This window comes from Pseudomonas sp. MD330_10 (assembly GCF_042610415.1).
Lineage (GTDB): Bacteria > Pseudomonadota > Gammaproteobacteria > Pseudomonadales > Pseudomonadaceae > Aquipseudomonas > Aquipseudomonas rhodesiae.
In genome coordinates, this window is sequence record NZ_JBHGZU010000002.1 from 57672 (window position 1) to 111652 (window position 53981).

Consider the following 53981-nt stretch of genomic DNA (forward strand, 5'->3'; position numbering starts at 1 on the left):
GCTGATCAGCTCCAGGACTTTCTCGTCCAGGCTGTCAATGCGAACGCGCAGGGCCTTGAGTTCTTGTTCAGACATTAGCCGTGTTCCTTTTCGAACTCTGCCATGTAGGCCACCAGCGCGTTGATCGCGTTGATGTCGACAGCGTTGTAGATGGAGGCGCGCATGCCACCTACCGAACGGTGGCCTTTGAGGTTGAGCAGACCGCGTTCGTCGGCACCGGCCAGGAACGGCTTGTCCAGACGATCATCGGCCAGGCGGAACGGTACGTTCATCCACGAGCGATCCGTTTTGTTGATCGGGTTGCTGTAGAGGCCGCTGGCGTCGATGAAGTCGTACAGGGTGCGCTTCTTCACTTCGTTAAGCTTGCCCATGGCAGCCACACCGCCCTGCTCCTTGAGCCACTCAAACACCAGGCCCGACAGGTACCAGGCGAACGCCGGCGGCGTGTTGTACATCGAGCCGTTATCGGCCGCGACCTTGTAGTTGAGCATGGTCGGGCACAGCGAACGGGCGCGGCCCAGCAGGTCTTCGCGGATGATGTTGACCAGGATGCCGCTCGGGCCGATGTTCTTCTGTGCGCCGGCGTAGATCATGCCGTATTTGGACACATCGATCGGGCGCGAGAGGATGTCCGAGGACATGTCGCACACCAACGGGACGTCACCGACTTCCGGCACCCAGTCGAACTCCAGGCCACCGATGGTTTCGTTCTGTACGTAGTGCACGTAGGCCGCGTCCTTCGACAGCTTCCACTCGTTCTGACCGGGAATCGCGAAATAGTCGTAAGGCTTGGCGGTGCCCGCCACATTGACGTGGCCGTAGCGCGAGGCCTCCTCAATGGCTTTCTGCCCCCAGATACCGGTGTCGATGTAATCCGCAGTGCCGTCTTCCGGCAGCAGATTCAGCGGGATCTGGGCGAACTGCTGACTGGCGCCGCCTTGCAGGAACAACACTTTGTAATTGGATGGGATGTCCAGCAAGTCGCGCAGGTCCTGCTCGGCCTTGGTGGCAATGGACACGAACTCATCGCTGCGATGGCTCATTTCCATCACGGAGAGGCCTTTTCCATGCCAGTCGAGGAGTTCACCCTGCGCGCGCTGCAGGACTGCTTCAGGAAGCGCCGCGGGACCGGCACAGAAGTTATAGGCTCTCTTGCTCACATCCAATCTCACTCTGATCTGGTGGGGCTGCAATCATGTTCGGTAACAACCTTTATCTGGAGCGAACCCTTGTGGGAGCTGGCTTGCCGGCGATAAGGGCACCTCGGTAGCGCAGTGATACCGCGGCGCTGCCATCGCAGGCAAGCCAGCTCCCACATTGACCGCGTCCAGCCAAAGGACGTGTTATTTCATAAGGGACAAACAACAAGGGGGCGAATCTTCATCCGCCCCCTGTGTGTCCGCTTATTCCTGCGGTTCTTCTTCGTCTGCGGCTGCGTCGAGGGTTGGCTCGTCGACGGTGTCATCGCCTGTTGCGATCACCTCGCCTTCAAACGCCTCACCTTCCAGCTCTTCGCCTTCGACTTCCGAGGGTTCCTGGACGCGTTCCAGGCCCACCAGTTTTTCGTCCTTGGCCAGCTTGATCAAGGTGACGCCCTGAGTGTTACGACCCAGGCTCGACACTTCGGCCACGCGAGTACGTACCAAGGTACCCTGGTCGGAAATCAGCATGATTTCCTCGCCGTCGAGCACTTGCACCGCGCCGACCAGACGGCCGTTGCGCTCGTTGCTGACCATGGCGATCACGCCCTGGCCGCCACGCTTGTACTCCGGGAACTCGCTGATGGCGGTGCGCTTGCCGTAACCACGCTCGGAAGCGGTGAGGATCTGGCTGCCTTCTTCCGGGATCAGCATCGAGATCAGCTTCTGCCCTTCCGGCAGACGCATGCCGCGCACACCGCGGGCGGTACGACCCATGGCGCGTACGTCGGACTCCTTGAAGCGCGTAACCTTGCCACCGTCGGAGAACAGCATGACTTCACGTTCGCCGTCGGTGATGGCGGCCGAGATCAACACGTCGCCTTCGTCCAGCTCCAGGGCGATCAGGCCCACGCTGCGCTGACGGCTGAAGGATTCCAGTGGGGTCTTCTTCACGGTGCCTTTGGCGGTAGCCATGAAGATGAAGTGACCTTCGGTGTATTCCTCGACCGGCAGCATGGTGGTGATGTATTCATCACTGTCCAACGGCAGCAGGTTGACCAACGGACGACCACGGGCGGCACGGGAGGCTTCCGGGATCTCGTAGGTCTTGAGCCAGTACACCTTGCCCTTGCTGGAGAACAGCAGCAGCGTGGTGTGGCTGTTGGCGACCAGCAGGTGAGCGATGTAGTCCTCATCCTTCACGCCGGTAGCCGATTTACCTTTACCGCCACGACGCTGGGCCTGGTAGGCCGCCAACGGTTGGGTCTTGGCGTAGCCGCCGTGGGAGATGGTCACCACGCGCTCTTCTTCCGGGATCATGTCGCCCAGGGTCAGGTCGAGGCGCGCATCGAGGATCTCGGTGCGACGCACATCGCCGTATTCGGCGCGGATCACCTCCAGTTCTTCGCGGATCACTTCCATCAGGCGCACGGCGCTGCTGAGGATGCGGATCAACTCGCCGATCTGGTTGAGGATCTCCTGGTACTCGGCCAGCAGCTTCTCGTGCTCCAGACCGGTAAGGCGGTGCAGGCGCAGTTCCAGGATGGCCTGGGCCTGTTCCGGGGACAGGAAGTACTTGCCTTCGCGCAGACCGTATTGCGGGTCCAGGTTCTCCGGACGGCAGGAGTCGGCGCCAGCGCGCTCGACCATGGCTACCACGGCGCTGGATTCCCAAGGCGTGCTGATCAGCGCTTCCTTGGCTTCCGACGGGGTTGGCGAGGCTTTGATCAGCGCGATCACCGGATCGATGTTCGACAACGCAACCGCCTGGCCTTCCAGGATGTGACCACGTTCGCGGGCCTTGCGCAGTTCGAACACGGTACGGCGGGTGACGACTTCGCGACGGTGACGGACGAAGGCTTCCAGCAGATCCTTGAGGTTCAGGATGCGCGGGCGACCGTCGATGAGGGCTACGACGTTGATACCAAACACGCTTTGCAGCTGGGTCTGGGCGTAGAGGTTGTTGAGGATCACCTCCGGCACTTCGCCACGACGCAGCTCGATCACGACGCGCATACCGTCCTTGTCGGACTCGTCGCGCAGCTCGGTAATACCTTCGAGCTTCTTCTCCTTGACCAGCTCGGCGATCTTCTCGATCAGACGCGCCTTGTTCAGCTGGTACGGGAGTTCGGTGATCACGATCTGCTGGCGGCCACCGACCTTGTCGATGTCTTCGATGATCGAGCGGGCACGCATGTAAATGCGCCCGCGACCGGTGCGGTAGGCTTCGATGATACCGGCGCGACCATTGATGATCGCGGCGGTCGGGAAGTCCGGACCAGGGATGTATTGCATCAGCTCATCGACGGTCAGCTCAGGATTGTCGATGAGGGCCAGGCAACCGTCGATGACTTCACCGAGGTTGTGCGGCGGGATGTTGGTGGCCATGCCCACGGCGATACCGCTGGAACCGTTGACCAGCAGGTTGGGGATCTTGGTCGGCATGACGGCCGGGATCATTTCGGTGCCGTCGTAGTTCGGCACCCAGTCCACGGTTTCTTTATGCAGGTCGGCCAGCAGTTCGTGCGCCAGCTTGGTCATGCGCACTTCGGTGTATCGCATGGCCGCAGCGTTGTCGCCGTCGACCGAACCGAAGTTGCCTTGGCCATCTACCAGCAGGTAGCGCAGGGAAAACGGCTGGGCCATACGTACGATGGTGTCGTACACCGCAGTGTCGCCGTGAGGGTGATACTTACCGATCACGTCACCGACAACACGGGCAGATTTCTTGTACGGCTTGTTCCAGTCGTTACCCAGCTCGCTCATCGCGAACAGCACACGCCGGTGCACGGGCTTCAAGCCATCGCGCGCATCAGGCAGTGCTCGACCGACAATCACGCTCATCGCGTAGTCGAGGTAGGACTGTTTCAGCTCGTCTTCGATATTGACCGGGAGGATTTCTTTGGCCAGTTCGCCCATGAGAAGCCTGATTCCTTTTTCGGGTGAAACTTCGTCACATCCATATGGGACGAACGAAGCTCGCCGCTGCCGGCAGAGTGCCTGGCAACGACTTACGACAAATCAACGAGTTATGACACGGATCTGCACGTTATAGGCCGCCCCTCGGGGTGACCTTGGAAACCGCCGGATGTTATCACAATCGCCGCCACGCACCTATCCCCTTGATGGGCATGGAGCATAGTAAGTTGACGGATGACAGGCTTGAGGGCGACGAGAGGGGCTCAGAGGTGGGGTGGTGGTATTTTTCGAGGGAGAATCCGAGGGTTTTGTTGACTTTTAAGGCCAATCGGGGGCAAGCCCCCTCCCACATTTGACCATGCTCACACTTCAAGTGTGGGAGGGGGCTTGCCCCCGATGACCATCTCACAACCACCACTGCCCTCAATGCAGCCGCTTACGGCACATCAACTTGGCCAATTTCGCAGTATCCGGCCGTTCGACGACGCCTTTTTCGGTCACGATCACATCGATCAGATCGGCTGGCGTCACATCGAACACCGGGTTGTAGGCGCCGACCTCCAGCTGCTGCCCCATCACCTCCAGCAATTCACCGGCATTGCGCTCCTCAAGGGCGACGTCTTCACCGGTGGCCATCATCAGGTCCAGGGTAGAACTCGGCGCCACAACCATAAAACGCACGCCGTGGTGCATGGCGCAGACCGCCAGTTGGTAGGTGCCGATTTTGCCGACCACATCACCGTTGGCGGCGATGCAATCGGCACCGACGACCACCCAGGTCACACCTTTGGTCTTGAGGATATGGGCACCGGCCGAGTCGGCATTCACCGTGACCGGGATGCCCTCGCCCGCCAACTCCCAGGCGGTCAGCCGTGAACCTTGCAGCCAAGGACGGGTTTCATTGACGTAGACCTGCTCGACCATGCCCTCAAGGAATGCGCCACGGATCACCCCCAGCGCCGTGCCGACCCCGCCGGTGGCCAGCGCGCCCGCGTTGCCGTGGGTCAAAATGGCCTGGGCATTGCCCTGATGCTTGCGGATCAGGTCGACGCCCAATTGCGCCATGGTCAGGTTGGCTTCGCGGTCGCTTTCATGAATCGCAATGGCTTCGGCTTCCAGCGCAGCCAGCGGATCGGCGTGTTTCTTGAGACGGTCGAGGCGGTCTCGCATGCATTTGAGGGCCCAGAACAGGTTCGACGCGGTCGGACGGCTCTCGGCGAGCAGTGCGTAGTCTTCTTCCCACCCGGCCTGCCAGTCACCGCCCTCGGCGATGCGCGCCCGAGCGGCCAGTACCAGGCCATAGGCCGCGCTGATACCGATGGCTGCCGCGCCGCGCACGACCATCCCACGGATGGCCGCGGCCACTTCATCCACCGTGGCGCAGGCGACCCAACGCTCGTGGGACGGCAAGGCGCGTTGGTCGAGCAGGTGCAGCGTGCCGTCGCGCCAATCGATGGCCTTCACTTTCTCCGCAGCCAACAGTCGATCGCGCATCCCTTACTCCGCACTCATGAACAAAAGCCGCCGATTATAGCGATCCGCCAGCCAGGACGCTCGGGTATACTTCGCGCTTCTTTTATAGCTGCCCAGGAAGAAGCCCGCGATGACCCCCACCGCCGCCCCGCTCGACATCTTGCTGTTGCCGACCTGGCTGGTACCTGTGGAGCCCGCCGGCGTGGTGCTCAGGGAGCACGGCCTGGGCATCCGCGACGGGCGCATCGCCTTTATCGGGCCTCGGGCGGCAGCGTTGAAACTGCAGGCCGCCGAGGTGCGCGAGCTGCCGGGCATGCTGCTCAGCCCCGGCTTGATCAACGCCCACGGGCACGCGGCCATGAGCCTGTTTCGCGGCCTGGCCGATGATCTGCCGCTGATGACCTGGCTGGAGAAGCATATCTGGCCCGCCGAGGCCAAGTGGGTCGATGAAGCCTTTGTACGCGACGGCACCGACCTGGCTATCGCCGAACAGCTCAAAGGGGGCATCACCTGTTTCTCCGACATGTACTTCTACCCCAAGGTCGCCAGCGACTGCGTACACAACAGCGGCATGCGCGCGCAGATCGCGATTCCGATCCTCGATTTCCCGATCCCTGGCGCCAGCACCGCCGATGAAGCGATTCGCCAGGGCATCGAGCTGTTCGGCGACCTCAAGCACCACCCGCGCGTCAATATCACCTTCGGCCCCCACGCGCCCTACACTGTATGCGACGCCAACCTGGAGAAAATCCGAGTAATCGCCGAAGAACTCGACGCCGCCATCCATATGCATGTACACGAAACCGCCGGCGAGGTGCAGCAAGCCGTGGAGCAGACCGGCGAGCGGCCGTTGGCGCGCCTGAGCCGCCTCGGGCTATTGGGGCCGCGCTTCCAGGCCGTTCACATGACTCAAATCAGCGAGGACGACCTGGTTTTGCTGGTAGAAAGCAATACCAGCGTGATCCATTGCCCTGAGTCGAACCTGAAACTGGCCAGTGGCTTCTGCCCGGTGGAACGTCTGTGGCAGGCTGGCGTCAATGTGGCCCTCGGCACCGACGGCGCCGCCAGCAACAACGACTTGGATTTACTCGGCGAAACCCGCACCGCTGCGATGCTGGCTAAGGCCGTCGCCGGTTCGGCCACCGCCCTGGACGCGCACCGCGCACTGCGCATGGCTACGCTCAACGGAGCGCGCGCCATGGGGCTGGACACTGAGATCGGTTCGCTGGAGCTAGGCAAGGCGGCGGATATCGTCGCCTTCGATCTGTCGGGTCTGGCGCAACAACCGATCTACGATCCGGTCTCACAGCTTATATATGCCACCGGACGCGATTGCGTGAAACACCTTTGGGTCGCCGGCAAGCAGTTGCTCGACGACCGGCGATTGACCCGCATGGATGAGCAACAGTTGACCGCCACGGCCGTTGCCTGGGGCAGGCGCATCAGCGGGCAGCACGAATAACGACGGTGGTGAACCTGCGCGTTCAACACCGGCCCACCGATTTATCAGATTCAGAGGATGCACCATGAGCAACGTCGACCACGCCGAAATCGCCAAATTCGAAGCCCTGGCCCACCGCTGGTGGGACCGCGAAAGCGAGTTCAAACCGCTGCACGACATCAACCCGCTGCGAGTCAACTGGATTGACGAACGCGTCAATCTGGCCGGCAAGAAGGTGCTGGACGTTGGCTGCGGCGGCGGCATCCTCAGCGAAGCCATGGCCCAGCGCGGTGCCACGGTGATGGGCATCGACATGGGCGAAGCGCCACTGGCCGTGGCCCAGTTGCACCAGTTGGAGTCCGGCGTAAACGTGGAGTACCGCCAGATCACCGCCGAAGCCCTGGCCGAAGAGATGCCCGAGCAGTTCGACGTGGTCACCTGCCTGGAAATGCTCGAACACGTGCCGGACCCGTCATCGGTGATCCGCGCGTGCTTCCGCATGGTCAAGCCGGGCGGCCAGGTATTTTTCTCCACCATCAACCGCAACCCCAAGGCGTACCTGTTCGCGATCATCGGCGCCGAATACATCATGAAGCTGCTGCCGCGCGGCACCCATGATTTCAAGAAATTCATCCGCCCGTCCGAGCTGGGGGCCTGGAGCCGCCAGGCCGGTTTGACCGTCAAGGACATTATCGGCCTGACCTACAACCCGCTGACCAAGCACTACAAGCTGGCCAACGACGTCGACGTCAACTACATGATCCAGACCCTGCGCGAGGAGTAAGCCTGTGAAGTTGCGAGCGGTTCTCTTCGATATGGACGGCACCCTGCTGGACACGGCGCCGGACTTTATCGCCATCTGCCAGGCCATGCGCGCCGACCGAGGCCTGGCGCCGATCAACGACCAACACATCCGCGATGAAATCTCCGGCGGCGCGCGTGCGATGGTCGCGGTGACGTTCTCGATGGACCCCGAGTCCCCAGGCTTCGAGGAACTGCGCCAAGAGTTTCTCGAACGCTACCTCAAGGGCTGCGCGATCCATAGCAAGCTGTTCGACGGCATGGGCGATCTGCTGGCGGACATCGAAAAGGCCAACCTGATCTGGGGCGTGGTCACCAACAAGCCGGTGCGCTTTGCCGAGCCGATCATGCAGCAGTTGGGCTTGGCCGAGCGTTCGGCATTGCTGATCTGCCCGGACCATGTGAAGAACAGCAAACCGGACCCCGAGCCGCTGATTCTGGCGTGCAAGATGCTCGACCTCGACCCGGCCAGCGTGCTGTTCGTGGGTGACGACCTGCGTGACATCGAGTCCGGCCGCGACGCCGGCACGCGCACAGCCGCGGTCACCTATGGCTATATCCACCCGGACGACAACCCGCGCCACTGGGGCGCGGATGTGGTGGTGGATCACCCGCTGGAACTGCGCAAGGTGCTGGATAACGCGCTATGCAGTTGCTGATGGCTCATCGATCCAGCTGGCCGATGAAGATCCCCTGTGGGAGGGGGCTTGCCCCCGATTGCAGTGTGTCAGTCACTGCATTTGTTGACTGATCCACCGTTATCGGGGGCAAGCCCCCTCCCACAAGGGATCTCCACCGGTCTCAAGTTTTGTGCTGAAACATGTTGAATTCTGTCGAGGCTATTTATGTTTGATTACTCCGCACGTCCAGAACTGCTCAAAGGCCGCGTCATCCTGGTGACCGGTGCCGGTCGCGGGATTGGCGCGGCAGCGGCGAAAACCTATGCCGCCCATGGCGCCACCGTGCTCTTGCTGGGCAAGACCGAAGCCAACCTGGCCCAGGTGTATGACGAAATCGAAGCCGCTGGCCACCCGCAACCGGTGGTGATTCCGTTTAACCTGGAGACCGCCCTGCCCCATCAATACGATGAATTGGCGGCGATGATCGAGAAGGAATTCGGCCACCTCGACGGCCTGCTGCACAACGCCTCGATCATCGGCCCACGCACGCCGATCGAACAGTTGTCCGGCGAGAACTTCATGCGGGTGATGCATGTGAACGTCAATGCGATGTTTATGCTGACCAGCACTTTGCTGCCGCTGCTCAAGCTGTCCCAGGATGCATCGGTGGTGTTTACGTCCAGCAGCGTCGGGCGCAAAGGCCGGGCGTACTGGGGCGCGTATGGCGTATCGAAGTTCGCCACCGAAGGCTTGATGCAGACCCTGGCCGACGAACTGGAGGATGTGGCGGCGGTGCGGGCCAACAGCATCAACCCAGGCGGCACCCGCACCAGCATGCGTGCCCAGGCTTATCCGGGGGAAAACCCGATGGAAAGGCCCGCGCCGGAAGAGATTATGCCGGTGTACCTGTACCTGATGGGGCCGGATAGCGCGGGCGTGAATGGGCAGGCATTCGATGCCCAGTAACCACTGACACAACTGGAACAAAATGTGGGAGGGGGCTTGCCCCCTCCCACATTTGCATTGCGCGGTTCCCTGATTATTAGTTTTTCACCACTTCCTCAAGGGTGAAGCGGCCCAGTGGGTTTTGCAGGAAGTTGCTTACGTTCTTACGTGAGATGTTGATGTACGGGCTGTAGTACAAGTCGATCCAGTTCACGTCCTGTTTCGCCAGTTTCTGCAGTTCCACATACATCTGCTCGCGCTTGGCCGGGTCGGCTTCGATGCGGGCTGCGGCTACCAGGTCCTTGACCTTATCGTTCTTGTAACGGGTCATGTAGTTCTGATTGGTGTCGTGCCCCAGCACGAAGGTGGTTTTCTGGTCCGGGTCGAGGATGTCGTTGGTCCAGTACATAACAGAAATATCGTACTCACCGTCCACCAGCATCTGCCAGCTCTGGGTGGGGTCGACCTTCTGCAGGTTGGCGGTCACGCCGACCTTGGCCAACTGGTCCTTGATGATCACCGCGATCTGCTCGTCGGCTTCGTTGCCGGCATTGACCACATAGTTAAGCTTCAAGTCCTTGGCGCCGGCCTGCTCCAGCAGCTTTTTGGCGGCGGTAGGGTCATACGGGCGTTGCAAGTTGTTGGCGTAGTGGTACAGCGAGCCTTTTGGGATGTAGGAATAGGCCACGGTGCCTTGTCCGTACGTGACGGTTTTGACCAGCGATTGCTTATCGATGGCCATGTCCAGCGCCTGGCGCACTTCCGGCTTGGCCAGCAGGCCGTGGGCATGGTTGATCAGCAGGTGATCTTCGCGGGTGGATGGGTCGGCGTGAACCACCACGTTTTTGTCTTTCTTCAGTTCTTCAACCCGGGAGAATGGCACGAAGATCGCGGTATCGAGTTCGTTGTTCTGCACCATGCGCATACGGGTGTTGTCGTCGGTCACCGAGACCCACTCCACGCCGTCCAGGCTGACGTTTTTAGCTTGCCAGAAGTTCGGGTTCTTCTTGAGGATCACCCGATCGCCCTTGCGCCACTCTTCCACAGTGAACGCACCCGACGTCACCGGATTTTCTGAGTAGGCGTCTTCGCCCATGGAGGTCATGGCTTTTTCCGACAGGATCGACACCGTCGGCGAAGCGAGCTGGGACAGGAAGGCCACCGCCGGGGTCTTGAGGGTGACGACCAGGGTTTTCGGGTCGGCGGCTTTCGCAGTGTCGATCAGGCTGAACGGGTCACTCCACAACGAGGCTTTGTTGTCGCGGATGCGCAACAGGCTGAAGGCGGCGTCGGCGGCGGTGATCGGCGAACCATCGGAGAATTTCGCGTCGCGCAGGGTGAAGGTGTAAGTCAGGCCGTCCTTGGAAATGTCCCAGCGTTCAGCCAGGCCCGGTTCCATCTTGGTGCCCAGGTTATCCACGCGCACCAGGGTGTCGTAGACATTGGCGAACACCCAGGTATCGCGGTTCTGCGCACTTTTGATCGGGTCAAAGGTGGTGCTGTCTTCACGGCAACCAATGGTGAGCACACCGGCGGCCTGGGCGAAACCGGCGGTCAGCGACCAGGCGGTCAGCGTGGCGGCGGCGAGTAACTTCAAGTGGCGGGATTGCATGTCATAACTCCTTGTTCATGAATGGCAGAGGGTTAAAGCAAAGGCGTTTCAAGCACGCAACTGTACCGATGCTCGTGCAGGTGATGGGTAGGCGGCAACGCCACGGAACACATTGCCCGCGCATGCCGGCAACGGGGGTGGAAGGCACAGCCGGTCGGCAAATTCAGTGGGCTTGGCGGCTCGCCCGGCAGGGGTTCGGTCGGCAATGGCCGCTGCGGGTCGATCTCGGGAATCGCCTGAATCAACGCCGCCGTATACGGATGACGCGGCGCACTGAACACCGCTTCCACCGGCCCTTCTTCGACGATCTTGCCCAGATACATCACCGCCACGCGGTCGCACAGGCGCCGCACGATGGCCAGGTCATGGGCGATAAACAGGATCGCCAGGTTCATACGCTGTTGCAGTTCCAGCAGCAGGTTGATGATCTGGCCTTGGATCGACACATCCAGCGCCGCCACGCATTCATCGGCGACGATCAAACGCGGCTCCACCGCTAGCGCGCGGGCGATGCCGACCCGTTGGCATTGACCGCCGCTGAGAGCACCGGGTTTGCGCGTAGCCAGTTCAGGTCGCAGGCCCACCAGTTCGAGCAGTTCATTGACCCGCGCCGGAATCTGCGACGCAGCGACCTTGCGCTGCACCCGCAACACTTCGGCCAGAGTCTCGCCAATGCTGTGCCGTGGATTGAGCGCGGCGTACGGGTCTTGGAAGATCATTGCGGTTTCATGGCGCAGGCGCGTGATGTCGACGGCGCTGGCGTGGGCCATGTCGACACCATCGAACACCACCTGCCCGGCGCTGATGGGGTTGAGGTGCAGAATCGCCCGGCCCAGGGTGCTCTTGCCGCTGCCCGACTCGCCCACCAGGCCCAGGGTTTCGCCGGCCGCCAGGTTCAGCGACACACCGTTCACCGCCCTCACCCACTGCTTGTTCAGCCCGAACACGCCGCTGCCGGAGGCCGCGAAGCGGACTTCCAGGTCCTTGATCTGCAACAGGCTCATGGGCGGTCTCCCAAGGGGTAGTGGCACGCCACCCGCGCGCCATGGGGCAACTGCTCGGTGCATAACGCGCCCACTTGCGGGCACCGCGGGCTGAAGCGGCAGCCGGCGGGCAATGCGTCGAGCAACGGCGGCTGGCCGGGGATGGTACGCAGCAAGGCGTGGCCACTGCTATGGGCCGGCTGGCAGTCGATCAGGCCGGCGGTGTACGGATGCTGTGGATACGCCAGCACCTCGTACTTGCTGGCGAGCTCGCACAAACGCCCGGCATACATTACCGCGATGGAGTCGCAGGTCTGCGCCACCACGCCGAGGTCGTGGGTGATCATGATGATCGACAAGCCGCGCCGGTCGCGCAGGTCCAGCAACAGACGCAGAATCTGCGCCTGCACGGTCACGTCCAGGGCAGTGGTCGGTTCGTCGGCGATCAGCACCTTGGGGTTGCAGCCCAGTGCCACGGCGATCATCGCGCGCTGGCGCATGCCGCCGGAGAATTCGTGGGGGTAATTGTCGACGCGGGCCTGCGGATCGGGAATGCCGACCTGCCGCAGCACCTCGACGGCCTGACGACGCGCGTCCTTTTTCGACGCGCCCTGATGCAACCGAATGCCCTCGGCGATCTGCTCACCGATGCGCATCAATGGGTCCAGGTGGCTGCTGGGGTTCTGGAAAATCATGCCCAACTGCCCGCCGCGCACCGCGCGCATGTCGGCCTCGCCCATGGCCAGCAGGTCCTGACCGGCCAGGCGCACCGCGCCGCCCTGCACGCGCAGGTTGGGCGATGGCAACAGGCGGATCAGGCCGCGACAGGCCATGGTCTTGCCCGAACCGCTTTCGCCCACCAGGCCGAGAATCTCGCCTTCGGCCAGGTCGAACGAGACACGGTCCACCAGGGTCACGTCATGCCCGGCGTTGTTGGCGATCACGCTCAGGTCGCGTACCTGCAACAGGCTCATGAGCGGTCCCCCAGGATCTGCGCCACACCGTCGGCCAGCAGGCTGAAGCCCATGGCAAGGGTCACGATGGCCAGGCCGGGAAAAGTGCAGATCCACCACGCCGTGGTGATAAACGCCTGGCCTTCGGCAACCATAGTGCCCCACTCGGCTGTCGGCGGTTGCACCCCCAGGCCCAGGTAGCTCACGGCTGCGCCATTGAGCAGCACCAGCACCGCGTCGGACATGGAAAACACAATCGAGCCGAACATCGCATTGGGCAGCAGGTGCCGAAACAGGATGCGCCCGTGGCCAAAGCCCAGGCTCTTGGCGGCCAAGGCGAAGTCGCTTTCCTTGAGCACCAGGATCTGCGAGCGGATCAACCGCGCGTAAGACACCCAACCCACCAGCGCCATGGCGATATAGAAGCTCTTCAGGCCCGGACCGAGGATCGCCATGATCGCCAGCATCAACACTAGGAACGGGAACGCCAGAATCACATCGATCACGCGCATGCACACGCTGTCGAAACGACCGCCGATATAGCCCGAGACCGCACCGATAAACGTACCGATGAGAAACGGGAAGATCACTCCGACCACCGCCAATTGCAGATCAATACGCGCGCCCCAGACCACACGCGAAAGAATGTCTCGACCGTAGTTATCCGTGCCAAATGGATGGGCCAGACTGGGCGCCAACAGGCTCAGATCGGTATTCTGCGCAATCGGATCGTACGGCGCGATCCACGGCGCAAACAGCGCCAAGCCAAGCCACACGCCTAAAACCAGCAGGCCCCACGCGGCCGTCAACCGGCCATTGCGCAAACCGAATCGTAGCCGCAGGCGCCACGGGGCAATCAGGGGGCGGCTACTCATTGCATTTTTACCCGTGGGTCGAGGGCGACGGTTACCAGGTCGGCGACGAAATTGACCAGCACGGTAGCGCACGCCAGCACCATTGCCACGCCCTGCACTACCATGTAATCGCGGGTAAAGATGCCGCGCACCAGCAACTGGCCGATGCCGGGAATGGCGAACAGGCTTTCGATGACCACCGTGCCGCTGATCAGCCAGCCAATGTTGACCGCCAGCAAGTTGACCGCAGGTACTAGGGAGTTGGGCAACACATGCCGACGAAACACCGCCGCCTCCGACAGCCCACGCGCCCGGGCGGCGGTGACGTGGTCGGCCTGCAGCTCCATCAACATGCTCGCACGCAGGTTGCGCACCAGCACTGCCGACAACGCCAGGGCGATGGTCAAGCACGGCAACACCATGTGGTGCGCCTTGTCCAGCCAGGTACGGCCGTAGCCGGAGACCGGGAACAGCCCCCATTGCACGCTGAGCAGTAGGATCAGCATCAAGCCCAGCCAGAACGCCGGCATGCCCAGGCCGACTGTGGTGAAGACACGAATCAGATTATCCGCCCAGCCGCCCTTATGCCGCGCGGCCACGCTGGCCAGCGGCAGCGCGATCAGCAGCGCCAGCAATACGCTGCCGAGCACCAGCATCAGGGTCGGTTCGATCCGGGTCACGATCAGTTTCAGCGCATCGACCTTGTATAACAGCGACTGGCCGAGATCGCCCTTGAGCAGGTTCTTCAGGAAGTAGAAATATTGCAGCCACAGCGGCTGGTCGAGGCCGTACTGGGCGCGGATTTTCAACAGCGCATCGGGTGTGCTGCGCGAACCCAGCAGCGCCCGCGCCGGATCGCCGGGAATCGAGCGCACCAGCACGAACGTGATCACGCTGATGCCAAACAGCACCGGCAGCAGTTGCAGCGGCCGGTACAGCACGAAACGGTAACGCGCCAGGTTCATCCGTCAGCCTCGATGGCGAGCGAGAAAGTCCAACAGCACCGGGAAGTATGCCTGGGGTTCTTCGTAAAACGGCATATGGCTACTGTTGGGGAAGACATGCAATTCGGCGTGCCGGGCCGCCATTTTCATGCGCATGGCGCAGGCCGGCGTGAGTTCGTCGTGCTGCCCGGTGGTGATCAGCATGGGCATCGTGAAGTCGGCCATTTCAGGGATGCGGTTCCAATCCTTGAGGTTGCCGACGTAGAGAAACTCGTTGGGGCCCTGCATGGTTTCATAAGGCCCCATATTCCAGTCGCCGAGGGAGCGCTTGACCGGCTCGGGCCATTCGTCCAGACGGCACACATGGCGATAGTTGAGCAAGGTGATCGCGGCCTGATACTGCGGGTGGTCGAGGGTGCCCATGGCTTCGTGGCGTTGCATCATGGCCACGGTTTCGCTGCCCAGGGCACCGCGCAGGCGCTCCAGTTCCTGGGACAGGTGCGGGATATCGCCGACGGTGTTTTCCAGGATCAGGCTTTTGAGCGCGTCGGGATAATGAATGGCGTATTCGATGCCCAGCCAGCCGCCCCAGGAATGGCCAAGCAGATGCACGCGGCCCAGGCCCAGGGCCTGGCGCACGGTTTCGACTTCTTCGACATAACGGCGGATTTCCCACAGGGAAACATCGGTCGGTCTGGCTGATGCCCCCGTGCCGAGCTGGTCGAATGCGACCACTCGCAGGTTATGCTCCTTGAGCCAGCCATGGGCGTCGCGCAAGTAGTCACACGGCAGGCCGGGGCCGCCATTGAGGCACAACAGCACCTCATCGCCCTGGCCAAAGCTGTAGACCACGAGGTTATGGCCATCGACTTGCACGTTGTACCGCTGGTCGGGGGCAATTTCACGCCACATGCATACATTCCTTGTGTTGTATCGGCCTGGCAGGTAGCGGCCGTTTATCAGGCCAACACTACCGAGGATGCCGTGCGTCCATAACCTAGTATTTCTTATAGGTTTGGCCTGGCAGTCCTTCGCCGGGGCGTGGCATTCTACTTGGCGCAAGTCGAGATTCAAATGAAAACGGGAGCAGAACGGATGCTGACCAAGCTAACTGCATTCAACGACCGTCTGATGCCGGGCAGGAGCCTGGATGAACAGATGGACAACACTTTCATCCTCGCCCGGCAACTGGGCTTCGACGCCTTGGTGTATGACTACACACCGGTGCCGATGGACCAAAACGGCGCGTTGATCACCCCTTCGGTGCTGGAACTGCGCAACACCCCGCAGGACTGGCACGCCTTATGGTGCAGCGAAGGCTTCTATCAGATCGATCCAGTGCAGCACCTGGCGCTGAGCACAGTGTCGCCGTTTGTGTGGTCCTACGACGTCAAAGCCGATACCCCGCTTAAAAAGGTCATGGACCCCTGCCATGCGCCAGTGTCTTCCTACCTGCACGACCAGCAACTGACCTGCGGGGTCAGTGTGCCGATCCATTTGCCCCGAGGCGGTTTTGCCTCACTGACCGGCCTGCGCGTCGGCAAGACCCGCACGGTGCTGCAGGATGCGCAACACACCCTGGCGGATTTCAGCTTGATCACCCATGCCTTGCAGGAAGCGGCCTACCCGCTGTTCGGCAAAGAACTGCGCAGCTACCCGCATATCCGCCTGACCAAACGCGAACGCGAGTGCCTCAAATGGGCCGCCGAAGGCCTGACCGCGGCGGAAATCGCCACCCAGTTGAGCCGTTCACTGGCCGTGGTGACCCTGCACCTGGCCTCGGCGATGCACAAACTGGGGGCCAAGAATCGCGTACAGGCCGTGGTGCGCGCTACCCATTACCGCCTGCTGGAAGACTGATCCACCGATAAAACCTAGCTGTTTTGCTAGTTACCTAAATGTGCGCGGCGGCTTATCGTGACCCTGATCCTTTTTTTCAAAGAGCAGGGTACGAAATGGAATTCATCGAAAAAATCCGCGAAGGGTATGCGGCGTTCGGCGCCTACCAGACCTGGTACCGCGTCACCGGCGACCTGAACAGCGGCCGCACGCCGCTGGTGATCATCCACGGTGGCCCCGGCTGCACCCATGACTACGTCGACGCCTTCAAGGACGTCGCGGCCAGTGGGCATGCCGTGATCCATTACGATCAACTCGGCAACGGCCGCTCCACCCATTTGCCCGATAAAGATCCGTCCTTCTGGACGGTCGAACTGTTCCTCGCCGAGCTGAACAACCTGCTGGACCACCTGCAGATCAGCGATAACTACGCGATCCTGGGTCAGTCCTGGGGCGGCATGCTTGGCAGCGAACACGCGATCCTGCAGCCGAAGGGCTTGCGCGCGTTTATCCCGGCCAACTCGCCGACCTGCATGCGTACCTGGGTCAGCGAAGCCAATCGCCTGCGCAAACTGCTGCCTGAAGGCGTGCACGAAACCCTGCTTAAACACGAAGCCGCAGGCACCTACCAAGACCCGGAATACCTCGCCGCGTCGCGGATCTTCTATGACCAGCATGTGTGCCGGGTCAACCCATGGCCGGAAGAAGTGGCCCGCACCTTTGCCCAGGTCGATTCGGACCCTACGGTGTACCACGCCATGAGCGGCCCCACCGAGTTCCACGTCATCGGCAGCCTGAAGGATTGGAAATCGATTGGCCGTTTGTCGAAGATCAACGTACCAACCCTGGTGATCTCCGGCCGCCACGACGAGGCCACACCGCTGGTGGTCAAGCCGTTCCTGGATGAGATCGCCGATGTGCGCTGGGCGCTGTTTGAGGACTCCAGCCACATGCCCCATGTGGAAGAACGCCAAGCGTGCATGGGGACTGTGGTGAAGTTTTTGGATGAGGCGTGCGCAGTACCGCACGCAACACTCAAGGCAGGTTGAGTTGAGTGTGGGAGCAAGCGGGCTTGCTCCCCCCCTTCACACCTCGGAAGTCTCAGGCTTTGATGGCTGCCTTGCCGGTTCAGCCATCAGCGGAATCTCTTTGCCCTCGGCATCAAACAGCTTGCCGCCCCTGAAGTAATCCCCATCCCGCAGCGCCGCCACATCGTGGAAGCACAGGCTGCGTTCTGTCCCCGCGACAAACACCGACTGCTGGTCCGAGTTGCCGGCGGTGAAATGGTTGAACGCCAGGTTCAGCAGGATCGCCATGATCGCCGACGAACTGATGCCGGAATGGAAAATGGTCGCGAACCAGCTGGGGAAGTGATCGTAGAAGCTCGGTGCGGCGATGGGGATCATGCCGAAGCCAATGGAAGTGGCGACGATGATCAGGTTCATGTTGTTGCGGTAATCCACCTTGGACAAGGTGCGAATCCCACTGGCTGCCACCGTGCCAAACAGCACGATCCCGGCTCCTCCCAGCACCGACGTCGGCACCGCAGCAATCACCCGCCCCATAAACGGCAGCAATCCGAGGATCACCAGGAATAGCCCACCGGTGGCCACTACGAAACGGCTTTTCACCCCGGTGACCGCCACCAGGCCGACGTTCTGGGCAAAAGCGCTTTGGGTAAACGAACCGAAAATCGGCGCGAACATGCTCGACAGCATATCGGCGCGCAGGCCGTTGCCCAGGCGTTTGGAATCGACCTTGGTGTCGATGATTTCACCCACGGCCAGGATGTCCGCCGAGGTTTCCACCAGGGTCACCATCACCACGATGCACATCGAAATAATCGCGGCGATGTGAAAGGTCGGCATGCCGAAATGGAACGGCGTGGGGAAGCCGAACATCGGCCCTTGGGCGACGCCCGAGAAGTCGGCCATGCCCAGCAGCACCGCGATCAGCGTGCCGATCACCATCGCCAGCAGGATCGATAAACGCGAAATAGTGGCGCTGCCGATTTTGCTCAGCAGCAACACCAGCACCAGGGTCAACGCCGCCAGACCGATATTGGACATGCTGCCGAAATCCGCCGCGCGGCTGTTGCCACCCATGGCCCAGCGCGCCGCGACGGGCATCAGGGTCAGGCCGATGGTGGTGATGACAATACCGGTGACCAATGGCGGAAAGAACTTGGTAATCCGCGAGAACACCGGCGTGATCAGCAGCCCGATCAAGGACGCGGCCATCACCGCCCCCAGGATCGCCGGTATACCGCCCGCTCCGTCACTGCCAACGATCGCCACCATGGTGGCCACACCGGCGAACGACACGCCTTGCACCAGTGGCAACTGACAACCGAAAAATGGCAGGCCAAGGGTTTGCAGCAGAGTCGCCAATCCACCGGCAAACAACGACGCAGCGATCAGCAGGCCGATATCCGCCGGCGATAAGCCGGCCGCCTGGCCGACGATCAACGGGACGGCGACGATGCCGCCGTACATGGTGAGTACATGCTGCAGGCCGTAAGCCATATTGGCCGCGACGCCGAGATTCTCATCTTCTGGCCGCTGCGGTGACGCCTTCGGGGTAGTCATGGTGAGGGGTTCTCTGTTTTTGTTGTGGGGCCACTGTATGCAATCCTATGACTGTATGTCCATAGAGTTGTATACAATCATTCAGACAAGATACCCTCCGCCGGCGTTACAAAAACCATTCGGCCGATGAGCCGCAACGCCAAAGGACACAAAAACAATGAAAAAGGCATTACAGGGCGCTACCGTCGCACTCACTCTGCTGGGCGGCGGGGAGGCTGTCGCGGTGGAGTGGATGAACAACAGCGTAGGGTTTCGCTACGGCCAGCAGTTCACCAACCCGAACAACCCCGATGAATTCAGCAAGCGTATCTACAGCTTCACCCACGCCAGCGGCTACCGGTACGGCAGCAACTTCCTCAACCTGGATGTGTTTCTGTCCGACAGCCGCGACCCACGCAAGGGCACCGATCACGGCGGCAGCGAGGTGTACGCGGTGTACCGGCACCAGCTCTATGCGTCGCGGGTATTCGACAGGCCGCTGGGCACGGGTGCGATCAAGGATTACGCCCTGACCCTGGGCTTCGACGCTAACCGAAATAACAACTTCGCCTCCGCGAAGAAACGCGCGCTGGTGATCGGCCCGACCGTGAAATTCAATACTGTCGGCGTATTGGACTTGAGCCTGCTGTATTACAAGGAGCGCAACCACACTGGCATTCCCGGCGCCCAGGAATCCGACCACACCTTCGACGACACCTACATGCTTAACCTGACGTGGATGCGCCCGTTCGAGATCGCCAACCATGGGGCGAAATTCCAAGGGTTCATCAATTACGTCGGGGCTAAAGGCGAGGACTACCACGGCCGCGACACCGCCGCCGAAGCGCTGATGCGCACCGCGTTGATGGTGGCCGTGCGACCGGGCAAGAGCGTCAAACCGAACCTGTACCTGGGCGTGGGTTACGAGTACTGGCATAACAAATTCGGCGTGGACGGCGGCCGCGGCAGCCGCACCTCCACGCCGACCGTGAATATGGAAATCACCTTTTAATCACGGGTGCTGCTGTGAGTCGGACACACCGCATTCGCAGCCATTAGGGCCGCTGCGCAGCCCAGCGCAGGGCAAGCCTGCTCACCACTGGGAAGCAGCCCCCCGCAAATTGTGGTGAGCGGGCTTGCCCCGCGCTGGGGCGCGAAGCGGCCCTGTCTCCAGACACTGCGGTGTGCCAGGCATAAACAGTTTGCAGACTTTGGGGCAGCCGCTGCGCAGGATCCTCTTTCAGTTCAGCTCTGTCATCAGCTCGGCGCGATTGGCCTTCGGCCGGGCCAGCCAATATCCCAACACTGCCAACGGCGCGGTCGCCAGCATCACGATCACGGTGATCAATAGCGGATGTTCGAGCATCGATGACACCAGCAGGCTGCTCACAAAGCACAACCCCAGTTGCAGGGTGTTTTGCAGCGCTGCGGCCTTGCCGGAATTTTCCGCAAAGGGCATCAGCGCATTCGCCACCACGATGGGGTAACTGGCACCGTTGCACAACGCCATCAGGCAGAACGGAATTAGCAAGGTGGTCAGGGTCGGCACGGTCAACGTGGCAACCAGGTACAGCGCGCCCATGCTCACGCAGTAGGCCAGCAACAACCACGGCAGCAACGTTTTGCCCGGCAGATGCTGCAAGGCGCTGCGACAGCTGTAGCCGCCGATCAGGAACGCCAAGGTCGGCAGTACATAACTCAAACCGATATCGTTAGGGCTGTAGCCCATGCCGCCGAGGATAAAGGGAGAGGCCGTCAGCCAGGCGAAGAAACTGGCCGAGCACGCGGCAAAGATCATCACATTGCCGCTGAACACCCGCGATTTAAGCAACTGCCCATAACCCATACGTGCCGACGCCTGTGTCAGCCGTTTCGGCACGCTGCGCAGGAACAAGGTGGGCACCAGCAGCACCAGCGACACACCCAACAGCACGCCGAAGATTGCCTGCCAGCCCAGATGATTCAACACCACCGCTCCCAACAACGGCGCCAAAGCCGGCGACAGCGACATCAACGGCATGATGCTGGCAAATACCCGGTGGGCCTTATCGGCGGGGTAGCGATCGATCACCAGTGCCTGCCAACTCACGGCGGCGGAACACACCCCAACCGCTTGGATAAAGCGCAGGGCCAGCAGTTGCGCAGCGCTGTCGACCCAGAACATCCCGACGCAGCCCAGCACAAACAGGCTCAGGCCCGCGAGCAGGATTGGCTTGCGTCCTAGCCGGTCGGACAGCGGCCCCCAAATCAACTGCCCCAGCGCAAAACCTGCGAGGAATACGCTCAAGCTCGCGCCAACCGCGCTCGCGCTGATCTGCAAGTGCTCGCCCATGGCGCCGAACGCCGGCAAGTACATGTCCATGGCGAGATAACCGAGCATGCTCAGGCCCGCTAGATACCCGGTGAAACCAAACGAATTTTTCATTGAAGCCTTGCTGACATTGCCATCAAACTATTTGCTGACTAGCGCCCATTATGAAGCTGATAAATTCTGTGTGAAGCGATAATAATTGGGCACTCTTATCAATATTTTTGAAGGCAATAGCCATGTGGTCCGAATATTCTCTGGACGTAGTAGACGCAGTGGCTCGCCATGGCAGTTTCAGCGCCGCCGCTCAGGAATTGCACCGGGTACCGTCAGCCATCAGCTATACGGTGCGTCAGTTGGAAGAATGGCTGGCGGTGCCGTTGTTCGTGCGACGTCACCGTGACGTGGAACTGACCCCCGCCGGCCGCCTGTTTATCGACGAAGCCCGGGGGGTGATGAAGAAAATGCTCGGCACGCGGCGCTTGTGCCAGCAGGTGGCCAATGGCTGGAGCGGCCAGTTGAAGGTGGCAGTGGACTCCATCGTCAAGCCCCAACGCTGCCGGCAACTGGTGCTGGATTTCTATCGACAGTTCCCTGAGGTGGAATTGCTGTTGGAATACGAGGTGTACAACGGCGTATGGGATGCCCTGGCCGACGAGCGCACCGACATTGTGATCGGCGCCACCAGCGCGGTGCCGGTGGCCAGCCACTTTACCTTCCGCGACATGGGCCTGTTGAACTGGCTGTGCGTGGTCAGCGCAGAACACCCGCTGGCGAGGGCCGAAGGCTTGCTCAACGACGATCAGCTGCGCCCCTTCGCTTCGCTGTGCATGACCGATACCTCGCGCAACCTGCCCAAGCGAGATACCTGGACCCTGGATAACCAACGGCGCCTGGTTGTGCCCAACTGGGCGTCCGCCATCGATTGCCTGCGCGACGGCCTGTGTGTCGGCATGGCGCCGGCACATCAAGTGACGCCGTGGATCGAACGCGGCGAGCTGGTAGCGCTGCGACTCACCCGCCCCTTCCCCGCCAGCCCGTCCTGCGTGGCCTGGGCGCAGAACAAGCTGTCCCCGGCCATGGCGTGGTTGCTGGAATACCTGGGTGACACCGAAACCCTCAACCAAGAATGGCTCAATGGCCCTGATCCAATAACCGGCTAATGGCCCGCACGATCATCTCGACTTCCTTGCCGTCCAGGGTCAGCGGCGGCAGCAGGCGGATGATCTTGCCCCGCGTCACATTGATCAGCAGCCCATGTTCCTGGGCGGCGCGCTGGGCCAGGTCGCGATACGGGTTGGCCAGTTCGATGCCGATCATCAAGCCCTGCCCGCGAATCGCCAGCACCTGGGGGTGTTCCGCCAGCTCCACGCGCAGCCGCGCCAGCAAGCGTTCGCCCTGTTGCGCGGCGTTGTGCAGCAAGCCCTGCTCTTCGATGATGTCCATCACCGTGCAGCCCACCCGGCAAGCCAGCGGGTTACCGCCAAACGTGCTGCCATGACTGCCCGGCGTGAACAAGCGCGCCACACCGGCCCGCGCCAGGCAAGCTCCGATCGGCACGCCATTGCCAAGGCCCTTGGCCAAGGTCATCACGTCCGGCACGATACCTTCATGCTGGAACGCGAACCACGCACCGGTGCGACCGATGCCGGTCTGGATCTCATCGAGCATCATCAGCCAACCGTGGGCGGTGCAATGATCGCGCAGGCCACGCAAATAGCCGGGCGGCGCGGGCAGTACGCCACTTTCGCCCTGGATCGGCTCCAGCAACACAGCCGCGATACGTGCGCCGTGGGTGCGGGTGATCGCCTCAATGGCGGCCAAGTCACCGAACCGGACCTTGAGAAAATTCCCCGGCAAGCGCTGAAACCCAAGGCGTACCGACGGCCCGTCACTGGCCGCCATGGTGCCCAGGGTGCGCCCGTGGAAAGCGTTCTCCATCACCACGATCAACGGCTCTTCGATATCCTTTTTCCAGCCGTGCAAGCGCGCCAGTTTGAGCGCGGTTTCGTTGGCTTCGGCACCGGAATTGTTGAAGAACGCGCAATCCAGGCCGGACAGCTGCGCAAGACGCTGGGCCAGCCGTTGTTGCCAGTCGATGCTGTAGAGGTTGGAGGTGTGCAACAACAGACCGGCCTGCTCGCTGATGGCCGCCACCAGACGCGGGTGGGAATGCCCGATATTGGTCACCGCCACACCCGCCACCGCATCGAGGTACTCGCGACCCTGCTGGTCCCACAGACGCGTGCCCAGGCCACGGGCGAAGCTCAGGGCCAAGGGTTGGTAGGTGGTCATAAGGCAGGCGGCGGTCATGGTGCGGGCTCCAAGTCATCAGGTTGATGGTCTCAGTATCGTTAGCCACCTGAGCTGGATAAACTGCGCATTTGTGCAATGACTTTAAATCAGGGCTTGATAATGGATCTGTTCCAGGCAATGTCGGTGTACGTAAAAGTGGTGGAGACCGGCAGCATGACAGCGGCGGCCCACGCCTGCGGCATGTCGACCACGATGGTCGGCAACCACCTGCGAGCCCTGGAACAGCGCCTGGGAGTCAGCCTGCTCAAGCGCACCACGCGCAAGCAGAGCCTTACGGAGTTCGGCGGCCAGTATTACCAACGCTGTCTGGAGGTGCTGGGGCTGGTGGCCGACTCCGAACAACTGGCCGAACAGGCCCACAGCGACGTGCCTAGAGGCACCTTGCGCATCACCGCCCCACCCGCCTTCGGCACCGAGCGCCTGGCGCCGGCGTTGAGCGAATTCTCCCAACGTTATCCGCAGATCAAGCTCTATGTGGTGCTCAGCAACCAGCGCATGGACCTGGTCGACAGTGGCTTCGACGTGGCGATCCGCTTGGGCGAGTTGGAACCGTCGAGCCTGATCGCCCGGCCCATGCAGGACTACACCATCACCCTCTGCGCTTCGCCGAGCTACCTGGCGCGACGCGGCACGCCGACCAAGCCCGAAGACCTGCAACTCCACGACTGCCTGGCATTCGCCTATCCGTCCACCGACGACTGGCGCAACGCCGACAAGCTCTGGCGCATGACGGGAGCGGACGGCGAAGTGGAAATCCCGGTGTCGGGATCGTTGACCATCAATAGCTCACAAGCCCTGCGCCAAGCGGCGGTGCAAGGCATGGGCATCGTGATGCTGCCCGATGCGCTGGTCCAGCCCGATCTGCACAGCGACAACCTTGTGGCGTTGCTGACCGACTATCAATTGCCCAGCCGTCCCATGCATGTGCTGTACGGCCAGGATCGTTATCGCCTGCCCAAGTTGCGAGCGTTTGTCGATTTTGTGATGGAGAAATGGGCGCGCTAAAAGCCCACGCCCAATTCACGCAACCGTGCCGATGTCTGCTCGGCCGATACATGATGAATGCCCTGCCAACCCAAAGCGCTGGCGGCTTCGGCGTTGTCGGCCACGTCATCGATGAACACCACTTCGCTCGGCTGGATATCGGCCAGATGGGCACGCACCTGCGCGAGGCTGGCGTGGTAGATCGCCGGGTCGGGCTTGATCAGTTTCACTTCGCCAGACACGACGATGTCACGCAAGCACTGCAGGAACGGGTAGTGTTTACGAGCATAGGGGAAGGTTTCGGCAGACCAGTTGGTGAGCCCGAACAAGGGCATGTTTGCGGTGTGCAAGGCCTGGAGAATCGCCACGCCTTCAGGCAATGGGCCGCGCAGCATTTCGTGCCAGCGGTCGTAATAGGCCGTGATCAGGTATCTATGCTGGGGGTGTTGATCGATCAGGATTTGCGTGGCTTCGGCCAGCGGCCGCCCCGCATCCTGTTCGGTATTCCAGGCCTGGGTGCAGATGTTATCCAGGAACCACTGCCGTTCTTGATCGTCGGCAATCAGTTTGCGGTAGAGGTGATGCGGGCTCCAATCGAAGAGAACACCGCCGAAATCAAAAACTACTGCACGAATCGTCATCAGATCCTCCGTTGGCTTGGCTTGATAGCGGGAGGAGTCTGGCAGATTTGAAGGGAGGGAACGGCGCGCTGAAGCGTAAGAAACCTCTGAAACGCACACAAATCAAAGTGGGAGGGGGCTTGCCCCCGACGGCGGTAGCTCAGCTACAGCTGAGCTGTCTGACGCGACGCCATCGGGGCAAGCCCCCTCCAACATTTTTAACCGCGCTTTAGGCTTGAATCAGACCGTTGATCTTCACCGTCGGGTTCACGTCAGCCTCGTAGTCCACACCCTCGACTTCAAAGCCGAACAAGCGCAGGAATTCCGCCTTGTAGCCGGCAAAATCGCTGATCTCGTCGACGTTTTCATCGGTCACCTGGTTCCACAGCGCCGCCACGGCGTCCTGGACTTTCGGCTCCAGCTCAGCCAGGTCGGCACGCAGGCGGCCGTCGGTGTCGAGCTTCGGCGCTTTGCCGTACAGGCTGTCCTTGAACAGGCCGTAGACCTGCTCGATGCAACCTTCGTGGGTGCCCTGTTCTTTCATCACTTTAAACAGCAACGACAGGTACAGCGGCATGATCGGAATCGCGGAGCTGGCCTGGGTGACCACCGCCTTGAGTACCGACACGCGGGCGTCGCCTTTCAATGCCGCGAGGTTTTCACGCAGGGTCAGGACTTTCTTGTCCAGGTCTTTCTTGGCTTCGCCGATGGAGCCGTTCCAGTAGATGTCCTGGGTCAGCTTTTCGCCGAGGTAGGTGAACGCGGTGGTCTTGGCGCCTTCGGCCAGTACATCCGCGTCACGCAGGGCGTCGATCCACAGTTGCCAGTCTTCGCCACCCATGACCTTCACGGTGCCGTCGATTTCTTCCTGGGTCGCCGGCTCCAGGGTGGTGTCGACCACTACGCCCTTGTCGGTGTTGATACCACGCAGGGTCACGGCCTTGCCGATCGGCTTGAGCGTGGAGTTGTAGACTTCACCGGTCTTCGGGTCGGTACGGCGTGGCGCGGCCAGGCTGTAGACCACCAGGTCGATCTTGCCCAGGTCTTTCTTGATGGTGTCGATGGTCAGGCGCTTGATCTCGTCGGAGAACGCGTCGCCGTTGATGCTCTTGGCGTACAGGCCTTTTTCGACGGCAAACTTCTCGAACGCGGCGCTGTTGTACCAGCCGGCGGAACTCAGCTTGCCTTCTTCGCCTTCTTTCTCAAAAAACACGCCCAGGGTATCGGCGCCGCAGCCAAACGCGGCACTGATGCGCGCGGCCAGGCCGTAGCCGGTGGAGGCACCGAGAACCAGCACCTTCTTCGGGCCGCCTTCGATGGTTCCGTGTTGAGTCACGTAGTCGATCTGCTCTTTGACGTTCGCCTCACAGCCAACAGGGTGGGCGGTCACACAGATGAAGCCACGAACCCGCGGTTTGATGATCATAAAATTTCTGCCTCTTCCAAGGTGCCGAAGGCCAGTGGTAGCCATTCAACTTCAATCGTACCGGTCTATGACGTCCAAAAAACCGAAGCGTCACGATAGTCGCAAATCTTGCGTTTACAAAATCCAATGCACGGGACCCTGCGGGGTTAAAAACTGTGTAAAGCCTTCACAATTTCGCACTATTTAAAATGCCGACGGGGCGGCAAACGCCTTATGATGACGCAAATGTTTCAACATGTTTCAAAACCACCACTCGCGGCCACGGATACGGACCTGTCGAATGGCGTCCTGCTGGAGCTTGAGTGTCATGAATAAGGCTGCGTTGCGTAAAAAAGCGGTGTCTGTTGCCTGGGTTATCGGCGTGCTGCTGTTTATGGGAGTGTTTCCCATGACCACCGTGGTTTTTCTAAGCCTGGTGCTGGTCTGCGGGATCTACGATTTCCTGCGCAACGGCCTGTATGACGCGCCCACCGTCAAAAAGTATTTTATCGGCAGCGGCCGCAACACTTGGTTGCTGGCGCCGTTCAACACCCTGTTCGACCTGTTGAGTTCGCGCAATCGCCATGTGTATACGATGCGTGACTTGCCGCCTGCCTGGCGCGAGGAGCTGCAACAGGTGATCGACGATGCCATGGCCCACAAGGATGAAATCATCGGCTATCTGGATGAGCGCATGGCCGAGAAGAAACGCGGCATGTTGTTTTTCCAATGGTACGGTCGGCCGATCGAAACCACGCTGAACATCCCGCAACTGCGGCAAAAGCTGCCGTTCGTAAAAACCATCGGCGTGTCGGTATTCAACGAGAACCGCTCCACGTCTTTTCACTTCGGCCCGCTGCGCATGATGTTCCGCGTGCTCTACAACATGGCACCGGCGCCCCATCACGATGGGGTGTATATCCAGGTGGGCGAGCACAAGCACTACTGGCATGACGATCCGCTGTTTATCTTCGATGACACCCTGATGCACGCGTCCTTCAACAAAAACGACGCCAAGCGCTACTGCCTGTTTATCGACATTGTGCGGCCGACCCCGCTGCCGGCGGTGCTTAACGCCGTGATCGCCGGGTTTGCCGCCATGGTCTTTACCCTGCGTCGGGTTTTCTACAAAAACTGGAAGCTGATCGAGTAAGTTCTGCGGCATGATGGTGCTGGACGGTGTTTGCGCTCGGCCGTGTGGCTGAGGTAAAAACCGTCTCGTGCGACCGTGATCGGCGCCCACCTTTCTCAAGCCATCGCCCCCAAGGGGATGCGGTGGCTGCGCTTTCAAGGAATCAGAATGCCCCAACGTCAAGTCATCAATGCCTCCGTCAGCCCCAAGGGCAGCCTCGAAACCCTCTCCCAACGCGAAGTCCAGCAACTGAGCGAAGCCGGTACCGGCAGCATCTACACCCTGTTCCGCCAATGCGCCCTGGCGATCCTCAATACCGGCGCGCATATCGATAACGCCAAGACCATCCTCGACGCCTACAAAGACTTTGAAGTGCGCATCCACCAGCAGGACCGTGGCGTGCGCTTGGAATTGCTCAATGCCCCGGCCGACGCCTTCGTCGATGGCGAAATGATCGCCAGCACCCGCGAGATGCTGTTCAGCGCCCTGCGCGATATCGTCTATACCGAGAACGAGCTGGACAGCCAGCGCATCGACCTGAGCAACTCCCAGGGCATCACCGACTATGTGTTCCATCTGCTGCGCAACGCACGCACGCTGCGTCCGGGCGTGGAACCGAAGATCGTGGTGTGCTGGGGCGGTCACTCGATCAATACCGAAGAATACAAATACACCAAGAAAGTCGGGCACGAACTCGGCCTGCGCAGCCTGGACGTGTGCACCGGTTGTGGCCCAGGCGTGATGAAAGGCCCGATGAAGGGCGCGACCATTTCCCACGCCAAGCAGCGCATCACCGGCGGGCGTTACCTGGGCCTGACCGAGCCGGGCATCATCGCCGCCGAAGCGCCGAACCCGATCGTCAATGAACTGGTGATCCTGCCGGACATCGAAAAACGCCTGGAAGCCTTCGTGCGCGTGGGCCACGGCATCATCATCTTCCCAGGCGGCGCCGGCACCGCTGAAGAATTTCTGTACCTGCTGGGCATCCTGATGCACCCGGATAACCGCGATGTGCCGTTCCCGGTGATCCTCACCGGGCCACAACAGGCCGCGCCGTATCTGCAACAACTGCACGCGTTCGTCGGCGCCACCCTTGGCGAAGCGGCGCAGGCGCACTACCAAATCATCATCGACGACCCGGCCGAAGTGGCCCGCCAGATGAACGCCGGCCTCAAGGAGGTGAAGCAGTTCCGCCGCGAGCGCAACGACGCCTTCCACTTCAACTGGCTGCTGAAGATCGACGAAGGCTTCCAGCGCCCGTTCGATCCGACCCACGAGAACATGGCTAGCCTGCAACTGAGTCACGCCCTGCCGCCTCACGAACTGGCGGCGAACCTGCGTCGCGCGTTCTCCGGGATCGTGGCGGGCAACGTGAAGGACAAGGGCATCCGCCTGATCGAAGAAAATGGGCCGTACGAGATCCATGGCGATCCGGCGATCATGAAACCGCTGGATGAACTGTTGAAGGCATTCGTGGCCCAGCACCGCATGAAACTGCCCGGCGGCGCCGCGTATGTGCCGTGTTATCGCGTGGTGCAGTAAGCGCGTTCATAGTTTGTATTGCTTTGGCGCCGGATCGGGCGTGCGAGCGTTAAAAGTTCGGACTAGGTTTTGACCTACCCCACTTTTAACTTGAGCCGAACACGCTATGGACCAACGGACCTTGTCCTCCATCATTCCTTACCTTAGGGTAAGGAATACCCCGATGGAGCTCTTTGCTATGGCCACCGCCACCCTCACCTCTAAAGGACAAATCACGATCCCCGTGCAAGTCCGTACCGCCCTTGGCCTGGAAACCGGCGACCGCGTGGAATTCGTCGAGATGGAAGACGGCCGGTTTTCAATCGTTGCAGCGAGTAAAACCGTTCGCGATCTGAAGGGACTGATCCCAATGCCAGCCAAAGCGGTCTCGCTCGATGACATGAACCAGGCTATCGCTGCGCAGGGAGCTAAAGCTCGATGATCGGGCTGGATACCAATGTCTTGGTGCGCTACATCACCCAGGACGACCCGGTTCAGTCCGCTCAGGCGTCCGAATTGATCGAATCCCTCACTACAGTGTCTCCAGGGTTTGTCAGCCTGGTGTCGGTTGTGGAATTGGTGTGGGTCCTGCAGAGCTGCTACGCCTGCGCCAAGCGAGACGTGGTCAGCGTGCTGGAAACCCTGCTGCGCACCCGCGAGTTGACCCTGGAACATGCCGAAGTCATCTGGCAGGCGCTACGCAAGTTCGGCGCCGGCAAAGCCGATTTCGCCGACTGCCTGATCGAGCGGTGCGCCCATGGGGCCGGCTGTGAATACACCGCGACCTTTGACGCTAATGCCGCCAAGGCAGCCGGCATGAAGCGCCTGGGCTGAGCCGGGCTCAACGCACCCAGCCACCAATCTGCCAGTGAAAGCCATCACTGCGCTGCACCCAATGCGGATGCACATAGCGATAGCCTTCGCGCACTGGCTCCCAGTGGCCATGGACCGCCACGTAGCGACCGCCCTCCCAACGCCAATAACCGCGAGACCAGATATAGCCATAACGTGCTGGCGGTTCGACTTCGACCACTTGCACCGGCGGCGGCTGCGGCGCCACCACCTCGACATATTCCCGTTGCACCGGTCGGCGCTCATGCACCACACGCTCTTGCACACACCCGGACGCAGCCACGACCACCGCCGCCAATGCCGCATAACGTAGCAACATACAAACCCCTCGGGCGTAAGCGCCCAACACCTGCCACTGTCAAAAATCCCCCCGTTGCCGCAGCCATGCTCCTGCGTGGCCATGGACAATTTGTAACAGGCGATATCTGTCGGCTTGCTGAAGCTGACGGCATCACGATGTGCAGGCGACGGTCGGTCGCTTGAGTCGAACCAGAATCAGACCGGCGACAACCACCGCAATGCCGGCATAGGTGGAGGCGAGAATCGCATCGCCAAACATCAACGCCGCCCACACCAAGGTCACTGGCGGCTCAAGGTAAACCAGCACTGCCACATGGGTCGCGGTCATGAACCGCAGCAGCATCCAAAGACTCAAGTAGGCAATGAAGGTCGAGAACACCGTCAGCCAGACAATCGAGATCAGTACCTCAGGCTCACGGGGAATGCTCAGGGTGTCGGTATACAACACCGCAGCGGTAAACCCGATCAGCGTCAGCAGCGATTGGATAAACAGCGGCAACACCAGGCCCGTGCTGTGTTGTTGCGCCGAACGGCGCTCATACAGGGTTGCCAGAGTCAGCCCCAACGCCGACACCAGCGGCAACAGATACATGACCAGGCCAACACTTCGCCCGCTGCTGCCGTATTGCCCCGAGATGACGATCGACACGCCGACAAACCCGATCAGCAACCCCAACCACTGCCATCCACCACTGCGCTCCCCGGCGTTCCCCGTTGACAGCGCCGCCGTCATCAACGGCTGCAAGGCCGCGATAATGGCCGCGATCCCCGGCGGCAACCCGTTCTGGATCGCCACGTAAACGCAACTCAAGTAGAGAAACTGCGAAAGAAACCCGATCACCGCGTGATGGCGTATCTGCGCCCAGGAAACCTTGAGCAACCGCACATTCAAAAACATGCCCAGGCACAGCGAGACCAACAGAAATCGCCAGAACAGCAGGTTGAATGCACCGGCACTCTGCGCGCCCAATTTGGCGCCGATAAAGCCCGAACTCCAGGACAGGACAAACACCGCCTGCAGGAGCAGCAGCTTCACATAACCCATGCGAGGCGTGCCGTGAGTGGCGCTCACGGCGCCACGCTCAACGGATCGAGATCGGCGAAGGTGATCGGCTCGATGCCCAGCCGCTGGTACTGCTCGTGGGCCGGCCGTACCAGGTCGTGTTGTAAACGGAACCACGGCCGGATCGTCCGCAAGACCCCGTCGTCCGAAGCCAGGTGCCAGAACTTGTTCACATCCTCCTGGCTATAAGGGCAATGAAACGAAAGCACCAACGACATACGACGACCGCGCGTAAGCGGACGCACTCCATGGAACACACGGCTGCCGTATATATACACCGCATCACCACTGGATTTGACCGAGCAACTGCGCACACGCTGATCCAGCTCCTCGACATCGAACTGTTCAGCGGTGCCATCGAAGTAGACGAACTCGCCGCCGTCATACTCGTCGGACTCAGACAACAGAATATTCAACACGAAACTGGTGCCGTCGGTGTGCCACATGCCGATCTGTGCCTTGTCGTGGTGTGCCTGGGGCGGATAGAAATAGTTGACCTGGGAACGCGCCCGCGGGAACGGATGGGGCACCAACGGAACCCCGGCAATGCGCGATACCGCCAGCAGAAAGGCCCGACTGTTCATCATCTCGCGTATCAGTGTGGACGACTCGGTGACGCCGCGGGTGCGGTTCGAAATGATCCAGTCACTGGTGCTGGAACCCGCCTCCAACTGATAACAGGCACGCCGCAGTTGGAGGATGCCCTGCTCGCTGAACAGCCCCGATACCTGGGCCAAGGCCGTCAATTGTTGAGGCGTGGAAACCGCCAAGGGCGACTCCACATAACCCAAGTCCGCAAGGGTGCGGCTCCCCATGAGATTGGGCCCATCCGTTCGCAAATAGCTGTCACGCCAAGGTTGCAACGTATCGAGCAATGCGCCCGGATGTTTACAACGGGATGTGGGGGCCAATGACGCCTGCAAGGCTGATCTGACGCGCGCGAAGCCTTGGGCGAATACCGGTAGCTCACTTTGTCTTTTCATGGTGATGCCTCACTCAATTGACGGCCGCGTGATCCGCGCAATATTCCGACAGCTGAAACAGCACGCTGCCGTCACCGCTGCAGTACTCGCCGATGACGCGGCAACCGCCGTAGTCCTGGCGTACGCGGGTAAATTGTTCGCGGGTGTACTTCAAACAGACATTGGTCAACAGGTAGCCCTGTGCCGAGCCTTTGCTGACGGGCAACAAGGTGGCGGCAACGCGGTAGCGATCCACCCCGTGCTCGATTTCTAAAACAACCACTTCGTGCTCGCCGGTTTTCTGGAAGCCGAGCTTCATGCCGATCAGGTCGGAGAATCGATACATACAGTCGTGCCGGTAAAAGCGCTGGATGTGTTCGTCGCCCTGGGCAGTGGACAGTTGCATCTCCGAAAGCACGTAGGTTCGCGCGCCACCAATACGCCGTAGGATCTGTCCGATGGTGTCGGGCAGTTCATTGCCTTCCTGAAACCCCAGCATGGTGATCAGCGTCACATCCTGCCCGCAGTCGATGTGACGCCTGTACAGCGAGCGAAAATCCGTCGACAAGTAGCGAAACCCTTGCGGCGCTGCGAGCAATGGCTCGACCGATCGGCGCATGACCCCGTGTGATGCCTGGTTGATATCAACGGCGGTGTAATGCAACGGCTCAGCGCCGTTCTCCAGCAGGTGTCGCATCAGCGCGCAGGTTTTGATCGGCTCAGGGCCCAACTCCACATAGTGCAAGCGGTCTTGACCGACCAGCTCCACAAGGTCATCCGCCACCGCGCGCAACAGTTGACCCAATGCGCCTTGGCCACAGGGTGCGGCGCACAGATCCACGCGGTCGACGCCCTCCTGATTCAGCGAGGTCATCAGGTGCAGGATTTCTTCGCTGACCAACCGGTCCCATTCCGATAAATCAGCGCCTGTGGCCGCGTATTTAGCGGCATTTTCAACCGTCCATATCGGGCTTTCAAAGCCGTGGTTGTTCTTCAACGACGACACCACCAGCTCATTGATATCCATAAGCGCTACCTTTCTTATTGTTCTCAGGCACGCCGGCGTACCTGCTTGACCCAAAGCCTAGGGAGCGAGCATGATTTTGTATATTTGAATAATCTGCACAACTGATCCTTAAAAGAAGAATCATGAGCAAACAATTGAATGTCGACCTGTTGCGCACCTTTCATGCGGTGGCCCGCTTTCGGCGCTTCAATGAAGCCGCCCAACATGTGCACCGCAGCGCCTCGACGGTCACCACGCAGATCCAGAAGCTCGAAGCGTTGATCGGTCAGCGTTTGTTTATCCGCAGCAATCAGGGCGTGGAGCTGACGATGTATGGCAAGAAGCTGCTCAGCGAAACCACTGACTTTCTAAAGAGCCATGACCGACTCCTCGCTTCCCTGACCCCACAACGCATGCAGGGGAAAATCCGCCTGGGCTTGCCGGACTCCTACGCACCGGCCTTTATGCGGGACTTCCTGCCGCAACTGATCGCCGACAATCCGCTGCTCGAACTGGAAGTCGAAGCCCGATCCAGTGGTGAATTGTTCACCATGTTCAGCCGTGAGCAGATCGATCTGGCGTTGATTGTCAGCGCCCAGCCGTTGGAACAAGGGGAGCTGTTGGGGTCGATACAACCGGTGTGGGTGGTTTCCGAAGATTTCACAACACCCGAACAGGCGCCGCTGCCGATCGCCGTGCAATTGAACGGTTGCCCCTACCGCGCCTCCGCCATGCGGGTGCTCAAGGACAACGGCACCTACTACCGGGTGCTACTGGAAAGCGCCAGCTCCACGGCAGTGGAGGCGGCCATCAGTTGTGGCCTGGCCGTGGGCATGATCGAAGAAAGTCGCATCACCGCCGAGCTGACTAAAAACATTCCAGGGGTGCAACTGCCCGAACTGCCACGCCACCATCTCTACTTGCTGTCCGATAGCGCGAACTACTTGGCGCTCGATCTGCATGAGCAGTTGAAGCAGGGCTTCACCCTCTGACAGATGCCCACAAAAAAGCCCGCTGACCGTTACCGGTTCAGCGGGCTTTGTTGTGTCTTACAGCATTTTTTACAGAGCCAGGTCAGACGCCGGCTTGCTTGGCTGGGCCGCAGGCTTGGCAGCCTCGGTAGCCGTTGGTGCCGACCGCTGTGGGATTGCAGGCGGTGGTGTCAGTTGCAGGACACCGGCGGTGTAGGCCCATTCCTTGGCAACCGCTTCCGGGCTGTCGTTCAGCTTGGTGCCATAGCTCGGCACGATCTGGTGCAGTTTTTCCTGCCAGGCCGGGGTGGCGACCTTGTCCTTGAACACTTTCTGCAGCACGGTCAGCATGATCGGAGCCGCGGTGGACGCGCCTGGCGATGCACCCAACAGGCCGGCGATGGTGTTGTCGGCGGAGCTGACCACTTCGGTGCCGAGTTTCAGGACGCCGCCCTGCTCTTCGTCACGCTTGATGATCTGCACGCGCTGACCGGCCTGCCACAGACGCCAGTCGGATTGCTTGGCGTTCGGGAAGTACTCTTGCAGCGCCTTGAAACGGTCGTCATCGGACAGCATCAGTTGGCCGGCGAGGTACTCGACCAGTGGGTATTCACGAATACCGACTTTGGTCATTGGCCAGATGTTGTGGGTGGTGGTGCTGGTCAGCAGGTCCAGGTACGAACCTTCCTTCAGGAACTTGGTGGAGAAGGTCGCAAATGGGCCAAACAGGATCACGCGTTTGCCATCCAGCACACGGGTGTCCAGGTGCGGCACCGACATCGGCGGCGCGCCGACCGAAGCTTTACCGTAGGCTTTAGCCAGGTGCTGCTCGGCGATGGTCGGGTTCTCGGTCACCAGGAACGAGCCACCCACCGGGAAACCTGCGTATTCCTTGGCTTCAGGAATGCCGGACTTTTGCAGCAGGTGCAGTGCACCGCCGCCAGCGCCAATGAACACGAACTTGGCGTCGGTTTCAGTCTTGGTGCCGTCTTTCAGGTTTTTGTAGCTGACGCGCCACGAACCGTCATCGTTCTTAGTGATGTCCTGCACTTCGCTGGACAGCTTCAGATCGAACTTCGGAGTGGTTTGCAGGTGCGCGACGAACTGGCGCGTGATTTCGCCGAAGTTCACGTCGGTGCCGATCGGGGTCCAAGTGGCCGCGATTTTCTGGTTCGGGTCACGCCCTTCCATCATCAGCGGCACCCATTTGGCGATCTGCGCCGGGTCTTCGGAGTACTGCATACCGGCGAACAGCGGGCTGGCCTGCAGGGCTTCGTAGCGTTTTTTCAGGAATTTGATGTTGTCATCGCCCCACACGAAGCTCATGTGCGGTGTGGAGTTGATGAACGAACGTGGGTTCTTCAGCACGCCCTGCTGGACCTGCCAGGACCAGAACTGACGGGAGATCTGGAACGCTTCGTTGATCTCGACCGCTTTCGGGATCTCAACGTTGCCGTTCTTGTCTTCTGGGGTGTAGTTCAGCTCAGCCAGAGCCGAGTGACCAGTACCGGCGTTGTTCCAGCCGTTGGAGCTTTCTTCGGCGACGCCGTCGAGACGCTCGACCATCTCCATCGACCAATCCGGCTCCAGCTCGTTGAGCCATACGCCGAGGGTCGCGCTCATGATGCCGCCGCCGATCAGCAGCACATCGACTTTCTGAGGCTCTTGCGCTTGCGCGGTCGTGATCCCCATCGACAACGCCAGCCCCAGCAGGGCAGTGTTAACTTTCTTAAACATCAGTAGCACCTATGATAAAACGCCATCCGCCCCGCAGCCCCTGCGCCTGGGCACGCCGCCATCGCGCTGCGCCAGGCAACGCACCGCGAGGTGTGCACAGTCAATTCAGGGTCGCAGGGTGGGCACACAAAGCCGACGTATCGACTTCACTTTTATGTCCCTTCTGCGCTGACTTCTTATCATTATTGGCTTCAGCTACCCGGCGACAGCCGCCCCACGCGACGTATACAGGAGTACGTTGCGGGAACAGACCAAACCAGGACGGCGCGCAGAATATCACGGCAAAAGGCCGTTATGCGCTGTTTGGCTAATTGACAACGCCAAAACAACCGCTTTAGCGCGCTGGATCGGCCACAGTGTCAAGCCTGGCGGGCGCGACGTGGGGTCACAGCCTGGCAATCGCGCGGGAACTCTGGTGCAAATGGCTGTTCTAGACACCTTCGTCGTTGCTTGCGTAGCATCGGCGGCTGTCTTTCGTGCCCTTCATCAAAACAGAGCGATTCATGTCTATCCAGCAAACACCCGGGCATGTGCTGCCCGCGCGCAGTGCCGCCAAAATGGAAGCGGCCATGGCCGTGGGCGCTTTTGCAATCGGCACCGGCGAATTCGCCATCATGGGCCTGATGCCCGACATCGCCCATAACCTGAACTTGAGTGAACCCCAGGTCGGCCACGCCATCAGCGCTTATGCGTTGGGCGTAATGGTCGGCGCGCCGCTGCTGGCGATCCTCGGCGCCAAATTGCTGCGCAAACACATGTTGCTGTTGCTGATGGGGCTGTATGCGTTGGGCAATCTGGCCACGGCGTTTACCCCGACCTTCGGCTCGCTGGTAGCGTTTCGCTTTATCAGCGGCCTGCCCCATGGCGCCTACTTCGGCATTGCCGCCGTGGTGGCCTCCAGCATGGTGCCCACCGACAAACGCGCCGGCGCCGTGGCCCGCGTGATGATGGGCCTGACCCTGGCCATGCTATTGGGCAACCCCATCGCCACCTTCCTCGGCCAGTACCTGGGTTGGCGCTCGGCGTTTGCACTGGTGAGTGCGATTGCTCTGTGCACCATCGCTCTGGTCTGGCAGTTCGTGCCCCACCGCCATGACGAACAACGCAGCGACCCGCGCAAAGAACTGCGCGCCTTCACCAAACCCCAGGTCTGGATGGCCCTGGCTATCGGCGCCATCGGCTTTGCCGGGATGTTCTGCGTATTCAGCTACCTGGCGCCGACCATGCTGGAAGTGACCAAGGTGTCGCCCCAGTGGATCCCCTTCGGCCTGGCAGCCTTCGGTGTGGGCGGGATCATCGGCAATATCGCCGGCGGTAAGCTTTTCGACCGCCTGCAATTTCGCGCGGTGGGCCTGATATTGGTGTGGTCGATGGCGGTGCTGCTGTTCTTCCCCGTCGCCGCATCCTCGTTATGGGGCGTGCTGCTAAGCATGGGCCTGGTCGGCACCATGGTGTCACTGGCCGCACCGCTGCAAATCCGCCTGATGGACATCGCCCACGAAGCCCCCAGCCTGGCAGCGGCCTCCAATCATGCGGCATTCAACCTCGCGAACGCCCTGGGGCCGTGGTTCGGCGGCATGGCGATCACCGCCGGGTACGGCTGGACCAGCACCGGCTACATCGGCGCCGCCACCGCACTGGTCGGCCTGGGCATCTATTTGATCGCCCGCCGCATGCAAGGCGGCCACTAACGCCACCCGCTCCACTGGAGATCAAACTGTGGGAGGGGGCTTGCCCCCGATAGCTATGGGCCAGTCAATACACCACTGACTGACCCACCACCCCATCAATCGTCATGCAACAACCCCGCCCCATACTCCCCATAACTGCTCCCCAACCCACTGCCGCCAAAATTCATCTTGGCGGCTTTGTTCGGGCTGTGGTCGCCAAAGGCTTGGCACCCGCCTGAAAAACACGGGTCGCTGTTGACAGCAGAAGACGATGAACACGCGCTCAACAGCAACGCACCGGCGATCAACACGACTTTGACAAGGTTTGAAGTCATTTTCGGTTCCCTAGGGGCTGGAGGCTCGGCAGTCCTCGCTTGAGCAGATCGTAGACCTACCGGGCAGAAACGATGATGAAACTTTAACGCGCGACAGGATGGGTTCAGGCTCCTGCCGGACGGAGACGAGGCTCTTGAACGCGCAACGTTTCGGATGCATCCCTGATAAACTGCGCCCCATTCGCCTCGCTGACTCAGATCCCCCCATGCTCTTACAACCCGCTCCACTCTCCCGCCGCTTCTCCGTCGCCCCGATGATGGATTGGAACTACTAACTCTACAGGCCTTTAAATACGTACCCTGTAGCGAACCATAAATATGTCCGTACCACTTCTGTACCACCCCCCTGCAAAGGACGGCAGTTCTTCGCACGTATCGGCTTCGCGAATATCCGCTGCTATGCTTCAAGCTTTAGGATCCAGGGCGATATTGATGGCGAGCGAATACTCACTAGCGGATGTGCTGGAAAGGATGTATGAGAACCAACTGGCGTTAGAGGCGGCAGTAATGGAGCTGGTGTTATGGACAGAAGAGCGTGGCGAATTGACGACTGGTGGAAACGTCCGTGGCGCCCTTCAAACGCTCGGTGAGAATGCAGGCCACATCAAACAAGGCTTAGCCAAGCTGAAGAAGCAGGATCGCCCGTAAAAATTTATCGCCAATGCGGAAAGAGACTCCAACGTACCGTGCGTTCCCAGCAGCCATATCAAGTATGTACTGGGCAAGTCTGCGGAAACTGAACTCACAATGAAAGATTTCACACTGGGTTAGCACGTAACTGGCTAAGCGTTACCAGTAACGCGTATCGAACAGAAAGGAACCCCCGCCGCCTCGGCCGCTTTGCTTAGAATGGGCCACTACTCAAGGAGCATCACCCTATGGAAAAGCAGCATTGTTACTACTTTGTATTTCTCGAAACGGATGCCAATGGTTCAGTGGCCTACACGTCTGGTGCCATGGCGCTACATGAGCCGAAGTTTTCTCATCCGGTGATTGTTGCCGCACGGAAAATCGCTGGTGCGCAGCCTAATGCAATTATGATCAGTCTGTCGTACCTAGGTGAAATGACACCCGAAGAATTTGGGAACCCGCCGGCTGTTTAGCAGTGATGCCGCGTTACCAATAACGCACCCCATGTTCAATGGCTCCCCACATCAAGGCCCGCTCAGGCGGGCTTTTTTGCGCTTGGCGGAAACCAGACCCCGGGAGCTTGGTCTACTATTGCCCTTGATAACGGCTGAGTATGATCGCTAAGGACGAGAGACGTGTCGCTACCCATCACCGCACGGCAGATGAATGCGCTCAGGGCACTGCAACGCAAGGACCCGGACCTGGGCGAGCTGGCCACCGCCATCGCGCTGGCCTTCGATGCGACGAAGGTCGAGAACCCGCAGATGGCGCGATTGATCCTGGAAAAGACCTGCCGTCGCATGATCGCCCGGCAACCCGGCAGTCATGAAGCAATGATTCAGCACCTGGCGACCTTCGGGAAATTGAATTGCCTGACACCGGCGCAGGTCAGTGACTTTATCGTTCGAGTCAAGAGGCACGCTTGATGTTGCGCCGTGGTACTGATTGCCAATGCCTGTCGCGCCGATTCCAACATCCGATGTAAACGCAAATATCTGACGCTGTGTGAGCGAGAGTGTGGGCGCGTGAACGCAAAGGTCGTGAGTACTGCGCAATGCCGCGCAAAGCCTCAGAAGCAGCCCGCCCTAGAGACCTCTCGCGTTTTCATGTTGACCCACGGGAAAGAGGTTAGGAGGGTTAGTTTTTTTCAGAGCGCCTTGAAAGCCTTGTTTGTTATGGCTTTTCGAATGGTTGGCAAGGTTAGCTTTTGGGTTAGGTCTGGTTATTTCCTAACCTTTATTAGCGTTAAATATTCAATAAATTAATCCCTTTAAAAACAATAGCTTACGAATTACTAACCTTAGACCTAACCCAACCTAACCCATCAAAGTTAGGTCTCAAGCCCAACAAACACGGGCCTTCCAAGTCACAACACCCCCCTCAAAAAAAAACTAACCTTTTTCCCGAGGCACCTACTGAATTCAGCTGTGCGTGCGTGCTAATGAGGGTTGCCAAAAACATCCACCTTCGCAGGATTCCGCAGGTTTTCTGCACCCTCTAAAACGCCGAGCAAGCCCCAGCCTACGCCGTCGAGAGTGGTACGCAGGTGCGCAGAAAAAACGACCCATTTAGCCCGCAGGCGAGGTGGGGGGACGACGGCGCGCGCCAGGTGCAGGACCACGTCACTGGCTCGCCATGTAGCACGTCAGTCCCCCACGCTCAACCTGTGGCACGCCAACTCCCCGAACGCGAATCATCGACCCTCACTGCCGCCACTGGCGATAGAGCCTCACCCCCCAAGAAAGCCCAGCATTTACTGGCCCGAACAACCCTTTAACCTTGCCGTGACACCGTGCAAATGCTATGTTGAACTGGGTTTTTTCACGCCGCAGATGGGCGATCTTTCATCGTTCCGTGCCGACTTTTCCATGATGAAAGCCAACCTCCAGACAGCAAAAAGCCGCCTCAAGGGCGGCTCATTGTTTTGACGCTGTAATCAGATCAGAACAACCCTCCCAATGCCGATGGCTCCCAGTTCATGATCACCAACTCTCCACTGACCTCAGCTTTGCCCTGCCGTTGATTCGCTGTGCTGTAGCGGATGTCCACAGTCTCGAAATGGAAGCCCTCAAACACCCGCCTGATGTCGGGGTGGTCGTTGATGCTCACCATTACCCTCCCCTTGCACCGCCGCATGAAGTCGGCCATCCGTTCATAGTTTTCAAAGGGGAAGTCCACGCCATAGCCGGCGGTCTGCCAGTAAGGCGGGTCCATGTAATGAAAGGTGTGCGGCCGGTCGTAACGCTCGGCACATTCAAGCCAGCCCAGGTTTTCAACATAGGTACCAGACAGCCGTTGCCAGGCTGCTGACAAGTTCTCCTCGATCCGCAATAGGTTGATGGCTGGTCCAGTGGTTGCGGTACCGAAGGTCTGCCCACTGACCTTGCCGGCAAAGGCATGGTGCTGCAGGTAGAAAAACCGGGCAGCCCGTTGGATATCGGTGAGGGTTTCCGGCCTGGTCATCTTCTGCCATTCGAACACCTGGCGGGAACTGAGCGCCCACTTGAACTGGCGCACGAACTCTTCCAGGTGGTTCTGCACAACCCGGTACAACGTCACCAGGTCGCCGTTGATATCGTTGAGGACTTCAACGGGTGCCGCCTGGGGCCGCATGAAGTAAAGCGCGGCACCACCGGCAAAAACCTCGACGTAGCATTCGTGGGGTGGGAACAGTGGAATTAGACGATCTGCCAAGCGGCGCTTGCCGCCCATCCACGGGATTATTGGTGTGCTCATAAGTGATCCTTGTTTCGACAATTGGATTCGCTTAGGCTTCGCACCCCCTGCGCAGTGGGGCGAGGCCTTGGTTGGAGCACTCGGCGTGTTCGAGTGATTCAGCGTCGAGCTGGTGTTAGCGCACCGGCTCGTCGCCTCGTTTACTGCGCGGGGGTACTACTCCCCCGATCCTTGATTAAAGGGCTTGAAGCGCACGACCTCCTCGCCTACCCAATCATTGAGTAGAGCCAGCCGTGTCTGAATCGGCTCAAGCTCCAGGGTGGCCCAGACCTCCCCCGCTTCCTTCGGCGAGCCAAAGCCCCCCGCGTTTTTCGGCACGATACCCATCAGCTGTGGATAAACCCGCAACGCCGCCAGCACATCGCCCTGGGTCTGATCCTTGATTGAGTTGAATTCGTCCTTCGCCGAAACCTCGCTCACGGGGATCAACTGAATGCCCTCCTTCTTCCCGTTCGGCGCGTACACAAACAGGTTGCGGAAGTTGCCAGGCCCTTTGGAGTTCTTCAGCGCCGTACGCAAGTCATCGATATCAGATTCGTTTTGCGCCGCGTCCGTCATATACAGGATGAAACCGGCATGGCTGCCGTTCTCGTAATACTTGCGGCGGAACAACGTCGCCGACTGGTTCAACAGCGCGGATTGCAACGCACACAGCCATTCCGGCAACCCGTAAATTTCCTGATGCAGATCCAACTCACGCAAGTGGAAAACACTGCCCTGGTCAAACACATGCTCATTCTTCCAACCCTGCACTTGGAAAAAGTGTCCGTCCTTCCCTACCCGCATGTACTTCGCCAGTGCGGGCTTCAGAGCTACAGTCGTACCCAGCAATGACCGCCGCGCCTCCACATACCCATTGCCCAATGCCAAGTAGTCCTGTGCGTACTGGTCAAACGCCTCCCGGCTCAGCAGCTTGTGAGGAATGAACGTGCGGGTCAGTTGGTTGCGCTTGAATCGCAGCCCCGAGTCAAGATGAACGCTGGCCTTAACCGACCGGGCTAGCCCGTCCAGGGACAACGGTGGCTCATACCAACGCCCGTTAAACCAGCACTCCAGCGAGTCGAATATCTCCCTTGCCGATAACACCGACTCCGGCTCGCCGAACGTGAACGCCACCGACTTGTGGTCACTCACCGCCTGCTCCGTGGCAACCGCCACCTCATTGTCTGTACTCATCAAAAAAGCTCCATCCGCCCGGTATTGGCAGCCGTCTGCCCTTCGAGCGGTTCGTGGTGTAATGCATGAAAAAGGGCCCAGGCCAGGTCGGCGTGGCCGGTCGATTCGCTACGCCCAGCGGTATAGGTGAATTGCCGGCCGCTGGCGGTGACGGTTTTGCGGATGGCCATAAGTGATTGCGCGAAGTCCGTCCAGCCGGCGTCGAACTCCAATCGGCCCTTGTTGATCACGTCATAGGCCTTCATCACCAGGCGTGACTTCACCTCTGGCGAATAGCTGAATGTTGTCAGACCGGGGAAGAATTGCCGCACCAACTGCGCCACGCCCGAGCCCATGCCTGTTACATCAATGCCGATGTAGGTCACCCAATATCGTTGGGTCACCATGCGGATGGATTCGGCCTGCGCCGCGAAATCCATGCCACGGAACTGGTGACGCTCAAGCACCCGGAACTTACCGCCTGGCACCATCGGCGGCGCCACGACCACCAGACCAGAGCTATCGCCCGTTTCGGCCGGGTCATAACCCAACCACACCTGGCGGTCGGCAAACGGGCGCGGCGCCATCGGTTTGTAGTCCTCGGCCCAGTCAACCCAGCTGTCCACCATGCATGACTGCAACATCGACAGAGGGAAGATGCTCGCCCCGTCATCCACAAACTGGCACATCAGCAGGTTCTGGAACGCTTCGGCGTCGTACTCCTGACGCAGTTCCTCAAGGTCAAATCGGTCACAGCCGCGCTGCTCGGCGTCCAAAATCGTGACGATCTGGCGCCACACCTTGTCCTCGCACAACCGCCCCTGTTGCAGGGCATCGTGGGAAACATCCACAGAAATTCGGTTTGCGGCGGGTTTGCCTTTGTTGAATCGCTCCCCCGTCCAGAACGTGTAGGCCTCATGGGCCATGCTCGACGGGGTGCTGAAATAGGTGCGGCGGTATTGTTTCTGCATCGCCATACCCGAGGCGACTTTGTTCAGTTCCTTGAACTTGAACGTCCAGAAGAATTCGTCGAAGTAGAAATTGCCGTGGTAGCCCTGGGCGGTTCGGGCGTTGGTACCCAGGAAGTGCAGCTCGGCGCCGTTCGCCAGCGTAATGGGATCACCGGTCAACTCGACGCCGACCACTTCACTGGCAAAGGACTGAATGTACGACTTGAAAATGTGGGCCTGATTCTTCGACGCCGACAGGAAGATCTGGTTGCGCCCCGTGGTCAGCGCATCAATTAACGCCTCCCGAGCGAAGTAGAACGTCGCCCCGATCTGCCGGCTTTTCAGGATGGCCCTGGTGCGCTGATTGCCAGCCTTGTACCAATCCAACTGATAGCCGAAGCACCCATCGATAAACGCCTGAGTGAGCAGCTCGATATGCTCTTCGCTGAACTCGTTGCGGCTCGGCTTTTTCTTCGGCCCGCTGTTGCGGCCATTCAGTTTCGGGTTTAACTCAGCCTCGGTACCGCCGCCCTGGAACCGCTCAATTCGGGCCTGGCGCTCCAGTTGCCGGTGGAGCAGGTCAATTTCTTTAAAATCGCCGCTGCTCTTGCCGTCTTTCAGGATCAACTGCACCAACCGCGCTTCCAGAGCCCCACCGATGCGTTCTACGTTATCCGCACGGTCCCACTCGTCACGGGCCTTCCAGCTGTGGACGGTCTTCTCTTTTTCGTCCAGGTATTCGGCAATTTCGGTGATGCGCCAGCCTGTCCAGTACAAAAACTTGGCCTGGCGACGGTTATCACGGACGGGAATTTCAGCGAGAGCATTCATGGCGCAGATGCTGCCTCGCACGCGCGTGCTGTACCCGCGCCACTCCTTGTAAGAGCCCGCCCTACAAGGTCGCCTCGTTGCTCGCTGCACGCCAGCTCACGAACATGCCCTCAACGCAACGGCAGTACGCCGCCACCGCATCGAGGACAGCCCGCATGGCCGCCAGCACTCAACCAACCAAGAAATTCCGCTCCAAGTGGACCCGCGTTGCCGTAGAAGGCGCGACCACCGATGGCCGCATCATCGAACGGAGCTGGATTGCCGATATGGCCTCGCAATACAGCCCGAACACTTATGGCGCTCGCATCAACTGCGAACACATCAAGGGTTACTGGCCGGGTGGCGAATTCGGCGCGTACGGCGACGTATTGGCGCTCAAGGCTGAAGAAGTCGAAATTGCCGGCACCAAGAAACTGGCGTTGTTCGCCCAGCTCGAACCCAACGAAGCGCTGCTGGCCTTGAACAAGAAAGGTCAGAAGGTTTACACCTCAGTCGAGATCCAGCCGAAGTTCGCCGACAGCGGCAAGGCCTACCTGGTCGGGCTCGCCATTACTGACTCCCCAGCCAGCCTGGGCACCGAAGCCCTCAGCTTCAGCGCACAACACGGCACCTTGGCCGGCCGCAAACAGGACAAAGACAACCTGTTCAGCGCCGCCGAAGAAGCTGAACTCGAATTCGAAGAAGTCACCGACCAGCCGAGTGCTTTTGCAGCAATCAAGGCCAAACTCGGTGAGTTCATCAAACTGAGCAAGGACAAGGATGGCAAGGACGCTGCCACTTTCTCCGACATCGGTGAAGCCCTGGAAAGCCTGGTGACCCTCGCGACCCAGCAGGCTGAGCAGGCCCAGGCATCAAGCACGGCCCTGACAGACCTGAAACAGCAGTTCACCAGCCTGGATAACGAGCTGAAAGCTCTCAAAACCAAGCTCGGCCAAACCGCTGACCACAGCCAGCCACAGCGTCCGCACAGCACTGGCGGCAACGGCACTGTGCTGACCGCTTACTGACCAACGGCCCAACACCGACAAGCCTTTTCACCGGAGAACACCCCCATGCGTAAAGAAACACGCTTCGCCTTTGCCGCCCTGGCCGTGCAGATCGCCCTGCTCAATGGCGTAGCCAGTGCCCACGAGAAATTCAGTGTTGATCCCAGCATTCAGCAAAAACTGGAAGTTGCGGTGCAGGAATCTGATGGTTTCCTGAAACAGATCAACATCATTGGCGTCGACGAGCAGTCAGGCGAGGCCCTGCTGCTGGGTGTCAATGGCCCGGTTGCAAGCCGCACGGACACCTCCGGTGGCACTCCCCGCAGCCCGCTGGGCAGAAGCTCACTGAGCAAAGACGCCTACGTCTGCAAGCAGACCAACTTCGACAGCGCGTTCCCCTACGCCCTGCTGGATGCCTGGGCCAAGTTCCCTGACTTCCAAGTCAAGCTGAGCAACGCGATCATCCTGCGCCAGGCCCTGGACCGCATCATGATCGGTTTCAACGGTACCAGCGCCGCTGCAACCACCAACCGGGCCGCCAACCCTCTGTTGCAAGACGTCAACATCGGTTGGCTGCAAAAGATCCGCCTTAGCGCCGATGACCGCGTGCTCGACGCCGCCACCATCGGCCCCCGCAAAGTCATCAAGGTTGCGGGGGTAGACACCGTATTCGAGGGTGATTACGCCAACCTCGACGGCCTGGTATTCGACGCCATCCAGATGCTCGACCCATGGCACCGCAACCGCCCGGATCTGCGCGTCATGGTTTCGCGCAACCTGATGCACAGCAAACTGCTGGCAGCCGTGGAAAAGGGTGCTGACTCCAACCAGGAAGAGAACGCCGCTCAAGAGATCGTCAGCCGCGCCCGTTTGGGTGGCCTGCCAGTGGTGGACGCCCCGTTCTTCCCGGATAACACGGTGCTGATCACTACCCTCAGCAACCTTTCTATCTACTACCAGAACGGTGCCCGTCGTCGTCACCTGAAAGACGAACCCGAGCTGGATCGTATCGCCGACTACCAGTCCTCGAACGAAGCCTACGTCATCGAAGACTTTGGCTTGGTCGCCCTTGTGGAAGGCATCACCGCCGTCAACTACCCAGCACCGACTGAGGCTTAAGAGGCGCGCCATGCACCAGACACCTGCCCAACGCAACCAGCTGCGCAAGCGCGCAGCCATTGAGTCCGCCGCAACTGCGCCGGCCACTTCAATGGAAGGCGCCACCGCCTATGAGCACCAACTTGCCCAGTTGGCCCAGCACCGCGCGCGTCTCAAGCAGGTGCAGTCCAACCAAGGTAAAGCCGAACTCAAAGCGCTCCTGATCCCCGAGTACGAGCCCTATGTGCAAGGTGTGTTGGATGCCGGAAACGGCGCCCAAGACGAAGTGCTCACCACCATCATGCTCTGGTGCATTGATGCTGGTGGCTATCCCGGTGCGTTGCAAATCGCCGAATACGTCATCAAGCACGGTCTGAAAATGCCGGACCGCTTCGAACGCACAACCGGCACCTTGATCGCCGAGGAAATCGCCGAGGCCGCGCTCAAAGCGCAGAAAGCTGGCGAAGGCTTCCCGTTGTGGATTCTAGAACAAGCCGCTCGCATCACCGCCGAACAAGACATGCCCGACCAAGCCCGCGCCAAGCTGCACCTGGCAATCGGTAAGGAAAACGCTGCAAAGGTTCCGAATGAAGACCTCACGCAAACTGACATTGGTTTTCTGGTACTGGCAAAGGCTCATCTGAGCAAAGCCATCGACCTGCACAGCAACTGCGGCGGCAAAAAGGATTTGGAGCGCGTCGAACGCCTCCTCAAGAAACACGCTGCACCGAGCAGCTAACCGAGCGTCCCCACGCACCCCGCCGGCTCGGGGCGGATCGGCCAGGCCGCTCCTCCTGAACGTGAAGCCCCGACCACCGGCGACCTATCGGAGCAGTCATGAACACTGCCTTTGCCAACCTCTATCAGAGTGATTTCACTCCTACGGAATCCGAACGGCGCCTGTCAGCTGCGGCAGAACAGTACGTTGCCGAGACAGAGGCTTACGACCGCACCGTTTGCACCGGCCCCATCAAGCACGGCGCCATCATGCCGGCCAACGGGCGCGAACTCAGCCTTGTGAATCGCAACGCGACGCGGGCAATGGGCCTTCTCTGTACACAACACCCCGAATTCACCAGGCAGCAGATCCTGCGCGAAGTTTCCCGCGCAGATCGCAGAGGCCCGTCCCAGTGAGTGCATTCGTAGCCAGTGGCTCCGTAGCAGGCGGCCATATAAACACCGACCCATTCTGGCCGTCGATTGACCTGGACCATCTGCGCGCCACCCTGCGCATCGACTCCAGCGTCACCCCGGCCCGCCTGGAAACCGCCGTTATTTCTGCCGCCATCAACCTGAACCGCGAGCTGGCCGAATGGCGGGCGACCCAACAAGCGGCCGGCCACGCCACGCTGGCCGACGTACCCGGTGATCGCATCAATGACGTGTCGGTAAAGGCCCACCTCTATCGGCGCGCCATCGAAGCCGCTACCGGCGCCGAAGTCTGCGAGCGTTACCGCGATTACAGCGCCACCAATGCTGGCAGCCAGAAGGCCGAAGAAGTCACCCCCACCATCGACGACTACCGCCGCGATCTGCGCTGGGCCGTGCGCGACTTCCTCGGGCGAACCCGCACCACTGTGGAGTTGATCTGATGAGCGATATGAAAGTCATCGACTGGAATGAAATCAGCCGCCTCGGACTGCACGAACGCATCAACCGAGAAATCATGCACCCGCTTGGTCTGGCGATTTTCAGAGTAGTCGAAACAGGTGCATCCCCTGGCGCGTACGTGGCGCCCGACGGTGTTTTTGAGTACGCCAGCCCGATAACACCAGCAGAGCCCGAGGGCGAGCAATGACCGTTGCCGTCCGTACCAATCAAAACGACACGGTTGACGTCCTGTGCTGGCGTTTCTACGGCCGCACCGCAGGCGTCACCGAAGCCGTCCTTGAAGCCAACCCCGGCCTGGCCGATCACGGCCCAATCCTGCCGCAAGGCCTTGTCGTCAACATGCCCGAAGCCCAAGCCAGCGCCCCGCAGCGGCAGATGGTGCAGCTATGGGACTGATCCCCTGTAACCAAGGAAACCCACACCATGGCTGATCCGACTTCCAGCGCCGTGACTGGCCTGCTCATGGGCCTGGGCCTGGCAACCATCACGCCCATCATCGACGGGGAAGCGTTGTTCGGCGCGATCCTCGGCGCTTGGCTGGTGACCAGTACCAAGCACGACCTCAAGGTCTGGCAGCGCCTGGGCTCTCTGTTCCTGTCGGCCGGTGTGGGCTACCTCTTTGCCCCCATGGCGCTGCAAGCCCTGCCATTTATCACCAGCGGCGGCGCCGCGTTCGGCTGCGCCCTGGTGATCATCCCCATCAGCATCAAGCTCATGGTCTGGGTTGAGAAAGCTGACTTTTGGGAAATCGTCCGCCGCATCAGAGGGGGCAGCTGACATGCCAAACATCGAATTGATCGTGCAGTTGATCACGGCCGTGGCCTATCTACTCAGCGCCTTGCGCCTGGCCTGCTACACCCGAGGCGCTGCGCGGTACCGGCGCAGCATCTCGCTACTCGCCAGCCTGTTTGGATCCGCGCTGTGCATCTGCGGTCTGGAAATCCTCCTGTACCGCCAGCCCACCAGCCTCTGGCAAGCCGTCTCCATCGTGCTGCTCTGCACCCTGATATTCCGTTCTCGCGGCAACGTCGCCGCCCTGTTGAGGCCCAGCGCATGACCACCACCCTACGCCACGGCGACCGCTCACAGGCCGTCCGCACACTGCAAAAAAACCTCAACAACCACGGCGCCAAGCTGGACGTGGACGGCAGCTACGGAGACGACACCGAAGCTGCTGTCCGTGCCTATCAGCTCAAGGTCGGCCTGGTAGCTGATGGCGTGGCCGGCAATAAGACCCAAACCAGCCTGGCCGGTGGTGACTGCACCAAGCTGCTGCGCAACAACGACTTGACCGCTGCCGCCGAACGCCTCGGCGTGCCGCTGGCAAGCATCTACGCCATCAACGAGGTGGAATCCAAGGGCAAGGGCTTCCTCGAAAACGGCAAGCCAGTGATCCTGTTCGAACGGCATGTCATGTACCGCCAACTCGCCAAGGTGCGGCACGAAGGCGATGACCCGGCCGAACTCAAACGCCACGCCGACCAGCTCGCCGCCGTCAATCCCGCCCTGGTCAACCCAAAGTCGGGCGGATACTCCGGCGGTACCGCCGAACACCAGCGCCTGGCCATGGCCCGCCTGATCGACGACACCGCCGCCCTTGAATCTGCATCCTGGGGGGCATTCCAGATCATGGGCTTCCATTGGCAGCGCCTGGGCTACACCAGCGTGCAGGACTTCGTGGCGGCCATGAGTGCCGGCGAATCGCAACAGTTCGACGCCTTCACCCGCTTCATTGAAACCGACCCTGTGTTGCACAAGGCGCTAAAAGCCCGCAAATGGGCCGAATTCGCCAAGCTCTACAACGGCCCGGACTATCAGCGAAACCTCTACGACGTGAAGCTACAGCGCGCCTACGAACGGCACGCCGACTGCGGTTGCGGGCAAGGGGTAGCGGCATGATCGACTTCGAAGCTGTGCAAAAACTGCGAGTGCAGGACGGCGATCTGCTGGTGGTGCCGGAATCCACCGAACAGGACGATATGCAGGTGCTGGCCGAGGCCATTCAGTTGATGAACGGTGCCAAGGCCGTGATCGTTCGCGGACCTATTAAACAACTCGATACCGAAGCCATGAATAAGCTCGGCTGGTACCGCGCATGAGCACCCTGCGCCAGGCCCTGTACGGCATTGCCCTGCTCGGCGCCCTGGCGCTGCTGATCTGGGGTCAACAACAGCGCATCAACAGCGCCGAGGGCAACACAGAGCTGGCAAAGGCGGCGGCCATGACCGCCCGCGCAGACGCTGACCGCAACCTCACCACCGCCAACACGCTCACGAACACCCTGAAGCAGGAGCGAGACGCCCAGAGCGCCCTGCGCACTCAGCAGGATCAGTTGCGCCAAGGCCTGGCAAAGCGCGAGCGAACCATAGAGGAACTGAAACGTGAAAATGCCGAACTACGCACCTGGGCTACTCAGCCTTTGCCTGATGCTGCTCGCCGGTTGCGGGAGCGCCCCGCCCTTACCGGCGCCGACGCTTATCGTCAGTGGTTGTCCGGCCGTGGTGCCGTGCCAGTTGCCGGCGACCAGCCCACGCAATAATGGCGACCAGCTCACCGATCAGGACCGCGTCGAAGCCGCCTGGGCGGACTGTGCGGCGCAGGTCGATATGGTTTATCAGCATCAGCAGGCCGCTCCATGAACAAGCCCGAAAGCCTGCGCGCCCACCTCCTGGCCACCGTCGCCGAGTTCAAGCACAACCCCGACCGGCTGCTGATCTTTATCAACAACGGCAAAGTTCGCTGCACCTCTGCGCCAAGCCTCTCTTTTGAGTACAGCTTCGAACTGCAGATCATCCTCACAGAGTTCGCTGGACACCCTGATAGCGTAATGCTCCCGCTGCTTGGCTGGCTCAGCGTCAACCAATCCGAGCTGCTCGACAACCTCGATAAAGTGAAGAACGGCTTCCAATTTGAGGCTGAAATTCTCAACAAAGACCTGGTGGACCTCAGCATTACCCTGCCGCTCACGGAAAAAGTGATCGTCGGCCAAGATGACCAGGGCAACACCACCGTCAAGCACCCAAACGAGCCACAGCGTGTAGCGGGCTACCTCGACCCGAACTGGAAGCCTGGAGCCCAGGGCAACACCAGCGAATGGTTTTTGCCCAATGGCAAATGATCTGGAAGCCCTCGAGACCTGGGCAGCGACGCTGCTGGAACGGCTTGAGCCTGGGGCACGCAATCAACTAGCCCGCAGCATCGGCCAGGAGCTGCGCCGCAGCCAACAAAAACGGGTTACTGCCCAGCAGAACCCGGACGGCAGCAAGTTTGCCCCCCGTAAACAGCGCAATCTGCGTGGTAAGCAGGGGCATATCCGCCGCAAGTTGGAAATGTTCAAGAAGCTGAAGAACGCCACCTATCTCAAGGCCCGAGGCGACAGCAAGGCCATTTCAGTGGGCTTTACCGGGCGAATCGCCCGTATTGCCAGGGTTCACCAATACGGTTTGAAGGACCGCGCAGAGCGTGGCGCTCCCGACGTGCAATACGAACAACGTGAAGTGCTGGGATTCACCGAGGCGGATCTTGATGTGATCCGTGACAGTTTGCTCGCGCACCTGACACTGTAAAGCCCCTCCCTACAAGGCAGCGAAGCTGCACCCGCGCACGCGTGGCGCCACCATCGGCGCCATGAACAATTTCGCCGCCCTCTCCCGCATGCTCGAAAACCTCATCCGCCTCGGCGTCATCGCCGAAGTCCAGATGGTGCCCCCGCGCGTGAAGGTAAAGACTGGCGAATTGACCACCGCCTGGCTGCCCTGGCTGGCCCTGCGTGCGGGGGCCGACCGTGAGTGGGACCCGCCCACCATCGACGAACAGGTCATCCTGATCAGCCCGTCCGGCCAACTCGCCAATGGCGTCGTCATCACCGGCTTACCCAGCGATCACATCCCCGCCAACGGCGACCGCCCAGGCCTGCACCGTCGCACCTACGCCGACGGCACGGTGATCGAATACGACAGCGTCGCCCATCACCTGAACGCCACCCTGCCCGACAGCGGCACCACCAGCTTGGTCAGCAAGGGCGGCATCAACATCATCGGCCCCATCAATCACCAGGGCGACTACAACCAAACCGGCAACCAGAACGTGGTCGGCCTCGTAACCGTCTCCGAAGACGTGGTCGCGGCCGGCATCAGCCTGGTGGAACACCCGCACGGCGGCGTGTTGGTCGGCGGCGCGAAGACGGGGAAACCAGAATGAACCGAGAAACCGGCGGCGCCATCGGCGATCTGGACCACATCACTCAGTCAATTGCCGACATCCTCACCACCCGCATCGGCACCCGCGTCATGCGCCGCGAATACGGCAGCCTGCTGCCCGAGCTGGTGGACCATCCCTTCAACGATGCCACCCGCCTGCGCGTGTACGCGGCCACGGTCATGGCGTTGATGCGCTGGGAACCGCGTATCAGCCTGAACCGGGTGCAGTTCCTTGGCGCCAATCTGCAAGGCCAATCGGTTCTGGATCTGGAAGGCACCCTGGTCGACACCAATGAGCCGTTGAGTATGAGTCTGCCGCTGCAACTGGGGGCCAGTGTATGAACACGTTCGCCGCCATCGACCTCAGCTTGTTACCCGCGCCGCAGATCGTCGAGCAGATCGACTACGAGCAGATCCTTGCCGAGCGCAAGGCCTACGCCATCAGCCTGTGGCCGGCAGAGGAACAGCCAAAAATCGCCGCCCGCCTTGAGCTTGAGTCGGAACCACTGACCAAGCTGCTGCAAGAGAACGCTTACCGCGAGACGATCTGGCGTCAGCGCGTCAACGAAGCAGCAATCGCCAATCTGCTGCCCTTTGCCAAAGGCTCCGACCTCGACAACCTGGCCTCCAACTTCAACGTCAAGCGCCTGGTGATTCAGGAGGGCAATGCATCAGCATCCCCGCCCGTGGCGCGCGTCATGGAAGATGACGACAGCCTGCGCGAACGCACGCAGATGGCCTGGGAAGGCCTCAGCACTGCCGGCCCGCGCAACAGCTACATCTTCCACGCCCGCGCTGCTGATGGCCGTGTTGCCGACGCCACGGCGGAAAGCCCTTCCCCGGCCGTGGTCGTGGTGACCGTCCAGGGCATGCTGGCCGACGGAAGCGCAGAGCCTGGGCTGCTGGCCGTGGTTAACGCCTATCTCAGCGATGATGACCGACGCCCCGTCGCCGACCGCCTCACCGTCCAGGCCGCGCAGATCCTGCGCTACCAGGTCAAGGCCAAGCTCTACCTGAAAACCAGCGGCCCAGAAACTGAGCCTGCCCGGGCGGCTGCCGAACAACGCCTGAAGGACTACGTCCACCAGCGCCGCCGGTTGGGCATGGAAGTCTCAGAATCAGCGATCCACGCCGCGCTGCACGTCGAAGGCGTGCGTAAGGTCGAGCTGGAGAGCTGGATCGATATTGCCGCCACGCCTTACCAGGCGCCGTTTTGTACCGATATTCAATTGTCGGTTGGGGTGGAGTGATGGGCGCCCAGCACCTGCTACCCAGCAACTCGACGCAGTTGGAGCGTGACGCGGCCGTGGCACTGGCGCAGATCCAGCGAGTGCCTATCCCGATTCGTCTGCTGTGGAACCCGGACCTGTGCCCGCTCGCTGTGTTGCCGTACTTGGCCTGGTCATTTTCGGTCGACCGCTGGGACAGCACCTGGTCGGAATCGACCAAGCGCGCAGCCATCCGTGCCGCGTACTACATCCATTCGCGTAAAGGCACCATCGGCGCGCTGCGG

The 53981-nt window shown here is 60.5% G+C and carries 60 protein-coding genes and 1 pseudogene (2 of these 61 cut by a window edge); 37 read left to right on the forward strand and 24 right to left on the reverse strand.

What is annotated here, in order from left to right; all coding sequences use genetic code 11:
* From pheA to mtnA, 4 genes are all read right to left on the reverse strand, one after another.
* On the reverse strand, nucleotides 1-75 hold the beginning of the coding sequence (pheA, locus tag ACFZPT_RS03270; RefSeq protein ID WP_034096534.1) for a prephenate dehydratase. 1020 nt of this gene lie to the left of the window's left edge; 75 of the gene's 1095 nt are visible here — the first part of the coding sequence; its start codon is at nucleotides 73-75; the stop codon falls past the left edge of the window.
* Nucleotides 75-1160 (reverse strand): 3-phosphoserine/phosphohydroxythreonine transaminase, encoded by a 1086-nt coding sequence (gene serC / locus ACFZPT_RS03275; RefSeq protein ID WP_034096533.1) that lies wholly within the window; start codon nucleotides 1158-1160, stop codon nucleotides 75-77. Before serC ends, pheA begins: the two co-directional genes overlap by 1 nt.
* 243 nt (nucleotides 1161-1403) lie before the next feature.
* Nucleotides 1404-4058: a DNA gyrase subunit A gene (gene gyrA, locus ACFZPT_RS03280; RefSeq protein ID WP_034096532.1), complete on the reverse strand. Its 2655-nt coding sequence runs from the start codon at nucleotides 4056-4058 to the stop codon at nucleotides 1404-1406.
* A 423-nt stretch (nucleotides 4059-4481) separates the two neighbouring features.
* Complete coding sequence (mtnA, locus tag ACFZPT_RS03285) at nucleotides 4482-5552, reverse strand: S-methyl-5-thioribose-1-phosphate isomerase (protein WP_034096531.1); 1071 nt, start codon at nucleotides 5550-5552, stop codon at nucleotides 4482-4484.
* Nucleotides 5553-5661: 109 nt separating this feature from the next.
* Between mtnA and ACFZPT_RS03290 the strand changes: the two genes are divergently transcribed.
* The 4 genes from ACFZPT_RS03290 (at nucleotide 5662) to ACFZPT_RS03305 (ending at nucleotide 9359) form a co-directional block, all read left to right on the forward strand.
* Complete coding sequence (locus ACFZPT_RS03290) at nucleotides 5662-6993, forward strand: TRZ/ATZ family hydrolase (protein ID WP_034137440.1); 1332 nt, start codon at nucleotides 5662-5664, stop codon at nucleotides 6991-6993.
* 64 nt (nucleotides 6994-7057) lie between these two features.
* A complete protein-coding gene (gene ubiG / locus ACFZPT_RS03295) occupies nucleotides 7058-7756 on the forward strand; it encodes a bifunctional 2-polyprenyl-6-hydroxyphenol methylase/3-demethylubiquinol 3-O-methyltransferase UbiG (RefSeq protein ID WP_010211967.1) in 699 nt (232 codons plus the stop codon).
* 4 nt (nucleotides 7757-7760) lie between these two features.
* The gene (gene mupP, locus ACFZPT_RS03300) at nucleotides 7761-8432 is read left to right on the forward strand and encodes an N-acetylmuramic acid 6-phosphate phosphatase MupP (protein WP_034112495.1); all 672 of its coding nucleotides are present in this window, start codon (nucleotides 7761-7763) and stop codon (nucleotides 8430-8432) included.
* A 186-nt stretch (nucleotides 8433-8618) separates the two neighbouring features.
* Nucleotides 8619-9359 carry a YciK family oxidoreductase gene (locus ACFZPT_RS03305; RefSeq protein ID WP_034096528.1) on the forward strand — a complete coding sequence of 247 codons (741 nt, stop codon included), beginning with the start codon at nucleotides 8619-8621 and terminating at the stop codon, nucleotides 9357-9359.
* Nucleotides 9360-9435: 76 nt separating this feature from the next.
* Here the strand turns inward: ACFZPT_RS03305 and ACFZPT_RS03310 are convergent, their stop codons facing one another.
* From ACFZPT_RS03310 to ACFZPT_RS03335, 6 genes are read right to left on the reverse strand one after another with little or no spacing between them, the layout of a single operon-like run.
* The gene (locus ACFZPT_RS03310; RefSeq protein ID WP_099312529.1) at nucleotides 9436-10950 is read right to left on the reverse strand and encodes an ABC transporter substrate-binding protein; all 1515 of its coding nucleotides are present in this window, start codon (nucleotides 10948-10950) and stop codon (nucleotides 9436-9438) included.
* A gap of 32 nt (nucleotides 10951-10982) precedes the next feature.
* The gene (locus tag ACFZPT_RS03315) at nucleotides 10983-11954 is read right to left on the reverse strand and encodes an ABC transporter ATP-binding protein (RefSeq protein ID WP_099312531.1); all 972 of its coding nucleotides are present in this window, start codon (nucleotides 11952-11954) and stop codon (nucleotides 10983-10985) included.
* Complete coding sequence (locus ACFZPT_RS03320) at nucleotides 11951-12907, reverse strand: ABC transporter ATP-binding protein (protein WP_099312533.1); 957 nt, start codon at nucleotides 12905-12907, stop codon at nucleotides 11951-11953. The genes ACFZPT_RS03315 and ACFZPT_RS03320 overlap by 4 nt, the downstream gene beginning before the upstream one ends.
* Nucleotides 12904-13761, reverse strand: coding sequence for an ABC transporter permease (locus ACFZPT_RS03325; protein ID WP_047882749.1), 858 nt, complete (start codon nucleotides 13759-13761; stop codon nucleotides 12904-12906). The genes ACFZPT_RS03320 and ACFZPT_RS03325 overlap by 4 nt, the downstream gene beginning before the upstream one ends.
* Nucleotides 13758-14705, reverse strand: coding sequence for an ABC transporter permease (locus ACFZPT_RS03330; RefSeq protein ID WP_034096523.1), 948 nt, complete (start codon nucleotides 14703-14705; stop codon nucleotides 13758-13760). The genes ACFZPT_RS03325 and ACFZPT_RS03330 overlap by 4 nt, the downstream gene beginning before the upstream one ends.
* 3 nt (nucleotides 14706-14708) lie before the next feature.
* Nucleotides 14709-15596 carry a proline iminopeptidase-family hydrolase gene (locus ACFZPT_RS03335; RefSeq protein WP_034096522.1) on the reverse strand — a complete coding sequence of 296 codons (888 nt, stop codon included), beginning with the start codon at nucleotides 15594-15596 and terminating at the stop codon, nucleotides 14709-14711.
* Nucleotides 15597-15779: 183 nt separating this feature from the next.
* Here ACFZPT_RS03335 and ACFZPT_RS03340 point away from each other — a divergent pair, with 183 nt between their 5' ends.
* Both ACFZPT_RS03340 and ACFZPT_RS03345 read left to right on the forward strand, forming a co-directional pair.
* Nucleotides 15780-16544, forward strand: coding sequence for a LuxR family transcriptional regulator (locus tag ACFZPT_RS03340; RefSeq protein ID WP_034112490.1), 765 nt, complete (start codon nucleotides 15780-15782; stop codon nucleotides 16542-16544).
* Between the two features lie 95 nt (nucleotides 16545-16639).
* On the forward strand, nucleotides 16640-17572 hold the full coding sequence (locus ACFZPT_RS03345; protein ID WP_034096520.1) for a proline iminopeptidase-family hydrolase: 933 nt from the start codon (nucleotides 16640-16642) through the stop codon (nucleotides 17570-17572).
* Between the two features lie 36 nt (nucleotides 17573-17608).
* Here ACFZPT_RS03345 and ACFZPT_RS03350 read toward each other — a convergent pair whose 3' ends face one another.
* On the reverse strand, nucleotides 17609-19111 hold the full coding sequence (locus tag ACFZPT_RS03350) for a nucleobase:cation symporter-2 family protein (RefSeq protein ID WP_034096519.1): 1503 nt from the start codon (nucleotides 19109-19111) through the stop codon (nucleotides 17609-17611).
* 157 nt (nucleotides 19112-19268) lie between these two features.
* Between ACFZPT_RS03350 and ACFZPT_RS03355 the strand changes: the two genes are divergently transcribed.
* Entirely contained in the window at nucleotides 19269-20102 is an 834-nt protein-coding gene (locus tag ACFZPT_RS03355; protein ID WP_034137430.1) for a nucleoside-binding outer membrane protein, read from the forward strand.
* 228 nt (nucleotides 20103-20330) lie between these two features.
* Here the strand turns inward: ACFZPT_RS03355 and punC are convergent, their stop codons facing one another.
* Complete coding sequence (gene punC / locus ACFZPT_RS03360; protein ID WP_034096517.1) at nucleotides 20331-21515, reverse strand: purine nucleoside transporter PunC; 1185 nt, start codon at nucleotides 21513-21515, stop codon at nucleotides 20331-20333.
* A 122-nt stretch (nucleotides 21516-21637) separates the two neighbouring features.
* On the opposite strand from punC, the gene punR reads away from it, so the two are divergent.
* On the forward strand, nucleotides 21638-22561 hold the full coding sequence (gene punR, locus ACFZPT_RS03365) for a DNA-binding transcriptional activator PunR (RefSeq protein WP_034096516.1): 924 nt from the start codon (nucleotides 21638-21640) through the stop codon (nucleotides 22559-22561).
* On the opposite strand, the gene ACFZPT_RS03370 is transcribed toward punR, so the two are convergent.
* Nucleotides 22533-23711 carry an aspartate aminotransferase family protein gene (locus tag ACFZPT_RS03370; protein WP_099312535.1) on the reverse strand — a complete coding sequence of 393 codons (1179 nt, stop codon included), beginning with the start codon at nucleotides 23709-23711 and terminating at the stop codon, nucleotides 22533-22535. The two genes, punR and ACFZPT_RS03370, sit on opposite strands and share 29 nt — an antisense overlap.
* A gap of 102 nt (nucleotides 23712-23813) precedes the next feature.
* Here ACFZPT_RS03370 and ACFZPT_RS03375 point away from each other — a divergent pair, with 102 nt between their 5' ends.
* Nucleotides 23814-24719, forward strand: a complete 906-nt coding sequence (locus ACFZPT_RS03375; protein ID WP_099312537.1) for a LysR family transcriptional regulator — start codon at nucleotides 23814-23816, stop codon at nucleotides 24717-24719.
* Here ACFZPT_RS03375 and ACFZPT_RS03380 read toward each other — a convergent pair.
* Both ACFZPT_RS03380 and fabV read right to left on the reverse strand, forming a co-directional pair.
* Entirely contained in the window at nucleotides 24716-25339 is a 624-nt protein-coding gene (locus ACFZPT_RS03380) for an HAD family phosphatase (protein WP_034096513.1), read from the reverse strand. The genes ACFZPT_RS03375 and ACFZPT_RS03380 overlap by 4 nt on opposite strands.
* Before the next feature lie 208 nt (nucleotides 25340-25547).
* Nucleotides 25548-26744, reverse strand: coding sequence for an enoyl-ACP reductase FabV (gene fabV, locus ACFZPT_RS03385; RefSeq protein WP_034096512.1), 1197 nt, complete (start codon nucleotides 26742-26744; stop codon nucleotides 25548-25550).
* 307 nt (nucleotides 26745-27051) lie between these two features.
* Here fabV and ACFZPT_RS03390 point away from each other — a divergent pair, with 307 nt between their 5' ends.
* The 4 genes from ACFZPT_RS03390 (at nucleotide 27052) to ACFZPT_RS03405 (ending at nucleotide 30210) form a co-directional block, all read left to right on the forward strand.
* Entirely contained in the window at nucleotides 27052-27876 is an 825-nt protein-coding gene (locus ACFZPT_RS03390; RefSeq protein WP_099312539.1) for an aspartyl/asparaginyl beta-hydroxylase domain-containing protein, read from the forward strand.
* A gap of 147 nt (nucleotides 27877-28023) precedes the next feature.
* Nucleotides 28024-29397: a nucleotide 5'-monophosphate nucleosidase PpnN gene (gene ppnN, locus ACFZPT_RS03395; RefSeq protein WP_034096510.1), complete on the forward strand. Its 1374-nt coding sequence runs from the start codon at nucleotides 28024-28026 to the stop codon at nucleotides 29395-29397.
* 163 nt (nucleotides 29398-29560) lie between these two features.
* Entirely contained in the window at nucleotides 29561-29818 is a 258-nt protein-coding gene (locus ACFZPT_RS03400) for an AbrB/MazE/SpoVT family DNA-binding domain-containing protein (RefSeq protein WP_034096509.1), read from the forward strand.
* On the forward strand, nucleotides 29815-30210 hold the full coding sequence (locus tag ACFZPT_RS03405) for a PIN domain-containing protein (protein ID WP_099312541.1): 396 nt from the start codon (nucleotides 29815-29817) through the stop codon (nucleotides 30208-30210). Before ACFZPT_RS03400 ends, ACFZPT_RS03405 begins: the two co-directional genes overlap by 4 nt.
* Nucleotides 30211-30217: 7 nt before the next feature.
* On the opposite strand, the gene ACFZPT_RS03410 is transcribed toward ACFZPT_RS03405, so the two are convergent.
* From ACFZPT_RS03410 to ACFZPT_RS03425, 4 genes are all read right to left on the reverse strand, one after another.
* Entirely contained in the window at nucleotides 30218-30547 is a 330-nt protein-coding gene (locus ACFZPT_RS03410) for a YXWGXW repeat-containing protein (RefSeq protein WP_034096507.1), read from the reverse strand.
* A 132-nt stretch (nucleotides 30548-30679) separates the two neighbouring features.
* Nucleotides 30680-31573: a DMT family transporter gene (locus ACFZPT_RS03415; protein WP_099312543.1), complete on the reverse strand. Its 894-nt coding sequence runs from the start codon at nucleotides 31571-31573 to the stop codon at nucleotides 30680-30682.
* Nucleotides 31574-31596: 23 nt separating this feature from the next.
* The gene (locus ACFZPT_RS03420) at nucleotides 31597-32406 is read right to left on the reverse strand and encodes a 2OG-Fe(II) oxygenase family protein (protein ID WP_244192337.1); all 810 of its coding nucleotides are present in this window, start codon (nucleotides 32404-32406) and stop codon (nucleotides 31597-31599) included.
* Between the two features lie 181 nt (nucleotides 32407-32587).
* A complete protein-coding gene (locus ACFZPT_RS03425; RefSeq protein ID WP_034096505.1) occupies nucleotides 32588-33580 on the reverse strand; it encodes a hypothetical protein in 993 nt (330 codons plus the stop codon).
* A gap of 122 nt (nucleotides 33581-33702) precedes the next feature.
* Between ACFZPT_RS03425 and ACFZPT_RS03430 the strand changes: the two genes are divergently transcribed.
* Nucleotides 33703-34551, forward strand: coding sequence for a LysR family transcriptional regulator (locus tag ACFZPT_RS03430; RefSeq protein ID WP_379554940.1), 849 nt, complete (start codon nucleotides 33703-33705; stop codon nucleotides 34549-34551).
* A 69-nt stretch (nucleotides 34552-34620) separates the two neighbouring features.
* Here the strand turns inward: ACFZPT_RS03430 and mqo are convergent, their stop codons facing one another.
* Nucleotides 34621-36267: a malate dehydrogenase (quinone) gene (gene mqo / locus ACFZPT_RS03435; RefSeq protein ID WP_099312545.1), complete on the reverse strand. Its 1647-nt coding sequence runs from the start codon at nucleotides 36265-36267 to the stop codon at nucleotides 34621-34623.
* Between the two features lie 503 nt (nucleotides 36268-36770).
* On the opposite strand from mqo, the gene ACFZPT_RS03440 reads away from it, so the two are divergent.
* The gene (locus ACFZPT_RS03440) at nucleotides 36771-37958 is read left to right on the forward strand and encodes an MFS transporter (RefSeq protein WP_034096502.1); all 1188 of its coding nucleotides are present in this window, start codon (nucleotides 36771-36773) and stop codon (nucleotides 37956-37958) included.
* A 95-nt stretch (nucleotides 37959-38053) separates the two neighbouring features.
* On the opposite strand, the gene ACFZPT_RS03445 is transcribed toward ACFZPT_RS03440, so the two are convergent.
* Nucleotides 38054-38272, reverse strand: a complete 219-nt coding sequence (locus ACFZPT_RS03445) for a hypothetical protein (protein ID WP_034112476.1) — start codon at nucleotides 38270-38272, stop codon at nucleotides 38054-38056.
* A gap of 432 nt (nucleotides 38273-38704) precedes the next feature.
* Here ACFZPT_RS03445 and ACFZPT_RS03450 point away from each other — a divergent pair, with 432 nt between their 5' ends.
* From ACFZPT_RS03450 to ACFZPT_RS03460, 3 genes are all read left to right on the forward strand, one after another.
* Nucleotides 38705-38920, forward strand: coding sequence for a hypothetical protein (locus ACFZPT_RS03450; RefSeq protein WP_020301695.1), 216 nt, complete (start codon nucleotides 38705-38707; stop codon nucleotides 38918-38920).
* A gap of 230 nt (nucleotides 38921-39150) precedes the next feature.
* Nucleotides 39151-39375: a hypothetical protein gene (locus ACFZPT_RS03455; protein ID WP_273879321.1), complete on the forward strand. Its 225-nt coding sequence runs from the start codon at nucleotides 39151-39153 to the stop codon at nucleotides 39373-39375.
* Nucleotides 39376-39537: 162 nt separating this feature from the next.
* Nucleotides 39538-39828, forward strand: a complete 291-nt coding sequence (locus tag ACFZPT_RS03460; protein WP_273879322.1) for a hypothetical protein — start codon at nucleotides 39538-39540, stop codon at nucleotides 39826-39828.
* Between the two features lie 1015 nt (nucleotides 39829-40843).
* Here ACFZPT_RS03460 and ACFZPT_RS03465 read toward each other — a convergent pair.
* The 3 genes from ACFZPT_RS03465 to ACFZPT_RS03475 form a co-directional block, all read right to left on the reverse strand.
* Nucleotides 40844-41638 carry a DNA adenine methylase gene (locus ACFZPT_RS03465; RefSeq protein ID WP_379554941.1) on the reverse strand — a complete coding sequence of 265 codons (795 nt, stop codon included), beginning with the start codon at nucleotides 41636-41638 and terminating at the stop codon, nucleotides 40844-40846.
* A 156-nt stretch (nucleotides 41639-41794) separates the two neighbouring features.
* Nucleotides 41795-42814: a phage portal protein gene (locus tag ACFZPT_RS03470; RefSeq protein WP_379554942.1), complete on the reverse strand. Its 1020-nt coding sequence runs from the start codon at nucleotides 42812-42814 to the stop codon at nucleotides 41795-41797.
* Nucleotides 42814-44574, reverse strand: coding sequence for a terminase ATPase subunit family protein (locus ACFZPT_RS03475; RefSeq protein ID WP_379554983.1), 1761 nt, complete (start codon nucleotides 44572-44574; stop codon nucleotides 42814-42816). The genes ACFZPT_RS03470 and ACFZPT_RS03475 overlap by 1 nt, the downstream gene beginning before the upstream one ends.
* Before the next feature lie 155 nt (nucleotides 44575-44729).
* Between ACFZPT_RS03475 and ACFZPT_RS03480 the strand changes: the two genes are divergently transcribed.
* The 19 genes and pseudogenes from ACFZPT_RS03480 to ACFZPT_RS03570 all read left to right on the forward strand — a co-directional run.
* Entirely contained in the window at nucleotides 44730-45581 is an 852-nt protein-coding gene (locus ACFZPT_RS03480; RefSeq protein ID WP_379554943.1) for a GPO family capsid scaffolding protein, read from the forward strand.
* 45 nt (nucleotides 45582-45626) lie between these two features.
* Nucleotides 45627-46679 carry a phage major capsid protein, P2 family gene (locus tag ACFZPT_RS03485; protein ID WP_379554944.1) on the forward strand — a complete coding sequence of 351 codons (1053 nt, stop codon included), beginning with the start codon at nucleotides 45627-45629 and terminating at the stop codon, nucleotides 46677-46679.
* Nucleotides 46680-46689: 10 nt separating this feature from the next.
* Entirely contained in the window at nucleotides 46690-47397 is a 708-nt protein-coding gene (gpM, locus tag ACFZPT_RS03490; protein ID WP_273866564.1) for a phage terminase small subunit, read from the forward strand.
* 98 nt (nucleotides 47398-47495) lie between these two features.
* Nucleotides 47496-47792 (forward strand): hypothetical protein, encoded by a 297-nt coding sequence (locus tag ACFZPT_RS03495; protein WP_379554945.1) that lies wholly within the window; start codon nucleotides 47496-47498, stop codon nucleotides 47790-47792.
* Nucleotides 47789-48250 carry a head completion/stabilization protein gene (locus tag ACFZPT_RS03500; protein WP_379554946.1) on the forward strand — a complete coding sequence of 154 codons (462 nt, stop codon included), beginning with the start codon at nucleotides 47789-47791 and terminating at the stop codon, nucleotides 48248-48250. The genes ACFZPT_RS03495 and ACFZPT_RS03500 overlap by 4 nt, the downstream gene beginning before the upstream one ends.
* Nucleotides 48250-48456, forward strand: coding sequence for a hypothetical protein (locus tag ACFZPT_RS03505; RefSeq protein WP_379554947.1), 207 nt, complete (start codon nucleotides 48250-48252; stop codon nucleotides 48454-48456). Before ACFZPT_RS03500 ends, ACFZPT_RS03505 begins: the two co-directional genes overlap by 1 nt.
* Nucleotides 48453-48665: a tail protein X gene (locus ACFZPT_RS03510; protein WP_379554948.1), complete on the forward strand. Its 213-nt coding sequence runs from the start codon at nucleotides 48453-48455 to the stop codon at nucleotides 48663-48665. Before ACFZPT_RS03505 ends, ACFZPT_RS03510 begins: the two co-directional genes overlap by 4 nt.
* Nucleotides 48666-48692: 27 nt before the next feature.
* Nucleotides 48693-49046 (forward strand): putative holin, encoded by a 354-nt coding sequence (locus ACFZPT_RS03515; protein ID WP_070994593.1) that lies wholly within the window; start codon nucleotides 48693-48695, stop codon nucleotides 49044-49046.
* Between the two features lies 1 nt (nucleotide 49047).
* Entirely contained in the window at nucleotides 49048-49326 is a 279-nt protein-coding gene (locus ACFZPT_RS03520; RefSeq protein WP_070994594.1) for a phage holin family protein, read from the forward strand.
* On the forward strand, nucleotides 49323-50168 hold the full coding sequence (locus ACFZPT_RS03525) for an N-acetylmuramidase domain-containing protein (protein WP_379554949.1): 846 nt from the start codon (nucleotides 49323-49325) through the stop codon (nucleotides 50166-50168). Before ACFZPT_RS03520 ends, ACFZPT_RS03525 begins: the two co-directional genes overlap by 4 nt.
* A complete protein-coding gene (locus tag ACFZPT_RS03530; RefSeq protein ID WP_379554950.1) occupies nucleotides 50165-50368 on the forward strand; it encodes a hypothetical protein in 204 nt (67 codons plus the stop codon). The genes ACFZPT_RS03525 and ACFZPT_RS03530 overlap by 4 nt, the downstream gene beginning before the upstream one ends.
* Nucleotides 50365-50808, forward strand: coding sequence for an Rz-like lysis system protein LysB (gene lysB / locus ACFZPT_RS03535; RefSeq protein ID WP_379554951.1), 444 nt, complete (start codon nucleotides 50365-50367; stop codon nucleotides 50806-50808). Before ACFZPT_RS03530 ends, lysB begins: the two co-directional genes overlap by 4 nt.
* Nucleotides 50723-50908 (forward strand): annotated as a pseudogene (gene lysC / locus ACFZPT_RS03540) (Rz1-like lysis system protein LysC); the annotation flags it as partial. The gene lysB and the pseudogene lysC, both read left to right, overlap by 86 nt.
* The gene (locus ACFZPT_RS03545; RefSeq protein ID WP_379554952.1) at nucleotides 50905-51387 is read left to right on the forward strand and encodes a phage tail protein; all 483 of its coding nucleotides are present in this window, start codon (nucleotides 50905-50907) and stop codon (nucleotides 51385-51387) included. The pseudogene lysC and the gene ACFZPT_RS03545, both read left to right, overlap by 4 nt.
* A complete protein-coding gene (locus ACFZPT_RS03550) occupies nucleotides 51377-51835 on the forward strand; it encodes a phage virion morphogenesis protein (RefSeq protein ID WP_379554953.1) in 459 nt (152 codons plus the stop codon). Before ACFZPT_RS03545 ends, ACFZPT_RS03550 begins: the two co-directional genes overlap by 11 nt.
* Before the next feature lie 61 nt (nucleotides 51836-51896).
* The gene (locus tag ACFZPT_RS03555) at nucleotides 51897-52469 is read left to right on the forward strand and encodes a phage baseplate assembly protein V (RefSeq protein WP_379554954.1); all 573 of its coding nucleotides are present in this window, start codon (nucleotides 51897-51899) and stop codon (nucleotides 52467-52469) included.
* On the forward strand, nucleotides 52466-52810 hold the full coding sequence (locus ACFZPT_RS03560) for a GPW/gp25 family protein (protein ID WP_379554955.1): 345 nt from the start codon (nucleotides 52466-52468) through the stop codon (nucleotides 52808-52810). Before ACFZPT_RS03555 ends, ACFZPT_RS03560 begins: the two co-directional genes overlap by 4 nt.
* A complete protein-coding gene (locus ACFZPT_RS03565; protein WP_379554956.1) occupies nucleotides 52807-53718 on the forward strand; it encodes a baseplate J/gp47 family protein in 912 nt (303 codons plus the stop codon). The genes ACFZPT_RS03560 and ACFZPT_RS03565 overlap by 4 nt, the downstream gene beginning before the upstream one ends.
* Nucleotides 53718-53981, forward strand: the 5' portion of a protein-coding gene (locus ACFZPT_RS03570; RefSeq protein WP_379554957.1) for a phage tail protein I. The gene runs 354 nt beyond the window's last position; the window shows 264 of its 618 coding nt (coding positions 1-264); it begins with the start codon at nucleotides 53718-53720; its stop codon lies beyond the right edge, outside the window. The genes ACFZPT_RS03565 and ACFZPT_RS03570 overlap by 1 nt, the downstream gene beginning before the upstream one ends.

What these genes read in the sequence shown, in the direction of transcription:
- gyrA (WP_034096532.1), bottom strand. Translation starts at nt 4,058, where the DNA reads ATGGGCGAACTGGCCAAAGAAATCCTCCCGGTCAATATCGAAGACGAG.
- mtnA (WP_034096531.1), bottom strand. Translation starts at nt 5,552, where the DNA reads ATGCGCGATCGACTGTTGGCTGCGGAGAAAGTGAAGGCCATCGATTGG.
- ACFZPT_RS03290 (WP_034137440.1), top strand. Translation starts at nt 5,662, where the DNA reads ATGACCCCCACCGCCGCCCCGCTCGACATCTTGCTGTTGCCGACCTGG.
- ubiG (WP_010211967.1), top strand. Translation starts at nt 7,058, where the DNA reads ATGAGCAACGTCGACCACGCCGAAATCGCCAAATTCGAAGCCCTGGCC.
- ACFZPT_RS03305 (WP_034096528.1), top strand. Translation starts at nt 8,619, where the DNA reads ATGTTTGATTACTCCGCACGTCCAGAACTGCTCAAAGGCCGCGTCATC.
- ACFZPT_RS03310 (WP_099312529.1), bottom strand. Translation starts at nt 10,950, where the DNA reads ATGCAATCCCGCCACTTGAAGTTACTCGCCGCCGCCACGCTGACCGCC.
- ACFZPT_RS03315 (WP_099312531.1), bottom strand. Translation starts at nt 11,954, where the DNA reads ATGAGCCTGTTGCAGATCAAGGACCTGGAAGTCCGCTTCGCGGCCTCC.
- ACFZPT_RS03320 (WP_099312533.1), bottom strand. Translation starts at nt 12,907, where the DNA reads ATGAGCCTGTTGCAGGTACGCGACCTGAGCGTGATCGCCAACAACGCC.
- ACFZPT_RS03325 (WP_047882749.1), bottom strand. Translation starts at nt 13,761, where the DNA reads ATGAGTAGCCGCCCCCTGATTGCCCCGTGGCGCCTGCGGCTACGATTC.
- ACFZPT_RS03330 (WP_034096523.1), bottom strand. Translation starts at nt 14,705, where the DNA reads ATGAACCTGGCGCGTTACCGTTTCGTGCTGTACCGGCCGCTGCAACTG.
- ACFZPT_RS03335 (WP_034096522.1), bottom strand. Translation starts at nt 15,596, where the DNA reads ATGTGGCGTGAAATTGCCCCCGACCAGCGGTACAACGTGCAAGTCGAT.
- ACFZPT_RS03340 (WP_034112490.1), top strand. Translation starts at nt 15,780, where the DNA reads ATGCTGACCAAGCTAACTGCATTCAACGACCGTCTGATGCCGGGCAGG.
- ACFZPT_RS03345 (WP_034096520.1), top strand. Translation starts at nt 16,640, where the DNA reads ATGGAATTCATCGAAAAAATCCGCGAAGGGTATGCGGCGTTCGGCGCC.
- ACFZPT_RS03350 (WP_034096519.1), bottom strand. Translation starts at nt 19,111, where the DNA reads ATGACTACCCCGAAGGCGTCACCGCAGCGGCCAGAAGATGAGAATCTC.
- ACFZPT_RS03355 (WP_034137430.1), top strand. Translation starts at nt 19,269, where the DNA reads ATGAAAAAGGCATTACAGGGCGCTACCGTCGCACTCACTCTGCTGGGC.
- punC (WP_034096517.1), bottom strand. Translation starts at nt 21,515, where the DNA reads ATGAAAAATTCGTTTGGTTTCACCGGGTATCTAGCGGGCCTGAGCATG.
- punR (WP_034096516.1), top strand. Translation starts at nt 21,638, where the DNA reads ATGTGGTCCGAATATTCTCTGGACGTAGTAGACGCAGTGGCTCGCCAT.
- ACFZPT_RS03370 (WP_099312535.1), bottom strand. Translation starts at nt 23,711, where the DNA reads ATGACCGCCGCCTGCCTTATGACCACCTACCAACCCTTGGCCCTGAGC.
- ACFZPT_RS03375 (WP_099312537.1), top strand. Translation starts at nt 23,814, where the DNA reads ATGGATCTGTTCCAGGCAATGTCGGTGTACGTAAAAGTGGTGGAGACC.
- ACFZPT_RS03380 (WP_034096513.1), bottom strand. Translation starts at nt 25,339, where the DNA reads ATGACGATTCGTGCAGTAGTTTTTGATTTCGGCGGTGTTCTCTTCGAT.
- fabV (WP_034096512.1), bottom strand. Translation starts at nt 26,744, where the DNA reads ATGATCATCAAACCGCGGGTTCGTGGCTTCATCTGTGTGACCGCCCAC.
- ACFZPT_RS03390 (WP_099312539.1), top strand. Translation starts at nt 27,052, where the DNA reads ATGAATAAGGCTGCGTTGCGTAAAAAAGCGGTGTCTGTTGCCTGGGTT.
- ppnN (WP_034096510.1), top strand. Translation starts at nt 28,024, where the DNA reads ATGCCCCAACGTCAAGTCATCAATGCCTCCGTCAGCCCCAAGGGCAGC.
- ACFZPT_RS03400 (WP_034096509.1), top strand. Translation starts at nt 29,561, where the DNA reads ATGGAGCTCTTTGCTATGGCCACCGCCACCCTCACCTCTAAAGGACAA.
- ACFZPT_RS03405 (WP_099312541.1), top strand. Translation starts at nt 29,815, where the DNA reads ATGATCGGGCTGGATACCAATGTCTTGGTGCGCTACATCACCCAGGAC.
- ACFZPT_RS03410 (WP_034096507.1), bottom strand. Translation starts at nt 30,547, where the DNA reads ATGTTGCTACGTTATGCGGCATTGGCGGCGGTGGTCGTGGCTGCGTCC.
- ACFZPT_RS03415 (WP_099312543.1), bottom strand. Translation starts at nt 31,573, where the DNA reads ATGGGTTATGTGAAGCTGCTGCTCCTGCAGGCGGTGTTTGTCCTGTCC.
- ACFZPT_RS03420 (WP_244192337.1), bottom strand. Translation starts at nt 32,406, where the DNA reads ATGGGGAGCCGCACCCTTGCGGACTTGGGTTATGTGGAGTCGCCCTTG.
- ACFZPT_RS03425 (WP_034096505.1), bottom strand. Translation starts at nt 33,580, where the DNA reads ATGGATATCAATGAGCTGGTGGTGTCGTCGTTGAAGAACAACCACGGC.
- ACFZPT_RS03430 (WP_379554940.1), top strand. Translation starts at nt 33,703, where the DNA reads ATGAGCAAACAATTGAATGTCGACCTGTTGCGCACCTTTCATGCGGTG.
- mqo (WP_099312545.1), bottom strand. Translation starts at nt 36,267, where the DNA reads ATGTTTAAGAAAGTTAACACTGCCCTGCTGGGGCTGGCGTTGTCGATG.
- ACFZPT_RS03440 (WP_034096502.1), top strand. Translation starts at nt 36,771, where the DNA reads ATGTCTATCCAGCAAACACCCGGGCATGTGCTGCCCGCGCGCAGTGCC.
- ACFZPT_RS03445 (WP_034112476.1), bottom strand. Translation starts at nt 38,272, where the DNA reads ATGACTTCAAACCTTGTCAAAGTCGTGTTGATCGCCGGTGCGTTGCTG.
- ACFZPT_RS03450 (WP_020301695.1), top strand. Translation starts at nt 38,705, where the DNA reads ATGGCGAGCGAATACTCACTAGCGGATGTGCTGGAAAGGATGTATGAG.
- ACFZPT_RS03455 (WP_273879321.1), top strand. Translation starts at nt 39,151, where the DNA reads ATGGAAAAGCAGCATTGTTACTACTTTGTATTTCTCGAAACGGATGCC.
- ACFZPT_RS03465 (WP_379554941.1), bottom strand. Translation starts at nt 41,638, where the DNA reads ATGAGCACACCAATAATCCCGTGGATGGGCGGCAAGCGCCGCTTGGCA.
- ACFZPT_RS03470 (WP_379554942.1), bottom strand. Translation starts at nt 42,814, where the DNA reads ATGAGTACAGACAATGAGGTGGCGGTTGCCACGGAGCAGGCGGTGAGT.
- ACFZPT_RS03475 (WP_379554983.1), bottom strand. Translation starts at nt 44,574, where the DNA reads ATGAATGCTCTCGCTGAAATTCCCGTCCGTGATAACCGTCGCCAGGCC.
- ACFZPT_RS03480 (WP_379554943.1), top strand. Translation starts at nt 44,730, where the DNA reads ATGGCCGCCAGCACTCAACCAACCAAGAAATTCCGCTCCAAGTGGACC.
- ACFZPT_RS03485 (WP_379554944.1), top strand. Translation starts at nt 45,627, where the DNA reads ATGCGTAAAGAAACACGCTTCGCCTTTGCCGCCCTGGCCGTGCAGATC.
- gpM (WP_273866564.1), top strand. Translation starts at nt 46,690, where the DNA reads ATGCACCAGACACCTGCCCAACGCAACCAGCTGCGCAAGCGCGCAGCC.
- ACFZPT_RS03495 (WP_379554945.1), top strand. Translation starts at nt 47,496, where the DNA reads ATGAACACTGCCTTTGCCAACCTCTATCAGAGTGATTTCACTCCTACG.
- ACFZPT_RS03505 (WP_379554947.1), top strand. Translation starts at nt 48,250, where the DNA reads ATGAGCGATATGAAAGTCATCGACTGGAATGAAATCAGCCGCCTCGGA.
- ACFZPT_RS03510 (WP_379554948.1), top strand. Translation starts at nt 48,453, where the DNA reads ATGACCGTTGCCGTCCGTACCAATCAAAACGACACGGTTGACGTCCTG.
- ACFZPT_RS03515 (WP_070994593.1), top strand. Translation starts at nt 48,693, where the DNA reads ATGGCTGATCCGACTTCCAGCGCCGTGACTGGCCTGCTCATGGGCCTG.
- ACFZPT_RS03520 (WP_070994594.1), top strand. Translation starts at nt 49,048, where the DNA reads ATGCCAAACATCGAATTGATCGTGCAGTTGATCACGGCCGTGGCCTAT.
- ACFZPT_RS03525 (WP_379554949.1), top strand. Translation starts at nt 49,323, where the DNA reads ATGACCACCACCCTACGCCACGGCGACCGCTCACAGGCCGTCCGCACA.
- ACFZPT_RS03530 (WP_379554950.1), top strand. Translation starts at nt 50,165, where the DNA reads ATGATCGACTTCGAAGCTGTGCAAAAACTGCGAGTGCAGGACGGCGAT.
- lysB (WP_379554951.1), top strand. Translation starts at nt 50,365, where the DNA reads ATGAGCACCCTGCGCCAGGCCCTGTACGGCATTGCCCTGCTCGGCGCC.
- ACFZPT_RS03545 (WP_379554952.1), top strand. Translation starts at nt 50,905, where the DNA reads ATGAACAAGCCCGAAAGCCTGCGCGCCCACCTCCTGGCCACCGTCGCC.
- ACFZPT_RS03550 (WP_379554953.1), top strand. Translation starts at nt 51,377, where the DNA reads ATGGCAAATGATCTGGAAGCCCTCGAGACCTGGGCAGCGACGCTGCTG.
- ACFZPT_RS03555 (WP_379554954.1), top strand. Translation starts at nt 51,897, where the DNA reads ATGAACAATTTCGCCGCCCTCTCCCGCATGCTCGAAAACCTCATCCGC.
- ACFZPT_RS03560 (WP_379554955.1), top strand. Translation starts at nt 52,466, where the DNA reads ATGAACCGAGAAACCGGCGGCGCCATCGGCGATCTGGACCACATCACT.
- ACFZPT_RS03565 (WP_379554956.1), top strand. Translation starts at nt 52,807, where the DNA reads ATGAACACGTTCGCCGCCATCGACCTCAGCTTGTTACCCGCGCCGCAG.